Annotated in this window: 49 protein-coding genes and 1 tRNA gene (1 of these 50 cut by a window edge); 29 read left to right on the plus strand and 21 right to left on the minus strand. The window is 63.9% G+C overall.

What is annotated here, in order from left to right:
* Nucleotides 1-202 precede the first annotated feature (202 nt).
* From AC07N6_RS00005 to AC07N6_RS00015, 3 genes are read right to left on the minus strand one after another with little or no spacing between them, the layout of a single operon-like run.
* A complete protein-coding gene (locus tag AC07N6_RS00005; RefSeq protein ID WP_494780279.1) occupies nt 203-1,135 on the minus strand; it encodes a LysR family transcriptional regulator in 933 nt (310 codons plus the stop codon).
* A gap of 48 nt (nt 1,136-1,183) precedes the next feature.
* Nucleotides 1,184-2,578, minus strand: coding sequence for a sensor histidine kinase (locus AC07N6_RS00010; RefSeq protein ID WP_494780280.1), 1,395 nt, complete (start codon nt 2,576-2,578; stop codon nt 1,184-1,186).
* Nucleotides 2,571-3,242: a response regulator gene (locus AC07N6_RS00015; RefSeq protein ID WP_141912450.1), complete on the minus strand. Its 672-nt coding sequence runs from the start codon at nt 3,240-3,242 to the stop codon at nt 2,571-2,573. Before AC07N6_RS00015 ends, AC07N6_RS00010 begins: the two co-directional genes overlap by 8 nt.
* A 154-nt stretch (nt 3,243-3,396) precedes the next feature.
* Between AC07N6_RS00015 and AC07N6_RS00020 the strand changes: the two genes are divergently transcribed.
* The 7 genes from AC07N6_RS00020 (at nt 3,397) to AC07N6_RS00050 (ending at nt 9,643) form a co-directional block, all read left to right on the plus strand.
* Complete coding sequence (locus tag AC07N6_RS00020) at nt 3,397-4,443, plus strand: ABC transporter substrate-binding protein (protein WP_494780281.1); 1,047 nt, start codon at nt 3,397-3,399, stop codon at nt 4,441-4,443.
* Between the two features lie 70 nt (nt 4,444-4,513).
* Entirely contained in the window at nt 4,514-5,527 is a 1,014-nt protein-coding gene (locus AC07N6_RS00025) for an ABC transporter substrate-binding protein (protein WP_494780282.1), read from the plus strand.
* A gap of 149 nt (nt 5,528-5,676) precedes the next feature.
* Entirely contained in the window at nt 5,677-6,504 is an 828-nt protein-coding gene (locus AC07N6_RS00030; protein WP_494780283.1) for an ABC transporter ATP-binding protein, read from the plus strand.
* Between the two features lie 41 nt (nt 6,505-6,545).
* Nucleotides 6,546-7,400: an ABC transporter permease gene (locus tag AC07N6_RS00035; protein ID WP_494780284.1), complete on the plus strand. Its 855-nt coding sequence runs from the start codon at nt 6,546-6,548 to the stop codon at nt 7,398-7,400.
* A gap of 129 nt (nt 7,401-7,529) precedes the next feature.
* A complete protein-coding gene (locus AC07N6_RS00040) occupies nt 7,530-8,936 on the plus strand; it encodes a DHA2 family efflux MFS transporter permease subunit (protein WP_494780285.1) in 1,407 nt (468 codons plus the stop codon).
* 120 nt (nt 8,937-9,056) lie between these two features.
* Nucleotides 9,057-9,323, plus strand: a complete 267-nt coding sequence (locus tag AC07N6_RS00045; protein WP_494780286.1) for a type II toxin-antitoxin system Phd/YefM family antitoxin — start codon at nt 9,057-9,059, stop codon at nt 9,321-9,323.
* Complete coding sequence (locus AC07N6_RS00050) at nt 9,320-9,643, plus strand: type II toxin-antitoxin system RelE/ParE family toxin (protein WP_494780287.1); 324 nt, start codon at nt 9,320-9,322, stop codon at nt 9,641-9,643. The genes AC07N6_RS00045 and AC07N6_RS00050 overlap by 4 nt, the downstream gene beginning before the upstream one ends.
* A 325-nt stretch (nt 9,644-9,968) precedes the next feature.
* Here the strand turns inward: AC07N6_RS00050 and AC07N6_RS00055 are convergent, their stop codons facing one another.
* Both AC07N6_RS00055 and AC07N6_RS00060 read right to left on the minus strand, forming a co-directional pair.
* The gene (locus AC07N6_RS00055; protein ID WP_494780288.1) at nt 9,969-10,661 is read right to left on the minus strand and encodes a Fe2+-dependent dioxygenase; all 693 of its coding nucleotides are present in this window, start codon (nt 10,659-10,661) and stop codon (nt 9,969-9,971) included.
* Between the two features lie 26 nt (nt 10,662-10,687).
* Entirely contained in the window at nt 10,688-12,871 is a 2,184-nt protein-coding gene (locus AC07N6_RS00060; protein ID WP_494780289.1) for a TonB-dependent receptor, read from the minus strand.
* A 349-nt stretch (nt 12,872-13,220) separates the two neighbouring features.
* Between AC07N6_RS00060 and AC07N6_RS00065 the strand changes: the two genes are divergently transcribed.
* The 5 genes from AC07N6_RS00065 to AC07N6_RS00085 all read left to right on the plus strand — a co-directional run bounded on the left by AC07N6_RS00065 (nt 13,221) and on the right by AC07N6_RS00085 (nt 16,892).
* Entirely contained in the window at nt 13,221-13,883 is a 663-nt protein-coding gene (locus AC07N6_RS00065; RefSeq protein ID WP_141912464.1) for a response regulator transcription factor, read from the plus strand.
* Between the two features lie 21 nt (nt 13,884-13,904).
* Nucleotides 13,905-15,275, plus strand: coding sequence for a sensor histidine kinase N-terminal domain-containing protein (locus tag AC07N6_RS00070; protein ID WP_494780290.1), 1,371 nt, complete (start codon nt 13,905-13,907; stop codon nt 15,273-15,275).
* A gap of 97 nt (nt 15,276-15,372) precedes the next feature.
* Nucleotides 15,373-15,591, plus strand: coding sequence for a hypothetical protein (locus AC07N6_RS00075; RefSeq protein WP_494780291.1), 219 nt, complete (start codon nt 15,373-15,375; stop codon nt 15,589-15,591).
* Nucleotides 15,588-16,094 (plus strand): SecDF P1 head subdomain-containing protein, encoded by a 507-nt coding sequence (locus AC07N6_RS00080; RefSeq protein ID WP_494780292.1) that lies wholly within the window; start codon nt 15,588-15,590, stop codon nt 16,092-16,094. The genes AC07N6_RS00075 and AC07N6_RS00080 overlap by 4 nt, the downstream gene beginning before the upstream one ends.
* 141 nt (nt 16,095-16,235) lie before the next feature.
* Nucleotides 16,236-16,892, plus strand: a complete 657-nt coding sequence (locus AC07N6_RS00085) for a DUF1345 domain-containing protein (RefSeq protein ID WP_494780293.1) — start codon at nt 16,236-16,238, stop codon at nt 16,890-16,892.
* A gap of 78 nt (nt 16,893-16,970) precedes the next feature.
* Here AC07N6_RS00085 and mgtA read toward each other — a convergent pair whose 3' ends face one another.
* Nucleotides 16,971-19,733 (minus strand): magnesium-translocating P-type ATPase, encoded by a 2,763-nt coding sequence (gene mgtA / locus AC07N6_RS00090; protein ID WP_494780294.1) that lies wholly within the window; start codon nt 19,731-19,733, stop codon nt 16,971-16,973.
* 983 nt (nt 19,734-20,716) lie between these two features.
* Between mgtA and AC07N6_RS00095 the strand changes: the two genes are divergently transcribed.
* Nucleotides 20,717-20,899: a hypothetical protein gene (locus tag AC07N6_RS00095; protein WP_494780295.1), complete on the plus strand. Its 183-nt coding sequence runs from the start codon at nt 20,717-20,719 to the stop codon at nt 20,897-20,899.
* 191 nt (nt 20,900-21,090) lie between these two features.
* Here the strand turns inward: AC07N6_RS00095 and AC07N6_RS00100 are convergent, their stop codons facing one another.
* Nucleotides 21,091-22,254 carry a diguanylate cyclase gene (locus AC07N6_RS00100; RefSeq protein WP_494780297.1) on the minus strand — a complete coding sequence of 388 codons (1,164 nt, stop codon included), beginning with the start codon at nt 22,252-22,254 and terminating at the stop codon, nt 21,091-21,093.
* Nucleotides 22,255-22,661: 407 nt separating this feature from the next.
* On the opposite strand from AC07N6_RS00100, the gene dacB reads away from it, so the two are divergent.
* On the plus strand, nt 22,662-24,119 hold the full coding sequence (dacB, locus tag AC07N6_RS00105; protein ID WP_494780298.1) for a D-alanyl-D-alanine carboxypeptidase/D-alanyl-D-alanine endopeptidase: 1,458 nt from the start codon (nt 22,662-22,664) through the stop codon (nt 24,117-24,119).
* 97 nt (nt 24,120-24,216) lie between these two features.
* Here the strand turns inward: dacB and AC07N6_RS00110 are convergent, their stop codons facing one another.
* The 3 genes from AC07N6_RS00110 to AC07N6_RS00120 are packed head-to-tail and all read right to left on the minus strand — an operon-like array spanning nt 24,217 to nt 26,209.
* Nucleotides 24,217-24,747 carry a TPM domain-containing protein gene (locus tag AC07N6_RS00110; protein ID WP_494780299.1) on the minus strand — a complete coding sequence of 177 codons (531 nt, stop codon included), beginning with the start codon at nt 24,745-24,747 and terminating at the stop codon, nt 24,217-24,219.
* A 1-nt stretch (nt 24,748) separates the two neighbouring features.
* Entirely contained in the window at nt 24,749-25,594 is an 846-nt protein-coding gene (locus AC07N6_RS00115) for a TPM domain-containing protein (RefSeq protein WP_494780300.1), read from the minus strand.
* A 21-nt stretch (nt 25,595-25,615) separates the two neighbouring features.
* Nucleotides 25,616-26,209 carry a LemA family protein gene (locus AC07N6_RS00120; RefSeq protein WP_141912483.1) on the minus strand — a complete coding sequence of 198 codons (594 nt, stop codon included), beginning with the start codon at nt 26,207-26,209 and terminating at the stop codon, nt 25,616-25,618.
* A 168-nt stretch (nt 26,210-26,377) separates the two neighbouring features.
* Between AC07N6_RS00120 and pyrF the strand changes: the two genes are divergently transcribed.
* On the plus strand, nt 26,378-27,196 hold the full coding sequence (gene pyrF / locus AC07N6_RS00125) for an orotidine-5'-phosphate decarboxylase (RefSeq protein ID WP_494780301.1): 819 nt from the start codon (nt 26,378-26,380) through the stop codon (nt 27,194-27,196).
* A 99-nt stretch (nt 27,197-27,295) separates the two neighbouring features.
* On the opposite strand, the gene AC07N6_RS00130 is transcribed toward pyrF, so the two are convergent.
* From AC07N6_RS00130 to thiL, 3 genes are all read right to left on the minus strand, one after another.
* The gene (locus AC07N6_RS00130) at nt 27,296-27,778 is read right to left on the minus strand and encodes a CinA family protein (protein ID WP_494780303.1); all 483 of its coding nucleotides are present in this window, start codon (nt 27,776-27,778) and stop codon (nt 27,296-27,298) included.
* A gap of 127 nt (nt 27,779-27,905) precedes the next feature.
* On the minus strand, nt 27,906-28,457 hold the full coding sequence (locus AC07N6_RS00135) for a phosphatidylglycerophosphatase A family protein (RefSeq protein ID WP_494780304.1): 552 nt from the start codon (nt 28,455-28,457) through the stop codon (nt 27,906-27,908).
* Complete coding sequence (thiL, locus tag AC07N6_RS00140) at nt 28,454-29,419, minus strand: thiamine-phosphate kinase (RefSeq protein WP_494780305.1); 966 nt, start codon at nt 29,417-29,419, stop codon at nt 28,454-28,456. Before thiL ends, AC07N6_RS00135 begins: the two co-directional genes overlap by 4 nt.
* Nucleotides 29,420-29,970: 551 nt before the next feature.
* Between thiL and AC07N6_RS00145 the strand changes: the two genes are divergently transcribed.
* The 5 genes from AC07N6_RS00145 (at nt 29,971) to AC07N6_RS00165 (ending at nt 37,491) form a co-directional block, all read left to right on the plus strand.
* On the plus strand, nt 29,971-32,283 hold the full coding sequence (locus AC07N6_RS00145) for an NADP-dependent malic enzyme (protein ID WP_494780306.1): 2,313 nt from the start codon (nt 29,971-29,973) through the stop codon (nt 32,281-32,283).
* 43 nt (nt 32,284-32,326) lie between these two features.
* Nucleotides 32,327-32,668 carry a hypothetical protein gene (locus AC07N6_RS00150; protein WP_494780307.1) on the plus strand — a complete coding sequence of 114 codons (342 nt, stop codon included), beginning with the start codon at nt 32,327-32,329 and terminating at the stop codon, nt 32,666-32,668.
* Nucleotides 32,669-32,798: 130 nt separating this feature from the next.
* A complete protein-coding gene (locus tag AC07N6_RS00155) occupies nt 32,799-34,157 on the plus strand; it encodes an MFS family transporter (protein ID WP_494780308.1) in 1,359 nt (452 codons plus the stop codon).
* 162 nt (nt 34,158-34,319) lie between these two features.
* Nucleotides 34,320-36,119: a sensor histidine kinase gene (locus tag AC07N6_RS00160; protein ID WP_494780310.1), complete on the plus strand. Its 1,800-nt coding sequence runs from the start codon at nt 34,320-34,322 to the stop codon at nt 36,117-36,119.
* Nucleotides 36,120-36,123: 4 nt separating this feature from the next.
* Nucleotides 36,124-37,491 (plus strand): sigma-54-dependent transcriptional regulator, encoded by a 1,368-nt coding sequence (locus AC07N6_RS00165; protein WP_494780311.1) that lies wholly within the window; start codon nt 36,124-36,126, stop codon nt 37,489-37,491.
* A gap of 112 nt (nt 37,492-37,603) precedes the next feature.
* On the opposite strand, the gene AC07N6_RS00170 is transcribed toward AC07N6_RS00165, so the two are convergent.
* A tRNA-Leu gene (locus AC07N6_RS00170) sits at nt 37,604-37,688 on the minus strand.
* Nucleotides 37,689-37,811: 123 nt separating this feature from the next.
* On the opposite strand from AC07N6_RS00170, the gene AC07N6_RS00175 reads away from it, so the two are divergent.
* A complete protein-coding gene (locus AC07N6_RS00175; RefSeq protein ID WP_494780312.1) occupies nt 37,812-39,773 on the plus strand; it encodes an APC family permease in 1,962 nt (653 codons plus the stop codon).
* Nucleotides 39,774-39,835: 62 nt separating this feature from the next.
* Here the strand turns inward: AC07N6_RS00175 and AC07N6_RS00180 are convergent, their stop codons facing one another.
* The 5 genes from AC07N6_RS00180 to AC07N6_RS00200 all read right to left on the minus strand — a co-directional run bounded on the left by AC07N6_RS00180 (nt 39,836) and on the right by AC07N6_RS00200 (nt 44,054).
* Nucleotides 39,836-40,279, minus strand: coding sequence for a surface-adhesin E family protein (locus AC07N6_RS00180; RefSeq protein WP_494780313.1), 444 nt, complete (start codon nt 40,277-40,279; stop codon nt 39,836-39,838).
* Nucleotides 40,280-40,298: 19 nt separating this feature from the next.
* A complete protein-coding gene (locus AC07N6_RS00185) occupies nt 40,299-40,484 on the minus strand; it encodes a hypothetical protein (protein ID WP_494780314.1) in 186 nt (61 codons plus the stop codon).
* 137 nt (nt 40,485-40,621) lie between these two features.
* On the minus strand, nt 40,622-41,641 hold the full coding sequence (locus AC07N6_RS00190) for a DctP family TRAP transporter solute-binding subunit (protein ID WP_494780315.1): 1,020 nt from the start codon (nt 41,639-41,641) through the stop codon (nt 40,622-40,624).
* A 199-nt stretch (nt 41,642-41,840) separates the two neighbouring features.
* Complete coding sequence (locus tag AC07N6_RS00195; RefSeq protein ID WP_494780316.1) at nt 41,841-42,920, minus strand: tartrate dehydrogenase; 1,080 nt, start codon at nt 42,918-42,920, stop codon at nt 41,841-41,843.
* A gap of 195 nt (nt 42,921-43,115) precedes the next feature.
* On the minus strand, nt 43,116-44,054 hold the full coding sequence (locus tag AC07N6_RS00200) for a D-hexose-6-phosphate mutarotase (protein ID WP_494780317.1): 939 nt from the start codon (nt 44,052-44,054) through the stop codon (nt 43,116-43,118).
* 226 nt (nt 44,055-44,280) lie between these two features.
* Here AC07N6_RS00200 and AC07N6_RS00205 point away from each other — a divergent pair, with 226 nt between their 5' ends.
* The gene (locus AC07N6_RS00205; protein WP_494780318.1) at nt 44,281-45,495 is read left to right on the plus strand and encodes a glycoside hydrolase family 5 protein; all 1,215 of its coding nucleotides are present in this window, start codon (nt 44,281-44,283) and stop codon (nt 45,493-45,495) included.
* Between the two features lie 67 nt (nt 45,496-45,562).
* The gene (locus AC07N6_RS00210; protein ID WP_494780319.1) at nt 45,563-46,477 is read left to right on the plus strand and encodes a LysR family transcriptional regulator; all 915 of its coding nucleotides are present in this window, start codon (nt 45,563-45,565) and stop codon (nt 46,475-46,477) included.
* A gap of 14 nt (nt 46,478-46,491) precedes the next feature.
* On the opposite strand, the gene AC07N6_RS00215 is transcribed toward AC07N6_RS00210, so the two are convergent.
* Nucleotides 46,492-47,559 carry a substrate-binding domain-containing protein gene (locus AC07N6_RS00215; RefSeq protein WP_494780321.1) on the minus strand — a complete coding sequence of 356 codons (1,068 nt, stop codon included), beginning with the start codon at nt 47,557-47,559 and terminating at the stop codon, nt 46,492-46,494.
* Nucleotides 47,560-47,764: 205 nt separating this feature from the next.
* On the opposite strand from AC07N6_RS00215, the gene AC07N6_RS00220 reads away from it, so the two are divergent.
* The 6 genes from AC07N6_RS00220 (at nt 47,765) to AC07N6_RS00245 (ending at nt 55,966) form a co-directional block, all read left to right on the plus strand.
* Nucleotides 47,765-49,408, plus strand: coding sequence for an OFA family MFS transporter (locus tag AC07N6_RS00220; protein ID WP_494780322.1), 1,644 nt, complete (start codon nt 47,765-47,767; stop codon nt 49,406-49,408).
* A 459-nt stretch (nt 49,409-49,867) separates the two neighbouring features.
* Nucleotides 49,868-50,344, plus strand: a complete 477-nt coding sequence (locus AC07N6_RS00225; protein ID WP_494780323.1) for a formate dehydrogenase subunit gamma — start codon at nt 49,868-49,870, stop codon at nt 50,342-50,344.
* Nucleotides 50,341-51,921 carry a formate dehydrogenase beta subunit gene (locus AC07N6_RS00230; protein WP_494780324.1) on the plus strand — a complete coding sequence of 527 codons (1,581 nt, stop codon included), beginning with the start codon at nt 50,341-50,343 and terminating at the stop codon, nt 51,919-51,921. The genes AC07N6_RS00225 and AC07N6_RS00230 overlap by 4 nt, the downstream gene beginning before the upstream one ends.
* A 30-nt stretch (nt 51,922-51,951) precedes the next feature.
* A complete protein-coding gene (gene fdhF, locus AC07N6_RS00235) occupies nt 51,952-54,825 on the plus strand; it encodes a formate dehydrogenase subunit alpha (RefSeq protein WP_494780325.1) in 2,874 nt (957 codons plus the stop codon).
* Nucleotides 54,826-54,847: 22 nt separating this feature from the next.
* Nucleotides 54,848-55,693, plus strand: a complete 846-nt coding sequence (gene fdhD, locus AC07N6_RS00240) for a formate dehydrogenase accessory sulfurtransferase FdhD (protein ID WP_494780326.1) — start codon at nt 54,848-54,850, stop codon at nt 55,691-55,693.
* Nucleotides 55,694-55,738: 45 nt separating this feature from the next.
* Nucleotides 55,739-55,966: a formate dehydrogenase subunit delta gene (locus AC07N6_RS00245; RefSeq protein WP_494780327.1), complete on the plus strand. Its 228-nt coding sequence runs from the start codon at nt 55,739-55,741 to the stop codon at nt 55,964-55,966.
* Between the two features lie 106 nt (nt 55,967-56,072).
* On the opposite strand, the gene AC07N6_RS00250 is transcribed toward AC07N6_RS00245, so the two are convergent.
* Nucleotides 56,073-56,785, minus strand: partial view of an MFS transporter gene (locus AC07N6_RS00250; protein ID WP_494780329.1) — the 3' portion only. 595 nt of this gene lie beyond the right edge of the window; the window shows 713 of its 1,308 coding nt (coding positions 596-1,308); the start codon falls outside the window, past its right edge; its stop codon occupies nt 56,073-56,075.

A 56,785-nucleotide genomic window follows, 5' to 3' on the forward strand; every position in this document is an offset into this window, starting at 1 on the left:
TTGGCTTACTTTTCTTGGCGAGACAAGAAAAGTGAGCGGCTGCCGGGCCGCCCCCGGCGCTCCGCTCCGACCGGAGAAAGAAAAGACTAAAGCCAGTACATCGACACGAAGCAAGAGCAGACTACCCCACAACATCAAACCAGTACATCGACCAGCAGCAAGAGCACTGTCACGAATTCAGAAAAGATCGGTAATGCGAACACTAGTCATCCAGCCAGGTGGCGCCCGGCCATGCTCCTTGCGCCAGTTTCTGCTTGATCAGGTTGCGCAATTCGGTCGCGGCGCAGCGCACGGCGATCGAGGAACGACGCGTCAGCGCCTGGGCCAGCACGATCTTGCGATGCACCGCCTGCTTGGAGATCGGCGCGGCGGCAAAGCGGCCCGCCGCCACGTCGTCGAAGACGGCCACGCCGGGCAGGATGGTGTAGCCGATGCCTGAATGCACCAGGCTTTTTTGCACGTTCATGGCATTGGTTTCAGCCACCACATTGAGGTGCAGGTCGGCCAGCGAACAGGCGCGATCCAGCAGGGAGCGCACGCCGTGCGGCAGCGCCGGCAGCACCAGCGGCAGTTCGGCCACGGCGCTCAGGGCCAGTTCGCCGGACAACGACAAGCCGCTGTCGGGCAGGCCCAGCACATAGAGGGTTTCGTCGACCAGCGGGGTCGCCTCCAGCAGCGCCGACGGCTTGGGTTCATACATCAGCGCCAGATCGACTTCGCCATCCTCCAGCCATTGCTGCAGGTAGCCGCCGAAGCCGACCGAAATATTGACCGTCAACTGCGGATAGAGCCGGCGCAGGTGATTGACCAGCGACGCCGCCAGCAGGTCGCTGGTGCTGGGCAGCAGCCCGACGGTGACCGCGCCGGTGACCGCGCCCGGGGCCGGGATGATTTCGGCCTTGGCCTGGTCCAGCTCGTGCAGCGCGCGGCGCGCGTGGCTGGCCAGGATCTTGCCGGCCTCGGTCAGGTCCATGCCGCGCCGGCCGCGCTCGAACAGCGCCGTGCCGACGTCTTCTTCCAGCAGGCGCAACTGGCGCGATACCGCCGGCTGCACGATATGCAGCAACTCGGCCGCGCGCGTGACGCTGCCGGTTTCGGCGATGGCCAGTAATGCCCGCAATTGCTTGACGTCCACTTGATCTCCTTGTGATCGCTGCCCGTCGCCATGGCGACGCCGGCAAGTTTAACCCGGCAGCGCGGGCAGCCTGACCGTCGCCACCAGGCCGCTGCCTTCTGCCGGGGCATCCAGTACCACGCTGCCTTGCGAGGCTTGCACGATTTCGCGCACGATGGCCAGGCCCAGGCCGGAACCGGGCTGGTCTGGCGCGGCGTTGCGATAGAAGCGCTCGAACACGCGCTCGCGCACTTCGGCCGGGATGCCGGGGCCGTTGTCGCTGACGGTGACGACAAATTGCCCGTTACCTTCATTGCCGTCCTCATGCGCGATGCCCACCGTCACCTTGCCGCCGTCGGGCGTGTAGCGCAGGGCGTTGTCGATCAGGTTCATCAGCATGCCGGCCAGCTGCGCTTCATTGCCGTTGACCGGCGCGCGCTCCAGTTCGGTTTCCAGGCCGAGGTCGATATGCTTTTTCAGCGCCAGCCCGGCCAGTTCTTCCAGCACCGTGGCGGCGACCGCCATGAGGTCCACCGGCCCGCGCGGGAAGGCGCTGCTGTTGGAGGCTTCGGCCTGCGACAGTTGCAGCAGCTTGTTGGTCAGGTCGGTCATGTTGCGGCTGCTGTCGTGCAGCGCGGCCAGCACCTGCGGCAGGCGCGCCGGATCGTCCAGCTGGCGCGCGAACTGGATTTGCGAGTCGATCACGGTCAGCGGCGTGCGTAGCTGGTGCGCGGCGTCGGCAACGAAGCGCTTTTGCACGATCACCTGGGCATTGAGCCGCTGGATGTACTGGTTGATCGCTTCCACGATGGGGCGCAGCTCCAACTGCAATTGCCCGGTGCGCAGCGGCGTGAGCGAATTGGGGTCGCGCGCGGCCAACTGGTCTTTCACCGCCAGGATGGGGCGCAGCTCTATCGTCAGGCCCAGCACCACCAGCGCCACCGCCAGCAGCAACAGTACGATCTGGCGCCGCAGCGACGGTTGCCACAGGTCTTCCAGCATTTCCTGGCGGCCCTGCATGGTCTGGCCCACCGACACCGCCACCATGCGCAGCGTGCCTTCGTCATACAGCGCGCGGATGTAGCTGGCCACGCGCAGCGCGCGGCCGTCGAACACGGTGGTGGTATAGACCGGATGGATGGCGGCGAAGTCCGGGTCGACCGGGAAGTCGGGGCGGCCGGCCAGGAGCGTGGTGTCGTCCATCAGCACCTGGTAGTACACCGCATCCTGCGCCGGCGAGGCGAACATCTCCAGGGCCGCCGGCGGCACCGACACCACCGGCGCGCCATCCTGCCAGGTCACCTGGCCGGCGATCATGCGGGCCGAGGCCAGCAGGGCGCGGTCCTGGATCAGCGTGGCGCTGGAGACGGCGTTGTCATAGGCGTCGCTGGCCGAGAGGCCGACGTATACCGTCATCGGAATCAGCAGCCACAGCAACAGCCGCAGGCGCAGGCTGTCAATCATCTTTTTGCTTGAGCAGGTAGCCCAGCCCGCGCAGGGTCATGATGGCGGCGCTGGAGGCATCCAGCTTCTTGCGCAGGCGCGAGATGTAGATTTCGATGGCGTCCGCGCTGGGTTCTTCCGACAGGCTGAAGATGCCTTTCATCAGGGCGGTCTTGGACACCGTCTTGCCCTGCTTGAGCATCAGGATTTCCAGCACGTCGTGCTCGCGCGCCGGCAGCGCCAGCGTGTTGCCGGACACCGCGAACTGGCGCGTGTTGCTGTCGTAGACCAGGTCGCCGCAATGGATTTCGGCGGCCTTGTCGGGCGTCTGGCGGCGGATCAGCACCTTGATGCGGGCCACCAGCTCGCGTATCTCGAAGGGCTTGACCAGGTAGTCGTCGGCGCCGGCACCCAGGCATTCCACCTTTTCGTCGATCGAGCCGCTGGCAGTCAGGATCATCACCGGAACGCCGTTGTGGCGCTCGCGCAGGCGCCGCAGGACGTGCTTTCCGCCCAGTTTTGGCAGCATCAGGTCGAGCAGCACCACGTCGTAGTTTTCATCCCGCAGAACCTGGTCGGCGATCTCGCCGTCAGCCGCGATATCCACGCTGAACTTGTGTTCTTTCAGGATCTGTTCAAGCCAATGGGCGAGCTGCGGGTTGTCTTCGATCAGGAGCAATTTCATGCAAATGTCTCGTTGGTTTTGTTGCGGTGCAAATAAAAAAGCGGTTTTTTGGAAAGCTGGATGAAGGTTTCGGCTTCTTAGAATACGCGGGCAAATCAATAAAAAGTAAAGATGGCGCCAGACCATCCATCACCAACATCAGGAGACAATCATAATGCGTCAAGACGCCCGTGTGTTCCAAGCTTCCGTTATTCGCCGTTCCCTGCTGGCGCTGGGCGCTACCGCCGTGGCGGCGGCCGCGCTGGTGCTGTCGGCTCCGCAGGCCCATGCGGCCGACAAGATCACCATCATGGTCGGCGGCATCAACAAGCTGATCTACCTGCCGCCCAAGCTGGCCGAGAACCTGGGGTACTTCAAGGAAGAGGGCCTGGACGTCGAGCTGCAGTCGCAGCCGGCCGGGGTGGACGCCGAGAATGAACTGCTGGCCGGCGCCGTGCAGGCGGTGGTGGGCTACTACGACCACTCCATCGATTTGCAGAGCAAGGGCAAGGAAGTCACCTCGATCACCCAGTTGCTGCTGGTGCCGGGCGGCATGGAAATGGTGCGCTCCGACCTGGCCGGCAGCGTCAAGAGCATGGCCGACCTGAAGGGCAAGACGCTGGGCGTGACCGGCCTGGGCTCTTCGTCCAGCTTCATCGCGCAATACCTGGCCAGCCGCGCCGGGCTGAAGACTTCCGACTATTCGATGCTGCCGGTGGGCGCGGGCAATACCCTGATCGCCGCCATGAAGCAAAAGCGCATCGACGTGGCCTGGACCACCGAACCGACCACCTCCATCCTGTTGGCCTCGGGCGACGCCAAGGTACTGGTCGACATGAGCAGCGTGGACGGCACGCGCAATGCATTGGGCGGCCTGTATCCGGCTTCCAGCGTGTACGTCAACCGCGCCTGGATGAACAGCCACAAGGCCGAGTCGCAAAAGCTGGCGCGCGCCTTCGTCAAGACCCTGAAGTACATCCAGACCCATACGCCGGAAGAGATCGCCGACAAGATGCCCAAGGATTACTACGGCGGCGACAAGAAGATTTACGTACAGGCGCTCAAGGCTTCCATGCCGATGTATTCTCCCGACGGCAAGATGCCGGCCGGCGGCCCGGAACAGGTGCTCAAGGTGATGGCCGGCTTCAACCCCAACATCAAGGGCAAGAACATCGACCTGTCGAAGACCTATACCAACGAGTTCGTCGACCAGGTCAAGTAAGGCAAACCGTACAGGGCTTAGAATCTGCAGGTTTCGCCTGCGCCCAGGCACTGTCCAACAGGAGATTGACATGAACAAGAATATCCGCCGCACCCTTTTGTCGCTGGCCGTGGCGAGCGCCGCCCTGGCCGCGCTGCCGGGCCAGGCCTTTGCCGCCGGCAAGATCACCATCATGGTGGGCGGCATCACCAAGATGGTTTACCTGCCGGCCAAGCTGGCCGAGCAGCTGGGCTATTTCAAGGAAGAAGGCCTGGACGTCGAGCTGCAATCGCAGCCGGCCGGGGTGGACGCCGAGAACGAACTGCTGGCCGGCGCGGTGCAGGCGGTAGTGGGTTTCTATGACCACTCGATCGACCTGCAGACCAAGGGCAAGGAAATCACCGCCATCACCATCTTCGGCCAGGTGCCGGGCGAAGTGGAACTGGTCGCCACCAAGGCCGCGCCCAACTTCAAGAGCATGGCCGACGCCCGCGGCAAGACGCTGGGCGTGACCGGCCTGGGCTCGTCGACCAACTTCCTGACCCAATACCTGGCATCGCGCCACGGCATCAGCTCCAAGGAATTCTCGGTGCTGCCGGTGGGCGCGGACAACACCTTCATCGCCGCCATCAAGCAAGGCCGCATCGACGCCGGCATGACCACCGAACCGACCGCGTCGCAACTGCTCAAGACCGGCGACGCCCAGGTGCTGGTCGACATGCGTACCGTGGAAGGCACCGTCCAGGCGCTGGGCGGCTTGTATCCTGCTTCCAGCCTGTATGTGCAGCGCAGCTGGCTCAACGGCCACAAGGATGAGGCGCAAAAGCTGGCGCGCGCCTTCGTCAAGACGCTCAAGTTCATCCATACCCATAGCGCCGAACAGATCGCCGACAAGATGCCCAAGGATTATTACGGCAACAACAAGGCACTCTATGTGCAGGCCCTGAACAACTCGCTGCCGATGTATTCGGCGGACGGCAAGATGCCCAAGGGCGGCCCGGAAACCGTGCTGGCCGTGTTGTCGGGCTTCAATCCGAACGTCAAGGGCAAGCACGTGGACCTGTCCCGGACCTACACCGACGAGTTCGTGAACCAGGTGAAGTAAGCCTGCCCACCTGACGGGACCGGAGGAGAGGAGCGGGACCGCTTCTCTTGCGGCAGCAGCACCGGTCCCTGTTTTCTCCGATTTTTCGCCAACGACCATGATGCGTTCCACGCGTCAGGGGATCACTCAGCCCAGGAAAGAGCATCAAGATGAATGCGATCAACCCCAACGCTTTCGCCAAACCAGCCGCCGGCAGCCAGGAAACGCCGGCCATCGAACTGCGCAATGTGACTTGCCGCTTCATCACCGCGGATGGCAAGGCCACCGTGGCGCTGCGCGACTTTTCCATGAGCGTGGCGCGCGGCGAGTTCGTCGCCGTGGTCGGTCCCACCGGCTGCGGCAAGTCCACCACGCTGTCGCTGATCACCGGCCTGTTGCAGCCGACCATGGGCGAAGTGCGCGTGATGGGCCAGCCGGTCAACGGCATCGATCCGCGCATCGGCTTCGTGTTCCAGAACGACGCCGTGTTCCCGTGGCGCAGCGTGCGCGACAACGTCGCCGCCGGCCCGATGTTCCGCGGCCAGTCCAAGGCGCAGGCGCACCAGCTGGCCGACGAATGGATCCGCCGCGTCGGCCTGGACAAGTTCGGCGACCACTATCCGCACCAGTTGTCGGGCGGCATGCGCAAGCGCGTGGCGCTGGCGCAAACCTTCATCAACAGCCCCGAGATCCTGCTGATGGACGAGCCGTTTTCCGCGCTCGACATGCAGACCCGTACCCTGATGCAAGACGAGCTGCTGCAATTGTGGTCGGCCCATTCCGGCTCGGTGGTGTTCGTCACCCACGACCTGGAAGAGGCGATCGCGCTGGCCGACAAGGTCTACGTGCTGACCGCGCGCCCGGCGACCCTGAAGAGCGTCTACCCGATCGACCTGCCGCGCCCGCGCGTCATGGAAGAGGTGCGCTACGAACAGCGCTTCATCGACATCTCGCGCAAGATCTGGAGCGATCTGCGTGAAGAAGTGCATATCGCCTGATTTGCAGGCCGGACAGAAACCAACAAACACAGGTGAGCAACATGACACAAGCACAAACCACACACAACGCGGCGATGCAGGATATCGCCGCGGTCGAAGCCGAGGCGCAGCGCAAGATCCGCGGGCGCCGCAACCTGGTCATCGGCCTGCGCATCGCCATCCTGGTGGTGGTGCTGGGCGGCTGGGAACTGTTCGCCCGCATCGGCTGGATCGATCCTTTCTTCTTCTCGCAGCCGACGCTGATCGTGGCCCAGATCTATGAATGGATGGTCGAAGGCACGTCGCAAGGTCCGTTGTGGACCCAGGTGCTGGTGACGTTGGAAGAGACCGTGCTGGGCTTTTTGATCGGCTCGGTGGCCGGCGTGATCGCCGGCATCGTGCTGGGCCGCAACAAGCTGCTGTCGGACGTCTTCAGCCTCTATATCCAGATCGCCAACTCGATCCCGCGCGTGGTGCTGGGCTCGATCTTCGTGATCGCCTTCGGCCTGGGCATGGCCTCCAAGGTGGCGCTGGCGGTGGTGATGGTGTTCTTCGTGGTGTTCGCCAATGCCTTCCAGGGCGTGCGCGAAGCCGACCGCTACATGATCGCCAACGCCCAGATCCTGGGCGCGTCGCGCCGCCAGGTGACGACCGCGGTGGTGATCCCGTCGGCGCTGTCGTGGATCCTGGCCAGCCTGCACGTCAGTTTCGGCTTTGCGCTGGTGGGCGCGGTGGTGGGCGAGTTCCTGGGTTCCAAGCAGGGCATCGGCTTGCTGATCTCGACCGCCCAGGGCGCCTTCAATGCCAGCGGCGTGTTCGCGGCGATGATCGTGCTGGCGGTGGTGGCGCTGGCGGCGGACTGGCTGTTGCATGCACTGGAGCGCCGCCTGTTGAAGTGGCGTCCGCAGGCCTTCTGATCGGGATGCGCCAAACGATTTAAAATAGCGGCACTGCTTCGAAGAAAGCAACATCCAATCAGCGGGGACACCGAAGCGGCAGGCTTTTGTGTCCCCGCCGCTTTTTCCGCGCCCAACCTTTCTCAATCCATGTCCGCCCAACGTCCAGACCAGCTGTCCGAACCTTCCGCCAAGTCTTCCGACATGTCACAGCGCGCGCTGCTGTGGATCGTCGCCTCCGGCTTCTTCATGCAGACGCTGGATACCACCATCGTCAACACGGCCTTGCCGGCCATGGCGCACAGCCTGGGCGAGCCGGTGCTGGCGATGCATCCGGTGGTGGTGGCCTACACGCTGACGATGGCTTCGCTCACCCCCGCCTCGGGCTGGCTGGCGGACCGCTTCGGCACGCGCAAGATGTACTTCGCCACCATCCTGGTGTTCGTGATCGGTTCCATCCTGTGCGCCACCGCGCATACGCTGCCGCAACTGCTGGCCGCGCGCGTGGTGCAGGGCATCGGCGGCTCGATGCTGCTGCCGGTGGGGCGCCTGGCGGTGCTGCGCAGCGTGCCGGGCGCGCAATATATCGCGGCGCTGGCCTCGATTTCGATCGCCGGCCAGCTGGGGCCGGTGGTGGGGCCGGTGCTGGGCGGCTGGCTGGTGCAGAGCCTGTCGTGGCACTGGATCTTCCTGATCAACGTGCCCATCGGCACCGTCGGCATGCTGGCCGTGCTGCGCTACCTGCCCAACGACTTGCTGCCGGCCGCGCCGAGGTTCGACGTGCTGGGCTGCGCCCTGCTGTCGGGCTGCATGGTGGCCTTTTCGCTGGCGCTGGATGTGCCTTTCGATACCCACCGCGGCATCTGGAGCGCGGTCTTGTTCGTGCTGGCGGCGCTCACGGTCTGGTTTTACTGGCTGCATGCGCGCCGTCATGAGCGGCCGCTGTTTCGCCTGGGCTTGTTCAGGGAACCCAACTTCAGCGTCGGCCTGGCCGGCAACCTGGTGTGCCGCATCGGTTCCTCGGCGGTGCCGTTCCTGTTGCCGCTGCTGCTGCAGGTGCGGCTGGGCTATTCGCCGCTGCAGTCCGGCCTGGTGCTGCTGCCGGCGGCCATTGCCGGCACCATCGCCAAACCGTGGATCGCGCCGCTGGTCAAGCGTTACGGCTATGACAATTTCCTGCTGGTCAATACCTTGCTGGTGGGCGGCGCCATCGTGTCGTTCGCGCTGATTACGCCGGATTGGCCGCTGGCCGCAGGCATCGCCCAGTTGGCCGTGTTCGGCGCTTCCAACTCGATGCAGTTCGCGGCCATGAACAGCGTGACCCTGAAGGGCCTGGACAAGAACGATGCCGGCAGCGGCAACAGCCTGTTCTCGATGGTGCAGATGCTGGCCATCGGCCTGGGCGTGACCATCGGCGGCACGCTGGTGAACCTGTTCAAGGACGATTCGGGCGCGGCCACCAGCTTCAGCTTCCAGATCACCTTCGTGATCGTCGGCGTGATCACCCTGGTCTCGGCCTGGGTGTTCCGCAAGATGGACCCGCGCTACTTCAAGTGAGGATTCGCGCCAAGACCCGGGTTCGCCATGCCTGGATTGCCAAGATGCAATGCTGCAATCGTACATTGACAGGTCTGAATTCAGACTTTATTCTTCCTTGTCGATAGTCAGGGAGCCATCATGTCTCTAGCAGGCCACATCAAGCCCATTACGTATCTGAAATCCAATGCGGCGGAAATCATCAAGGAATTTGCCGTCAATCCCGAGCCCATCATCATCACGCAAAATGGCGAAGCCAAGATGGTGGTCATGGATATTCATGAATACGAGAGGCAGCAAGAGACTTTGGCGCTCTTGAAGTTGCTGGCGATGAGCAACAAGGAATTCGAAGCGGGCAAGTATCAAGAGGCTGACGAGTTCTTTGCCGACATGCAGAGCAAGGAATGAAAAGAGTCTTCATCTCTCATTCAGCCAAAAGAGACTTTTCCGAAATCAAGACCTATGTGATCGCAAAATTTGGCGTCATCCATTGGAACAAGATTGCCAGCGAATGGCACGAGAATTTGAAGAAGCTTGCCAGGCATCCCGAGCTTGGGGTTGGCATTGTGGAGTTGAGTGGAACCGGGCACTCCAATTACAGGAAATACCGTCACAAGAACGTGTACGCCGTCTACTCCTTCAATGCCAATGAAATCAGGGTGCATATGTTTATCCCCGATATGAGGGATTTCAGGGCTCATCTGCTTAACCGGATACTGGGCCAATAGGGCGTGATCTCAAGCGCCGACAAGGCTGAAGCCTGCGGGAAAACGGAATAAAAAATAATCTTTTGGAATAAAAATGGCCAGTTATGCGACTGGCCATTTTTCATTGGCGTCGCTAGGGCCTGTTAACATTTAATTTGCGAGATGCAACCTCCGGGAGCAGCCAGCAAGCGTCGCCTGCCGTTGTTGTGGCTCCTTGCCGTAGCACCACTACGACGCGTCGCCACGCCTAGGCAGACAACGCTTGCTGGACACTCGCACTCGTAAATTAAATGTTAACAGGCCCTAATGCCACGCGTGCAATTGCGCGGACCCGGGAGGGCGCTGGCTAGGTATCGCCCCATTGGCGCAGCAGGTTGTGGTAACAGCCCACCAGCGTGCGCCGCGCGAGTTCGTCGGCGTTGCTCTGGTTGAGGCGCTGGATGGCGTTGTCCATGTCGAACAGCATGCCGCGCCTGGCGTCGTCGCGCACCAGGCTTTGTACCCAGAAGAAGCTCGCCACGCGCACGCCGCGCGTGACCGGGGTCACGTTGTGCAGGCTGGTGGCGGGGTAGAGCACCAGGTCGCCGGCATCGAGCTTGGCGCTGTGCATGCCGTAGGTATCTTCGATTTGCAGCTCGCCGCCGTCATATTGCGCGGCATCGGCCAGGAACAGCGTGGCCGAGATGTCGGTGCGCAGCTTGCGGCCGTTGTGCGGGTGGATGCGCACGCTGCCGTCCACATGCGCGCCGAAGGCCATGCCCTCGCCGTAGCGGTTGAACATCGGCGGGTAGACCAGGTTGGGCAGGGCGGCGCTGATGAAGCGCGGGTTGCGCTCCAGCGCGCCGGTGATGATGCGCTGGCATTGCAGCGCCACGTCCGAACGCTCATCGATCTGCTGGTTGAACTTTACCGGCGCGCCCTGGTAGCCCGCCGTCACGCGTCCGTCCACCCATGCCGATGCCGCCTCCCTGCCATCGAGCAACTGGCGCACGGCCTGGACCTGTTGCTGGTCGAGCAGCTTGGGGATGGTGATCAGCATGGGGCGGATTTTCCGGTGGATGGTTTTTACATGCGGTAATTGACCGACAGCATCGCGGTGCGGCCGTTGCCCGGCACCGAACGTCCGCCGTCGGACTGGATCAGCGCATCGTAATACATCTTGTTGGTCAGGTTGAACAGGTTCAGGCGGATATCGTAGTCCTTTTGCAGGTAGGCCAGGCTGGCATCCCAGCGGGTGTAGCCGCCGACCTGCACCGTGTCGGCGGCATTGGCATAGCGCTGCGACATGTAGGTGGCGCCGCCGCCGGCCTGCCAGTGCGGGGCGATGTCGTAGGTGCTCCAGGCGGTCAGCGTGTGCTTGGGCGTGTTGGCCGGAATCTTGCCCAGCGTGCCGTCCAGGCCGGAGGCGTCGATCACCTTGGCGTCCAGGTAGGTGTAGTTGGCGGCGACCTGCCAGTCGCGCGTGATGCGGCCGGTGGCGCCGGCGCGCGCGCCGTTCACGCGCACCGTGCCTTGCAGCTCGTAGACGCCGGTGGATACCTGGCTGCGCGCGTTCTGCTTGGTGATCTGGAAGGCCGCGGCATTCAACGCCAGGCCCTGGGCCACATCCCACTTGCCGCCGACTTCATACGAGCGGTTCTTTTCCGGATCGAGGGCCTGTTGGCCGCTGGTGCCGGTCAACTGTTCCAGCGAGGGGTTGAACGAGGTGCCGTAGGAGAGGTAGTAGGACTGCGCCGCGCTGGGCTGCCAGATGGCGCCGGCGCGCACGCTCAGGAAGTTGACGGTCTGGCTGGCCGAGGCCGGTGCGCTGACGGTGTTGCTGATGCTCGCGATATAGCGGTCATAACGCAGCCCGCCGACCAGTTTGAATTCCTTGGCCAGTTCCATGGTGTCGTTGGCGTAGACGGCCAGGGTGTTGGCCGAGCCGCCCGCATGGTTGCCGGCGACTTCCGGCAGGCTGGAATTGGCCGCCGTGTAGCCCGGGTTGGCGAGCGACACGCAATCCACCATGCCGGTGGCCAGCGCGGTGCCGTTGCAAGTGCCGGTGCGCGAATAGGCCTGGTTGTCGTAGCCGTCATGGCCGACTTCGACGCCGGCCAGCAGTTCATGCTTCATGCCCAGGCCGTTGAGCTTGGCCGTCAATTCGGTCTGGTTGAAGATCGAGTAATCGTGGATGTCGCGGTCGTGGCTTTGGCCGCGCACGTACAGGCTGGACAGCGGCAGCGCGCTGGCTGCGCCGGTCAGCGCGGTGAAGGTGCCGCCGGCTACGGTGCCGATGGTGTTGGGCGCGGTTTCGACCGCATTGGTGTGCACCCAGTTGAACTGGGTCTGGTTGCGCAGCGTGACGTCCGGCGTGATCTTGTGCCTGACGCCGGCCGACAGCGCCACCACGTCCTGGTTGGTGCGGTCGCTCAGCAAGCCATACGCGGTATTGCGGTCGACATTGACCGGATGGCCGTTCAGCGGCGGCACGCCATAGTCGGGCATGTCGTGGTTGTGCTGGAGCAGCGCGGACAAGGTGATTTCGGTGGCGGTGCCGATCCCGGCCACATAGGAGCCGGCCAGGCCGAAATCCTGCACATTGCTCTGGTTGCGGGTAGTGGCCGGACCGTTTTGCGCCATCGCTTCGAGGCGCATGGCCGAGGTGTCGGAGAGCTTGTGGTTGTAGTCGGCGGTAGTGCGCACCAGGCCGTTGGTGGTGGCCGATGCCGATACCTCGGTGGCGTCCTTGAGGTTGGCTTTCTTCGATACCTGGTTGATCACGCCGCCGGTCGAACCGCGGCCGAACAGCATGGAAGAGGGGCCCATCAGGACTTCGATCTCGTCCAGCGCGAAGGTGTCGCGGTAATACTGGCCGCGGTCGCGGAAACCGTCGAGGTAGATGTCGGTGCGGGCCGAGAAACCGTTGAGGTTGATGTTGTTGCCGATCTGGCCGCCTTCGGCGCCGCCCAGCGTGATGCCGGAAACGTTGCGCAGCGCGTCGGCCAGCGAGGTCACGCCTTGCGATTGCATCTGCGCCTTGTTGACCACGGTGACCGACTGCGGCACGTCGTGCAGGTCGGCCGGCAACTTGGACAATGCGCTCGGACCGGGGGCGAAGTCGTCGCGCTTGCCTTCGACCGTGACCGGCGCGAGCTGGCCGGCGTTGGCGTCAGGGGAGTTGTCGGGAGTGGCCTGTTGGGCGTACAGCGGCACAGGGGCGGCGAATACTGCGACCAGCGCAGCGGCGATTGGCGAAAGACGGTTCATGTTCTGATGGACGGTTGGGTTGGCGCGAAGGAAAGGTCGCGCGGGAGCGGGACATTCCGTTGGCTGGCTAATCCGACCTTGCATGACCGTTTGGCTGGCTGAAAACTGTACTGGATGCTGTTCTTGGAAATGAGGTGGATTCTCATTCGCATGACCGGCCAGATTAAATCCCGGGCCTGACTGAATGCTGTCGAATGGCTGACAATGCGCTGACTGTGACGGAAATGAAACAAAATGCAATAGACGTAGCAGGCGCTTTACAATCGCCCGTTTGCAGCATTCACGGGGCTGCAATACGATGTTCCGGTTCGCAGATGTTTTGCGCCGTTTTTCTTCTCGTGAAGTCCCTATGAACGTTTTGCTGGTCGAAGACGACCCGGTGCTCACCGACGGCCTGTCGCGTGTGCTCAATTCCCATGGATTCACCGTCCATACCGTCAATAACGGTACCGATGCGCTGTCGCAGCGTTTCAATGCGTCGGTGCTGGTGCTTGACATCGGCCTGCCCGGCATCGACGGCTTCGAAGTGCTGCGGCGCATGCGCGCCTCCGGCAACAATACGCCGGTGCTGCTCCTGACCGCGCGCGACACCATTCCCGACCGCGTGCATGGCCTGGAGCTGGGCGCCGACGATTACCTGGTCAAGCCTTTCGCCACGCCCGAGCTGGTGGCGCGCATCAAGGCCCTGGTTCGCCGCAGCGCGCCGCAGCCGGCGCAACTGTCGGTGGGCGGGCTGTCGCTGGACAACGCCACCAAGCGCGCCGACATCGATGGCCGCAAGATCGAATTGTCGCTGCGCGAATGGACGGTGCTGGAATACCTGATGCAGCATGCTTCGCGCGTGGTCTCCAAGCAGCAGATCATCGACGCCGTGCTGCCCTGGGGCGAAGACTTCACCATCAACGCGGTGGAGGTCTATGTCTCGCGCATCCGCCTCAAGATCGCCGACTCGGGCGTGGCCATCCGTACCATCCGCGGCTTCGGCTACATGCTCGAAAAGAGCGAGAGCTGATCGTTGCGCTGGCCTGAACGCATGCCGGTCCTGCAGCCCAGCATCCGGCGCGACCTGCTGAAGTGGCTGATTGCGCCGCTGCTGCTGATCAACCTGGTGGGCGCCGGGTTCACTTACTGGCTGGCCTGGCTGCCGGCCCAGCATGCGTTCGACCAGAACCTGATGGATTCGACCTGGGGTTTGTATGCCCAGGTGCGGCACCGCCAGGAAAAGACCTCCGCCGAGCTCACCAAGCAGGCCGAGCAGATCTTGCGCAGCAACCATTCCGACACCACCTTTTTCGCCGTACGCAATATCAAGGGCGAGATCATCCTGGGCGACAAGGGCTTTCCGCCTCTGCCCGACAGCGACGTGTTCGAGCGGCCCATCAATTACGACGCCGAGATGCGCGGCGAGCCGGTTCGCATCGCCGCGCTGCAGGTACGGGTCAAGAATGGCGTGATTTCGGTGGCGGTGGCCGAGACGGTGCGCAAGCGCAATCGCGCCCATTACACGATCCTGCTGTCTTTCCTGGCGCTGGATGGCGTGCTCACCTTCATCTCGCTGACTGCCGTGCTGGTGGCGGTGCGGCGCGGGCTCAAGCCGCTGCAGGCGCTGCAGGGCAATCTGGAGCAGCGCGGCCACGGCAAGCTGGGCGCGATCGACAGCGCCGGTTCCCCGGTCGAGCTGCTGCCGCTGATCGGCGCCATGAACCAGCTGATGGAGCGCATCAGCAAGGGCGAGCAGGCGCAGCAGAATTTCCTGGCCGACGTCGCCCACCAATTGCGCACGCCCTTGACCGGCCTCAAGCTGCAACTGGAGCTGCTGCACGCCAAGCACCGCGATGAGCCCGACACGACGCGTTCGCTGGAGATGATGAATTCCTCGGTCGAACGCATGATCCGCCAAAGCCGCCAATTGCTGGCGCTGGCGCGTTCCGAGCACGGCCAGTTCGAGCAGCGCAACCTGGAAAACCTGTCGCTGGACAAGCTGGTGGAAGAATCCATCCAGCATTTCATTGAAGAGGCAGACAAGAAACAGATCGACCTCGGCTTCGACCTGCGGCCCGGCCGTATGCGCGGCGACCGTTTCCTGTTGTCCGACCTGATCGACAACCTGATCGACAACGCGGTGCGCTATTCGCCGCCGCACAGCAGCGTCACCGTGCGTTGCCAGGAGCAGGACGGGGCGACCTTGCTGACGGTGGAAGACTCCGGCCCCGGCATCGCCCCCGAACACCGCGAACTGATCTTCGACCGCTTCTACCGCGCCAACGACAAGGTGGCCGGCAGCGGCCTGGGACTGGCGATCGTGCGCGAGATCGCCCGCGACCACGGCGCCGTGATCTCCCTCGATTGCGGCGAGGCCAGGCAAGGCACGGTCTTCACGGTGCGCTTCCCGTTGGCGGCCTGATCCTTTCTCATCTGTAAATTGCTATCGGGTAATATTCAGAACCTCGCGCACGCCCCTGTGTCTAATCGCCTTCAACGCGACCGAGACCGGAGGCGACATGACGGATAAAGTTTTACAGAACGGCACCCACATCGCTCGCTATGATGCGATCGAAAAACCCGACCACGCCTATGAGGCGCAAGTCTTCGTGCGCCTGGCGCGCGAACCCGAGATCGCCGAAACCTATATTCCGGCCGGCATTTATCCCACCGAGGAAGAAGCCCTGGCCGGCGCCCGCGAACGCGCCAAACGTGCGCTGAAGGAGAATGAATTTTGAGCGCGCCCATCCCTTTGTCATTCGCCGGTTCCCGGCGCCGCCGCCTGCTGGGGCTGGCCGCCGCAGGCGTGGCGCTGCTTGCGCTGGCCGGCTGCGGCAGCACCGGCGCTATCTCGCCATCGAACCCGTTCGAGTTGCGCGGCGCCACCAGCGTGCCGACGCCAGGATGGATCAAGGCCGAGAACAGCGATGTTCCTGGCAGCGTGGTCTATCTTGCGCCCACGGCATTGCTGGACGCCGCCGACGTCCAGCGCGCCACCGCGCAAAAGGATGCGGCCGGACGCGCCATTTTGCTGCTGCAGTTTTCGCCCAGCGGGACGGCGCGCCTGACCGCCGGTTCGCGCCAGCTGGTGGGACGCCAGCTGGCGGCGGTGGTCGAGGGGCGCGTGACCAACATGGCCGCGGTGCAGGGGCCGCTGACCATCAATAGCATGGCGCTGACCGGCTTCAAGAGCTTTGACGAGGCCACCCGCGTGGCGCATCTGATCTCTTCTTCCAGGTAAGCGCGAGGTAGCGGCAGCGAGCCGGGCGTGAAGGGAAAATGGCTGAAGCATGCTATGTTTCAGCCATGTTTTTTTTGGACGGCGGTTGTTGCGCTTGTTGCGTCTGCCGATGTCCACCCATTCCTCTAGCCCATCGATGCCATGTCCGTTGCCCGCAATATAGTCCAGGTCCACCCGCGCTTGCTGATCGCCATCCTGGTCGGCATTGTCTGCGGCTTGCTGATTCCCGCCGGTTCGCTGGTCACGCACTGCCTGATCGGCTGGAACGCCGGCGTCTGGACCTACCTCGTCACGATCTGGCTGATGATGTATTGCGCCGATGCCCAAGACGCCAAGCGCCTGGCCGAGGCCGAAGACGAGAGCGCGCAACTGGTGCTGTGCATGGTCTGCATCGCCGCCATTGCCAGCCTGCTGGCGATCCTGCTGGAACTGGCCGGCAGCAACCACGGCCACGACGGGCGCTTGCTGCGCTACGCGTTCACCGCGGCCACCGTGTTCGGTTCCTGGTTCCTGATCGGCACGATCTTCACGTTGCACTACGCACGCCTGTTCTACGCCCAGGACGACGATCCGCAGGCCTTGCCGCTGCGCTTCGTCGATGGCGAGGCGGCCCCCGATTATTGGGATTTCCTGTATTTCTCCTTCACCATCAGCGTCGCCGTCCAGACCTCCGACGTGGGCGTGGCCACGCGCTCCATGCGCCAGGCGGTGCTGGCGCATTCGCTGATCTGTTTCGTCTTCAATGCCGCCATCATCGGCCTGTGCATCAATATCGCCGCCGGCCTGGCCGGAAACTGAATCCAGGCGACGGGCCAAAGAAAAAGGGTTGCCTTTGCAGGCAACCCTTTTTCATTGCAGCCAACCGCGCGGATCGGCTTATTGCCAGCCGTAGCGCTTGGCATACCAGCTCTTCATGAACTGGATCAGCACCGCGTACGCCAGCAGGATCGCCGCCAGCCACGGGAAGTAGGACAGCGGCAGCGCCTCCAGCTTGAAGTAGTGCGCCAGCATCGACATCGGGATGAAGATGCCGATGGCCATGATGATCAGCGTCATGCCCAGCAGCGGCCACGAGGCGCGGCTCTGCAAGAAGGGGATGCGCCTGGTGCGGATCATGTGCACGATCAGCGTCTGCGACAGCAAGCCCTCGATGAACCAGCCGGACTGGAACAGCGTCTGGTGGTCCGGCGAATTGGCGCCGAAGACGTACCACATCAAGGCGAAGGTGGTGACGTCGAAGATCGAGCTGATGGGGCCGAAGAACACCATGAAGCGGCCGATGTCGGCGGCGTCCCAACGCTGCGGCTTTTCCAGGAATTCCTTGTCGACGTTGTCGAACGGGATGGAGATCTGCGACACGTCGTACAGCAGGTTCTGCACCAGCAGATGCAACGGCAGCATCGGCAGGAACGGCAGGAAGGCGCTGGCGATCAGTACCGAGAACACGTTGCCGAAGTTCGAGCTGGCCGTCATCTTGATGTACTTGAGCATGTTGGCGAAGGTCTTGCGGCCTTCCAGCACGCCTTCTTCCAGCACCATCAGGCTCTTTTCCAGCAGGATCAGGTCGGCCGCTTCCTTGGCGATATCCACCGCGGTGTCGACCGAGATGCCGATATCGGCCGCGCGCAAGGCCGGGGCGTCGTTGATGCCGTCGCCCATGAAGCCGACCACGTGGCCCTTGTCGTGCAGCACGCGCACGATGCGTTCCTTGTGCGTCGGGGAGAGCTTGGCGAACACGGTGACTTTTTCGACGACCACGGCCAGTTCTGCGTCAGTCATCTTCTCGACGTGCGAACCGAGCAGCATGCCGTCCACTTCCAGGCCGACCTCGCGGCAGATCTTGGCGGTCACCAGTTCGTTGTCGCCGGTCAGGATCTTCACCGCCACGCCATGCTCGCGCAGCGCGGCCAGGGCCGGCGCGGTCGATTCCTTGGGCGGGTCGAGGAAGGCGATGTAGCCGATCAGCACCAGGTCCGACTCGTCGGCCAGGCTGTAGGTTTCCTTGGTCGGCGGCAGGTCCCTGGCGGCCACGCCCACCACGCGCAGGCCTTCGGCGTTCAGGCTGCCGGTGGTCTCGCGGATTTCGGCCAGCAGCTCGGGGGTCAGCGGCACGATTTCACCATTCAGGCGCGCATGGGTGCAGACCGAGACGATCTCTTCCACCGCGCCCTTGCAGATCAGTTCGTGGTGGTCTTCACGCTCGGACACCACCACCGACATGCGGCGGCGCTGGAAATCGAAAGGGATTTCATCGACCTTGCGGTAGGCCGAGGCGATCGACATTTCGCGCTGCAGTTCGGCGTGTTCCAGCACGGCCACGTCCAGCAGGTTCTTCAGGCCGGTCTGGTAATAGCTGTTCAGGTAGGCGTACTGCAGCACTTCGTCGTCGAGTTCGCCGCGGATGTCGGTGTGGCGCTCCAGGAAAATCTTGTCCTGGGTCAGGGTGCCGGTCTTGTCGGTGCACAGCACGTCCATCGCGCCGAAGTTCTGGATCGCGTCCAGCCGCTTGACGATCACCTTCTTGCGCGACAGGGCGACGGCGCCCTTGGCCAGCGTCGAGGTGACGATCATCGGCAGCATTTCCGGCGTCAGGCCGACGGCCACCGACAGGCCGAACAGGAAGGCCTCGACCCAGTCGCCCTTGGTGAAGCCGTTCAGGAAGAACACCACCGGCGTCATCACCAGCATGAAGCGGATCAGCAGCCAGCTGACCTTGTTGACGCCGGCCTGGAAGGCGGTGGGCGTGCGGTCGGTGGCGGTCACGCGTTCGGCCAGGGCGCCGAAATAGGTGCGCTTGCCGGTGGTCAGGACCACGCCGGTGGCCGAGCCGCTGACCACGTTGGTGCCCATGAAGCACAGGTTTTCCAGCTCCAGCGGGCTGCTGGCGTCGGTGTTGGCCGGGTTGACGAACTTTTCCACCGGCAGCGATTCGCCGGTCATCGCGGCCTGGCTGACGAACAGGTCCTTGGCCGACAGCAGGCGCAGGTCGGCCGGGATCATGTCGCCGGCGGAGAGCAGCACGATGTCGCCCGGCACCAGCTTCTTGATCGGCAGCTCGATACGCTTGGCGCCCTTGGGATGCAGCTTGATGTCGAAGTAGCGCTGGGCCTCGGCGGCGAGTTCCTCGACCAGGTCGTGGCGCACCACGGTGGCGGTGTTGCTGACCATCGCCTTGAGCTTGTCGGCGGCGGTATTGGAACGCGCCTCCTGCACGAAGCGCAGCAGCGTCGATATCACCACCATGGTGCCGATCACGATGGCGGCCTTCATGTCTTCGGTATAGAACGAGACCGCGGCCAGGAGCGTGAGCAGCAGGTTGAACGGGTTCTTGTAGCAGTGCCACAGGTGCACCGGCCAGCTCAGCGGCTTTTCATGTTCGACTTCATTGGGGCCGACTTCGGCGCGGATGGCGTCGGCTTCGGCTTCGGTCAGGCCGTCATGGCGCGATTTCAGGCGCTGCAGCAGCTCGGCGGCATCGCAGCGGGCCGCTTCGTTGAGTTGCTGGGCCAGGGTTTGCGGGATCTCCTTGGTCACCGGCGCGCTGCGGAACATGTCCATTCCAAGGCGACGGAAGTGGCGGTCCATTCCGCGTGCGCGGATGAAGCCGGCGAAGGTCTCTTTCAGCAGGTTCAGGTTCATGGCGTACTTCTTTTCATGTTGTTTTCGCCGCCAGGGCGGGGTGGGGCGAAGTGGCTTGCGGTCCGATGCGCAAGGCCGGGCGGGCCGGATGCGCATTCAGGTGGCGTCGTCAGGCGGCCCGAGTCAGGACTCTAACGGGCTTGCTTGACGGATCGATGACAAACATCGGGTCTTCGTGTTTTTTTCTGTCGCATTGCAGCCTCCGCTTCGGTTGGGCGGAGTCCCTTTCACAGGCGCCTGTGCGGCGCCGGCAGGCGATGCGGGCCGGGCGCGGTTGCGCCTGCCCGCGAGGCCGTCCGGTTGCGGGCCAAGCCGGTGCACTGGCGCAGGCGTCTGCCGGCCGCAACGAAGCGGCGGCAAAAAGCTTGCGTCGCTGGTTGCGGTGCAACCAGCGCCATGCGGCCAAACTGTGGCCCGCCGCGTCGACAGCTATGCCTGCGGCGGTCGGTCGTCGATCTGTTGTCGTGAGGGAAAAACGATGCGGCGGAATATCGGGAAGAAAACGCGGGGGCCGCGCCTGGACTTCTTCCGGCCACTGGCAGCCTGCGGCCGCCAAGTGTCATTCCGTATGCATTGAGATACCGCCATCTGCCTGATTGCAAGATGACGGCAGGAGGATGTCCTGTTCGATCTTGCCGAGGCTTAACCGGGGATTAACCGGCAACAACTGTCACCCGAACAAGTGCCCATGAGAGGGGCTCCAAAAAAATGAGAACGGGCGAATTCTACGCTCGCGCTTAAACGAGGGTCAAGGCAAATCCGGCCGTCTGCTGAAAATTTGTGCGTTCGCAACAATGCCGTGAGCGCGCTTTATCGCTGCTGTGCAGCAACGAATTGTCGGCGGCGCTGCTTGTTTTATATGACACGAGGCCTATACTCAAAGCACAAAGTCACGCCGGGCAAGGCTGGCAGCGATGCCATGCCGTCCGATGCGAATAATTCGAAAGCGGTTCGAATGTGAAGGCTGAATGAGGAGACGCATCATGCCGAACATCATCATGAACAATCTGGTGTTTTTCATCCCGATGACCTTGGCCGGTCTGTTGTTATGCGGCGAGGTGCCGGTCGCCTCCAAGGTGGTTCGAACCGGTTGCAGGGCAATCGGCGCGGTGTTCGGCGCGTTGCTGGCGCTTTTAGTGCTGGAGGCTCTGCCAGTGCTAATTTAGCGGGCATTGCGCCCGCTTTGCCGCTCGTTGCGGCAGTGGCAGGGGCATCGGCGGAGACCACTTTTTTTGGAGAGTTCAGGTCTTTCACTGTACGCCGATTGCTCCTCCCTTGATTTCCCTAGGTCGATGTTTTCACAGTGGTCTCGTGGCGGCCCCGAAAGCATCGGCCTTTTTTGCGTCCATGCATTGGCTCACGCGGTCCGCGCATCGGTTGCGCTCTTGCCGTGCGCGCGGTGCAGCCCTGCGTCCCATGCCACCAGACAATCCCGTCCCTTTTCCTTGGCGCAGTACATGGCCTGGTCGGCGCGCTGCAGCCAGACGTAGTGCGCATCCATGTCGGGCGTGAAGGGCACCAGGCCGGCGCTGACCGTGCAACCCCACAGGCGGTTGTCGCCGGATTGCTTGCTGCGCGCCTGTTCGACCAGGCGCTGCGACAGCAGCAGGGCGTCGGCGACCGCCGTGTTGCGAAGGATGACCACGAACTCCTCGCCGCCATAGCGGCCGATCAGGTCATCCTCGCGCAGGTTGGCGCGCAGCAGTTGCGAGAAATTGCGCAGAACTTCGTCGCCGACCAGGTGGCCGTGGGTGTCGTTGATGTTCTTGAAATGGTCGAGGTCGAGCAGCAGCAGGCAGGCGCCGTGGCCGCCGCGGCGGCACTGCTCGAACTCCTTGATGAGCAGGCTTTCCCAATAGCGGCGGTTGAACAGGCGGGTCAGGCCGTCTATCTGGCTGACGATCTCGAATTCGCGGGAGCGCTCGGCCAGTTTTTTGGACATGTCATAGGTCGACTTGCCCAGCACCAGCGGATAGAGCGCCAGCATCGGCAGGCAGGCCGCAATGGTGGCGATGTCGGATTGCGGCATGAAGCGGTAGTCGAGCAGCAGCCAGCCCAGCAGGAATCCGGCTGCGCTGGCGTAGACGCCGCGCATGAACAGGCGCACGCCGCCGGCGGCGATGTTGTCCATCGACAGCATGGAGAGGATGACCGCGCTGGGCACCAGGTTGCCGTTCATGGCGGCGATCCAGAAACCGCCGAAGCCGGCGTCGATCACCAGATTGCGGCGTTCGGCGCGGTAGGGGATCTTGTTGCGCAGCGCCCAGCGGCGCGCCACATGCGGCCAGACGAAGCCGTGCAATACCAGCAGCGCCCACAGCGGCCAGCCCACCGGATTTTGCACGAAGCCGGCCGCGACGCAGAAAAAGCCGATGCCCAGGCCGATCACGCGCAGGACGTAGATGCGGTTGACAAAGCGCACGCCCTTGCCTATCAGGGCTTCCGGCGGCGGGTCGTCAGGGCGTTTGGGACGCTTGCGATAGAGCGCGACCGGATTGAGCAAAGCCAGCAATGCGGACAATCGCCGCTTGCCGCCGAGTCGGGCGTGCCGTCTGGTAGTGCCGGATGACATATCGGTGCTTCTCTCTCGTCCTGTTCCAGAGGGGGCAGTTTTATCCGTAGCGATTCCGGCGACGCTTCCGCATGCCGGACACTGCATTGCGCTGCCGGGGCCAATGTAATGCAGCAGCGTTTGTCATCGTAACCGCAAAGCCTTTGCCGTGAGACAAAATCGGCGGCGCAGGCGCGCCGGGCAGGCGGCGTGTGCGCACGATGTCATTCAGGCAATTTCAGCCGGGGAATTGTCGCACAGGCGCATGACGGCATGATGTCGCCGGCAGCGGCGCGACGCCTGCCGCCTGGCTTGCCTCTAGCTTGTCCCTATCTAGCTTGCCCCTATAATGCGTGATCTCCATGTTTGGTCGAATCATGCTGCGTTTCCCATTGTTTTTTTCCTTGCCTCGCTCCCGCCTGCCGTCATTCCGTTCGCTGACCCTTGCCGTGTCGCTGCTGGCGGCCACCGCCGCCGTTGCTGCCCAAGGCTTGCCGCCGGCCGTGGTCGGGGCGCTGCGTGTGGCGCATATCCCGCAACAGAATACCGGCGTGCTGGTGCTCGAGGCCGACAGCGGCAAGCGGGCGCTGGTGGCCAGCAACCTCACGCAGCCTTTCAATCCGGCCTCGGTGATGAAACTGGTGACCACCGACGCCGCGCTGGAACTGCTGGGGCCGACCTATTCCTGGAAGACCCAGGCCTACATCGACGGCGCGCTGGAGCAGGGCGTGCTCAATGGCGACCTGATCATCAAGGGCGGCGGCGATCCCAAGCTGGTGGTGGAGAACTTCTGGCTGTTCTTGCGCCAACTGCGCGCCAGAGGCGTGAAAGATATCCGCGGCAACCTGGTGATCGACCGCAGTTTCTTCGCCGAGTCGACCTATGATCCGTCGCAGTTCGACGGCGATCCGCAAAAGCCCTATAACGTCGGCCCGGATGCGCTGCTGCTTAACTACAAGACGCTGGCCTTCCGCTTCGAGCCCAATGCCGCCGCCGGCACGGTGTCGGTGACCATGGAGCCGCCCTTGGCCGGCTATGCCATCACGCCGCCGCGCCTGTCGCAGGAAGCTTGCGGCGACTGGCAGGGCAAGCTGATGCTGGCCAACGATGCGTCGTCGGCCAGCTTCTCCGGCGCCTATTCGGCCGATTGCGGCCCCAAGGTCTGGTACGTGCATCCCTATCGCATGGGCAGCGTGCAGTACGCCGGCGCCATGTTCGCGCAGATGTGGGCCGATCTCGGCGGCAACTGGTCCGGCCGCGTGGTCAGCGGCGTCGTGACGCCGTCGGCGCGGCTGATGGTCGAGGCGCAGTCGCCCACGCTGCCCGAGGTGATCCGCGACATCAACAAGTACAGCAACAACGTGATGGCGCGCCAGGTGCTGCTGACCCTGGCCGCCGAGATGAGCGGGCAGCCCGGCGATACGGTGAACGGCGCGCGCGTGGTGCGCTCCTGGCTCAACGACAAGGGATTGGACACCAGCGGCCTGGCCATCGAGAACGGCGCCGGGTTGTCGCGCGTCGAACGGGTGACGCCGGCCTTGCTGGGGAACATGCTGGCGCAGGCTTACCGTTCGCCGCTGATGCCGGAATTCGTTTCCTCGCTGCCGCTGGTCGGTTACGACGGCACCATGCGCCGCCGCCTGAAGACGCAAAGCGTGGCCGGACAGGCGCATATCAAGACCGGCACGCTCAACGACGTGCGTTCCATCGCGGGCTATGTGCAGGCCGCATCAGGCAAGAGCTACGTGGTGGTGTTCCTGATCAACCACCCGAATGCGCCGGCCGGGCAGAAGGCGCAGGATGCGCTGTTGCAGTGGGTGTATGAGAATGGCTGAGGCCGGCTGACATCGCCTGACTCACTGAATCACTTGAGTCACCGATGAAAAGCGCCACCGCGGATAGACCGCAGGTGGCGTTTTGTTTTGGGGCGGGTCAGAGTATCAGCGGCTTGTCGGAGAGTTCGTTGCCGCCATCCGTATCGCCATCGTCGCGCGGCATGGCGCCGGCCAGCAGCGCATGCAGGTTGTCCAGCGCCTGCAGGGTGCTTTCGCGATAGGCGCCCTGCGCATAGCCGGCGGTCATGGCGCGGCAGACGTCCTGCCACTGCTGGCGCGTCACCACGCGGCTGACGCCGCGGTCGGCGACGATTTCCACTTTATGGTCGGCCAGGTTGAGGTAGACCAGCACGCCGCAGTTTTCCTCGGTATCCCAGATGCGGTAGCGCGAGAACAGTTCGTGCGCGCGCTGGCGCGAGCTTTCGCCTCGCCATACCGCACCCAGCGATAGCGAAGCTTCGACGATCATGCGTACCTGGGCGCGGTGTTTCTGCTCGCCTTCGCCGATATTGGCCTGGATCGCCTTGAGCGTGGCCGACGGGAAGGCGCGCCGCGCCGCCGCGTGGGGCGCGGCGAGGTGGCGCAGCAGGCGGCCGATCATGGAGGGCGTTGTCTTTTGCTGGCTCATCTCACCAATCCCCCGAGGCGCCGCCGCCGTCGAATGTGCCGCCGCCGCCCGAGAACGAATCGCCTCCGGATGAAAAGCCGCCGGGACTGCGGAACCCGCCTGAACGGCCGGAAGCGGCGTTGCGCGCGACCTGTTCCAGGATGCTGCCGATGATCACCCCGGCGCCGGCGCTGGCGCCGCGGCCCCAGTCGTTGCGATTGAGGTTGTCGCGCGCATTGCGGCGCGACTTGAGCAGCATGGCGAAGAAAATGAACAGGAACAGCAGCACCACAATCAGCGTCACCCAGCCGCCGCCATCATCCTGCGCCGTTTGGGCATGGCGCTGCGCGGCCGGCAGCTTTTCCTGGTCGAGCAGGCTGGCGATGGCCGACACGCCGGCCGCCAGCCCGCCGTAGAAATCGTTCTGGCGGAAGTGCGGGGCGATCACGTCTTCCAGGATGCGTTTGGACTGCGCATCGGTCAGGCTGCCTTGCACGCCGCGCCCGGCCTCGATGCGCAGGCGGCGCAGCGCCTTGGGGTTGTCCTTGGCGACCACCAGGATCACGCCGTCGTCCACGCCCTTGCGGCCGAGCTTCCAGGCTTCGCCCACGCGGATGCTGTATTGCTCGATGGCTTCCGGCGCGGTGGAGGCCATCAGCAGCACCGCGATCTGGCTGCCGGTGCGGGTTTCGTACTCGGCCAGCACGCTGTCCAGCGCGGCGCGCTGCTGCTCGTCCAGCATGTGCACCTGATCGACTACGTGGCCGGATAGCTGCGGAACGGGGACGAAATCCTCGGCCGCGGCCGCACCGCCCAGGACGGGCAGTAGGGCCAGCAGCAGTTGGAGTCGCAGGAGGAATTGACGCATCGGCGATGCCCGGGTTCAGGCTTATTTGCCGAAGTTGACGGTGGGGGCGGTCGAGATGGCCTTCTCGTTTTCCACCGTGAAGGAAGGCTTGACCGGATAGCCGAAGATCTTGGCGGTGATGTTGCTGGGGAAGCTGCGCGCCAGGATGTTGTATTCCTGGACCGCGGCGATGTAGCGCTGGCGGGCCACGGTGATGCGGTTCTCGGTGCCTTCCAGTTGCGATTGCAGGTCGCGGAAACTGGTGTCGGCCTTCAGTTGCGGATAGTTCTCCGACACCGCCATCAGGCGCGACAGCGCCGACGACAGCTGGCCCTGCACCTGCTGGAACTTGGCGAAGGCTTCGGGGTTGTTCAGCACCTCGGGCGTGATCTGGAAGCTGGTGGCGGCGGCGCGCGCCTGGGTCACGGCTTCCAGCGTGTCTTTCTCGTGCGCGGCATAGCCCTTGACGGTATTGACGAGGTTGGGAATCAGGTCGGCGCGGCGCTGGTACTGGTTGACGACTTCGCCCCAGGCGGCCTTGGTGGCTTCGTCCTTGGCCTGGAAGTCGTTATAGCCGCAACCCGACAGCGCCAGGGCCAGGAAAGCGGTGGCCAGCCATGCAAACCATTTTTTCATGTTGTGTTCCTCGTAAGAAAAATAAAGCGTGTGCGACCGGGATACCGTATTCCAAGTCTCTTTTCCCCCTGATTTTCCCGCCCGAAAAGCCTTGAAAAAGCGGGAGAAAACGAGGTTTTTCCGGTGCCAGCGGTACAATAGCGCATCTTTGCATATTAAGGCACCACCGTGACATTCATCGACAAGTTAAACGGCGCGTGGAAATCGCGTAATTCCCTGCTGTGCGTCGGCCTGGACCCCGACGTCAAGAAGATCCCCGAAGAATTGCGCGGCAAGTCGGACGCGATTTTCGAGTTCTGCCGCGCCATTGTCGACGCTACCGCCGACGCCGCCTGCGCCTTCAAGCCGCAGATCGCCTATTTTGCCGCGCTGGGCGCGGAAGACCAGCTGGAGCAGATCTGCTCCTACATCCGCCGCCATTACCCCGACATCCCGCTGGTGCTGGACGCCAAGCGCGGCGACATCGGCGCCACCGCCGAGCAGTATGCGCGCGAAGCCTTCGAGCGCTACAACGCCGACGTGGTCACCGTCAGCCCCTACATGGGCTGGGATTCGGTCGCGCCTTACCTGGAGTGGAAAGACCGTGGCGTGATCGTGCTGTGCCGCACGTCGAACGCGGGCGGTTCCGACCTGCAATTCCTGGAAGTCGAAGGCAAGCCGCTGTACCAGCATGTGGCGCGCCTGGTGGCCGAGAAGTGGAACACCAACGGCCAGTGCGGCCTGGTGGTGGGCGCCACCTTCCCGCAGGAACTGGCGCAGGTGCGCGCCATCATCGGCGACATGCCGCTGTTGGTGCCGGGCGTGGGCGCCCAGGGCGGCGATGTCGAAGCCACGGTCAAGGCCGGCCGGACTGCGGCCGGCGCCGGCATGATGATCAATTCCTCGCGCGCCATTTTGTACGCCCAGCCGCAAGCCGGCGAAGATTTCACCGCGGCGGCGCGCCGCGTGGCGCTGGAAACGCGCGACGCGATCAACAAATACCGTTGACGTTGAATATAGACCGGCCCGCCAGTCGCATGGCGGGCCGAAATGAAAACAGGCGGCGCCTCCATGGCATGGAGCGCCGCCTGTTTCGTTGCGGTTGACTCAATCGGCCAGCAGCTTCAGCAATCCCTTGAGCGAATGCACCACGGTCTGCTCGCGCACCGCTTGCCGGTCGCCCGCAAACACCAGGCGCTCGGTATAAGTCTTGTCGCCCAACCGCCAGCCGAAGCAGACGGTGCCCACCGGCTTGCCCGGCACCGCGCCGCCGGGGCCGGCGATGCCGGTGGTGGAGACGGCCACATCCGAGCTGCTGTTGGCCAACGCGCCTTCGGCCATGGCGCCGGCGATCTCCTCGCTGACGGCGCCGTGCAGCGCGATCATGGCTTCCGGGATATCCAGCAGCTCATTCTTGGAGGCGTTGGAATAGGTCACGAAACCGCAGTCGAACCATTCGGAGGAGCCGGCGATTTCCGTGATGGCGTGCGCGATGCCGCCTCCGGTACACGATTCGGCGGTGGCTAACAGCAGGTTCTTGGCCTTCAAGGCCTGGCCTACGCGTGTGGCTAAGTCAATCGTGGTGTCCATGAGTGTCATCCTTGGCTGTAGCGTCGGCCGCTGCCAACGGCCGCGGTCGGTTGATCATGTGCATGCAGGGACAGGATACTCCCGTCTTCGCGATTCTTGAACCGGAATATCGACGGTGTTTCGCAGGTCAGGCGTAGACGCGCCAGAAGGCGAACACCAGCAGCGTATAGAAGGCCGCCACGATGTCATCCCACATCACCCCGAAGCCGCCCTTGAAGCGGCGGTCGAACCAGGCGATCGGCGGCGGCTTGACCATGTCGAAGAAGCGGAACACGACAAACGCCGCGAACTGCGCCTTGGCGCTGGCCGGCGTCACCAGCACCAGCACCAGCCAGAAGGCGATGATCTCGTCCCACACCATGCTGCCGTCATCGGGCGAGTTGAGCGCGCGTCCGGTGCGATGGCAGGCCCAGATGCCGATCACGAAACCGGCCACGATGATGGCCAGCCAGTTGGCGGCGGTAAACACATGCGGCCAGCGTGCGGAAAGCACGGCATAGGAGAGCCAGGCGAACAGCGTGCCGGCGGTGCCCGGCATGATGGGCGAGAGGCCGCTGCCGAAGCCCTGCGCGATCCAGTGCGCCGGATGGGCCAGCATGAACTGGGCGTTGGCGCGGCGCTTCTTGTTGGCCGGCGCGTCGGTGGAAGGGGCGGGAGGGGCGGAAAGGTCTGGGTTCATGAGCGGAAATGGTCGAAGGAGCCGAGCTCCAGCTGTAGCGGTTCGCCGCCGGCATCGACGATGCGCAGGCCGGGGGCATGCTCCATCGTGCCGACGCGGGCGACTTCGACGCCGGCCGCATGGGCCGCCTTTTGCACGGCATGGCGCAGGCGCACCGGGGCGGTGAAGCAGAGTTCGTAGTCGTCGCCGCCGCTGAGCGTGAAGCGGCGCCGCAGTTCGAGCTCGCGCTGCTGCAGCACATTGCCGGGCGGCAGGGCATCGGCGTCCAGCGTGGCGCCGAGGTTGGAGCGTTGCAGGATGTGGCCGAGGTCGCCGGCCAGGCCGTCGGAGATATCGATGGCGGCGTGCGCGATGCCGCGCAGCGCGATGCCCAGTTCCACGCGCGGCGTGGGCTCGTGCATGCGCGGCGCCGCCTGCAGCAGTTCATGGTCGGACAGCGCGAGTTCGTTGCGGTAGCCGGCCAGCGCCAGGCGCGCATCGCCCAGCGAGCCGGAAACCCAGATATCGTCGCCGGCGCGGGCCGCATCGCGCCGCAGCGCCTGTTGCGGAGGCACTTCGCCGAACACGGTGATGCTGATGGTCAGCGGCCCCTTGGTGGTGTCGCCGCCGATCAGCTCGCAGCCGTGGCGGTCGGCCAGCGCCAGCATGCCGTTGGCGAACGGCGCCAGCCATTCGGGATCGGCCGCGGGCAGGGCCAGCGCCAGGGTGAAGGCGATCGGCTTGGCGCCCATCGCCGCCAGGTCGGACAGGTTGACCGCCAGGCATTTGTGGCCCAGCGCCAGCGGATCGGCATCGGGGAAGAAATGGCGGCCGGCCACCAGCATGTCGCTGGAGATGGCCAGTTGCATGCCCGGCGCCGGCGTCATCAGCGCGCAATCGTCGCCGACCCCGAGCGCCGTGCGGCTGTCGGGAGCGAGCGGGCGGCTGAAATAGCGCGCAATAAGTTCGAATTCGGAGAGCATGAGGCGATTGTAACTAATCTGTCATCGCTTCTGGAGGACAATATCGGCGTTCGCCGCCATGTTCATGAATACGCCGGATAAGGCGGGGAATCGGATGCTGCGCTGCAGCGAATGCACTGAAAGGGCGCGTTGCCCATGCGTCCTGGAATGGGGTGGCGGCGACGCAAATCGATGCCGGGAAAAGGATGGGCGGCAGGGCGCCGGCGCATCGCCTCCGTTCCCGCGCACCGCTGCGGCCGGGCCAAAAGCCTTGCCGGCCAGCGCCGCCGGCCGCTAAGGACTTTCCACAAGGTCCTTCCCGGCCGGCGCAGGCGAGTAAAGATTCGCCATTGCCAAGCTGCGCGCAACGTGTGCCCATCACGTCACTAACAGTCGTCAACTGCACCGCGAAGGGGCATGTTCGCGGACATCACGCGCCGCCGATGAAACGCCGCAAAGCCTGTTCCGGACTGGCTTTGCGCGGGGCAGCATGAAATCGGCGGCCTATGATTGGAGGCCGACCTCTGCTAGAATCGACGGTCTTCGCAAGTCAACATAGAGAATACAGAGTTATGGATTCGATGATCAGTAAGAAAGAAGAAGTGCGTCAGCAACTTCGTCAGGCAGCGCTGGAGTACCACGAGTTTCCGACACCGGGCAAGATCAGCGTCACTCCCACCAAGCTGCTGACCAACCAGCGTGATCTCTCCCTGGCGTATTCTCCCGGCGTGGCCGCGGCTTGCGAAGAAATCGTGGCCGACCCGGCCAACGCATTCAAATACACCGCCCGCGGCAACCTGGTGGCCGTCATCAGCAACGGCACCGCCGTGCTGGGCCTGGGCAACATCGGCCCGTTGGCTTCCAAGCCGGTGATGGAAGGCAAGGGCGTGCTGTTCAAGAAGTTCGCCGGCATCGATGTGTTCGACATCGAAGTCAATGAAAACGACCCGGACAAGCTGATCGACGTGATCGCGGCCCTGGAGCCGACCTTCGGCGGCATCAACCTGGAAGACATCAAGGCGCCCGAGTGCTTCTACATCGAGCGCAAGCTGCGCGAGCGGATGAAGATCCCGGTCTTCCACGATGACCAGCACGGCACCGCCATCATCGTCGGCGCGGCCATCCTGAACGGCCTGAAGGTGGTCGGCAAGAACATCAAGGAAGTCAAGCTGGTGGTCTCCGGCGCCGGCGCGGCCGCGCTGGCCTGCCTGGACCTGATCGTCGACCTCGGTTTCCCGATCGAGAACATCTACGTCACCGACCTGGCCGGCGTGGTCTACAAGGGCCGCACCGAACTGATGGATCCGGACAAGGAGCGTTTCGCCCGCGAAACCGATGCCCGCACTCTTGCTGACGTCATCCCCGACGCCGACATTTTCCTCGGCGTGTCCGCCGGTGGCGTGTTGAAGCAAGACATGGTCAAGAAGATGGCGCCGCGTCCGCTGGTGCTGGCGCTGGCCAACCCGACCCCGGAAATCCTGCCGGAAGACGTCAAGGCGGTGCGCGACGACGCCATCATCGCCACCGGCCGTTCGGACTATCCGAACCAGGTCAACAACGTGCTGTGCTTCCCGTACATCTTCCGCGGCGCGCTGGATTCGGGCGCGACCACCATCACCCGCGAGATGGAAATCGCCACCGTGAACGCCATCGCCGAGCTGGCGCAGGCCGAGCAGTCCGACATCGTGGCCGCCACCTACGGCGTGACCAACCTGTCCTTCGGCCCGGAATACATCATTCCCAAGCCGTTCGACCCGCGCCTGATGATCAAGATCGCGCCGGCCGTCGCGCGCGCCGCCGAGGCTTCCGGCGTGGCCGCCCGTCCGATCCAGGACATGGGCGCCTACATCGAGAAGCTGGAGCAGTTCGTCTACCACAGCGGCACCTTCATGCGCCCGATCTTCCAGGTCGCCAAGAAGGCCGCCGAAGCCAAGAAGCGCATCGTCTACGCCGAAGGCGAAGAAGAGCGCGTGCTGCGCGCGGTACAGGTGATCGTCGATGAAAACCTGGCCAAGCCGATCCTGGTGGGCCGCCCGGAAGTGCTGGAACAGCGCATCAAGAAGTTCGGCCTGCGCCTGCGTGCCGGCGCCGACTTCGAGGTCATCAACCCCAACTTCGACAACCGCTACCGCGATTACTGGCAGAGTTTCCTGGAAATGTCGCGCCGCAAGGGCGTCACCGAGCAGTACGCCAAGCTGGAAATGCGTCGCCGCCACACCCTGATCGGCGCCATGGCGATCCACAAGGGCGACGCCGACGGCATGATCTGCGGCACCTACGGCACCACCCAGCTGCACCTGCACTATATCGACCAGGTGCTGGGCAAGCGCGAAGGCGTGAACGTGTACGCGGCCATGAACGCCGTGATCCTGCCGAACCGCCAGCTGGTGCTGGTCGACACGCACGTCAACGAGAACCCGAACGCGCACGAGCTGGCCGAGATCACCATCCTGGCCGCCGAGGAAATGCGCCGCTTCGGCCTGCATCCGCGCGCCGCGCTGCTGTCGCATTCGAACTTCGGTTCCAGCAACAGCGAATCGGCCCGCAAGATGCGCGAGGCGCTGTCCATCCTCCGTGAAATGGCGCCGGACCTGGAAGTGGACGGCGAAATGCATGGCGACACCGCGCTCGACAGCAAGCTGCTCAACGCCGCGATCCCCGACTCGCCGCTGAAGGGCGATGCCAACCTGCTGGTCATGCCCAATATCGACGCGGCCAACATCGCCTACAACCTGTTGAAGACCGCATCGGGCAACGGCGTGGCGATCGGCCCCATCCTGCTGGGTTGCGCCAAGCCGGTTCATATCCTGACGCCGTCGGCAACGGTTCGCCGCATCATCAACATGACGGCGCTGTGCGTGATGGACGCGTTGTCGGAGCGTTGACCGGCAGCCGTACAGGCAAACAGCAGTACCAGAAAAGCGGTGCATGTCGAAAGACACGCGCCGTTTTTCTTTTTGGTCCGATTGTTTGATTGTTTCTATGCCGTCGACGTTAGCCAGATTCAGGAAATGGCCGATCGGTTCGTATTTCCTCCCGCGTAGCCGCCGCAACATATCTGGATGGAATCCCGCAAACACCGCTTTGCAGCATTCCGGGCATCCGCACGATTGTTGCGCCGCAGGAAAACGTCTTTCCTGGAAAAACCTTTTAAAACAGTGGCTTGGCAATCCGCTCCAGCCAGCCTTCTTCTGGCACGAAGCCTGCAATACATCAACAAAGCAGGCGGAGGCAGACACGATGCAGGCCATTCTTTCGCACGCGCATTAGCGTCGCGTCTTCTCCCCCATTTCATCGTCTTCGACAACGCATCCGCTGCGGCCATCCGGCGCCGGATGGGCGAGGGCACACACAACACGTCGCACCGGACAGGAAGGGGCGGCGACAACAGGAGATCTCCATGAGCGGCAAACAGCAATTGAGCCGGGCGGAATACCGCAAGCGCATCTTCGCCATCCTCGGCGCGTCATCAGGCAACCTGGTCGAATGGTTCGACTTCTACGTCTATTCCTTCTGCGCGATCTATTTCGCCCCGGCCTTCTTCCCCACGGGCGACCCGACCTCGCAATTGCTCAATACCGCCGGCGTGTTCGCCGCCGGTTTCCTGATGCGCCCGATCGGCGGCTGGCTGTTCGGCCGCATCGCCGACAAGCATGGCCGCAAGACGTCCATGCTGATTTCGGTGCTGATGATGTGCGGCGGCTCGCTGGCCGTGGCGGTGATGCCGACCTATGCCGCCATCGGCGCCTGGGCGCCGGCGCTGCTGCTGGTGGCGCGCCTGTTCCAGGGACTCTCGGTGGGCGGCGAGTACGGCACCTCGGCTACCTACATGAGCGAAGTGGCGCCCAATGGCCGCCGCGGTTTCCTGGCGTCCTTCCAGTATGTGACGCTGATCGGCGGCCAACTGCTGGCGGTGCTGGTGCTGTTCGGCATGCAGCTGTGGCTGACCAGGGAAGAACTGATGGCCTGGGGCTGGCGCGTGCCGTTCGTGCTGGGCGCCCTGGGCGCGCTGGTGGCGATGTACCTGCGCCGCTCGCTGGCCGAGACCTCCACGGCCGATGCCCGCAAGAAGAAGGACGCCGGCACCCTGAAGGGCCTGCTGCAGCACAAGCGCGCCTTCATCAATGTGGTCGGTTTCACCGCCGGCGGCTCGCTGATGTTCTACACCTTCACCACCTACATGCAGAAGTACCTGGTCAACACTGCCGGCATGGATCCCAAGCTGGCCAATGGCGTGATGACCGGCGCGCTGCTCGTCTACATGATCTTGCAGCCCATCTTCGGCGCCTTGTCCGACAAGATCGGCCGCCGCAATTCCATGCTGTGCTTTTCCATCCTGGGCATGCTGTGCACCGTCCCCATCCTGCACCTGCTCAAGGACGTCAGCAGCCCCTATGCGGCGTTCGGCCTGGCGGTTCTGGCATTGACCATCGTCAGCTTCTATACCTCCATCAGCGGCCTGATCAAGGCCGAGATGTTCCCGGCCGAAGTGCGCGCCCTGGGCGTGGGCCTGTCATACGCCGTGGGCAATGCGATCTTCGGCGGTTCGGCCGAGTTCGTCGCGCTCTCGCTGAAGTCGGTCGGCGTGGAGTCGGCGTTCTACTGGTATGTGAGCGCACTGTGCCTGGTAGCCCTGATCGTGAGCCTGCGCATGCCCGATCCGCAGCGCGACGGCCACCTCAATGAGGACGTGTTCATGGACGACGAGGCCGATGCCGGCAAGGCCGCGGGCGGCGCCGCGGCGCACAAGCCGGCCTGAGCGCCGCGCAGCGGCGGATGCGGGCAGATGATCGGGGGCCCCATCCGCGCTATCATTACGCTTGCACTACGGCTGGACGCGGCGCCTTCGGGCGCCGCGTCGCATCTGGAACCCGCGCGATGGCGGGCGTCCGCCGCTTCCCCTCCCCACCCATCCGAGCGCATGAGAGCAAGAAGAAACCTGCTGCTGTTCCTGGCCTTCATCGCGGCGACGCTGGCCGTATGCGGCGTCACCTACCAGCTCAGCCTGCGCAAGGCCGCCGCCGACCAGAACAGCCTGGGCTCGGCGCAACTGCAGATCGTGGCCATGGACCTGGAATCCATCCTGCAGAAATACGAAACCCTGCCATTCGCTCTCGGTTTCCAGGCCGACGTGCGCCGGGTGCTGCGGCACCCCGAGGACGCCGCCGCAGTCGACCGGCTCAACCGCGCCTTCAAGATCATCCAGCGCCAGTCGCGCGCCGTGCACATCTTCATGCTCAATGCCGCCGGCATGACGCTGGCCTCCAGCAACTGGGACGAGGAATTCAGTTTCGTCGGCCGCGACTTCGGCTTCCGTCCCTATTTCCGCGAGGCCGTGCAAGGGAGGGCGGGGCGTTTCTATGGCATCGGCAACATCTCCAGCGAACCGGGTTACTTCATTGCGCAGCCGATCTACCGCAGCCAGGACCAGGTCGCGGGCGATGCGCCGATCGGCGTGATGGTGGTCAAGGTCGACCTGGCCGAATTCGAACATACCTGGAGCAGCAGCGACGACCCGATCGCCCTGACCGATGCCAGCGGCGTGGTCTTCCTCAGCAATCGCCCGGAGTGGAAATACCACAGCCTCAAGCCGCTGAGCGCGCCCATGCAGCGCGAGCTGGAGGGCACGCACCAGTACGCCGACCTGCCCATCGCGCCGGTGACGGCCTTGCCCAAGGCCTTGCAGCGCGGCTTCGGCGAGCATGTGGCGCGGCCCGTCGCCAAGCTCGGTTGGGAGCTGATGCTGTACCCCTCGCGTGCGCGCATGGTGCGCTCGGCAACGCTGGCGACGCTGGCCGCGGCCTTGTTCATGGTGGCGCTGGCGATCTCGTTGCTGGCCTGGTACCAGCACCGGCGCCGCGTGCAGGAACGGCTGGAGTCGCGCGATGCCCTGCGGCGCGCGGCCGAGGAACTGGACCTGCGCATCGCCCAGCGCACCCGCGAGCTGACCGCCGCCAACCAGGCCATCGCCGCCAAGTACGACAAACTGCAGCAGACTGAGACGCTTTTGCGCACCACCCAGAACGAACTGGTGCAGGCCGGCAAGCTGGCCATGCTGGGCCAGATGGCCGCCGGCGTGACGCATGAATTGAACCAGCCGCTGGCGGCCATCCGCGCCTTCGCCGACAATTCGGTGAAGTTCCTGGCGCGCGGCCAGACCGCGCAGGCGGCGGAAAACCTGGAACACATCAGCAACGCCAGCGCCCACATGGGCAAGATCATCGCCCAGCTGAAGGGTTTCGCCCGCAAGAGCGGCGACCTGGTGGCGACGGTGGATTTGCGCCGGGCCATCGAGGCGGCGGTGCTGTTGCTGGGCAGCGAGTTCCAGCACCACGGCGCGGGCATCGCCATCGACATCCGCCGGCCGGCCAGCATCACCGGCGACGGAGTGCGCACCGAACAGGTCTTGATCAACCTGCTGCGCAATGCGCTGGATGCGGTCGAAGACGCGCCGCGCAAGCAGGTCAATGTGACCCTGGACGTGGAGGACGGGCAGGCCGTGGTGCGCATCCGCGACTCGGGCGCCGGCATTCCCGATGAAGTGGCGCCGCACCTGTTCGAGCCTTTCTTTACCACCAAGTCGTCCAGCAAGGGGCTGGGCCTGGGGCTGGCGATTTCCTCGTCCATCGTGCAGGCGATGAACGGCCAGCTCGCCGCGCATAACCACGAGCAGGGCGGAGCCGAATTCATCGTGCGCCTGCCGCTGCAAAACAACGGCTGACACCATGCATCCAAACACCGACGACATCAACAACGCCAACAACGCCAACAACGCCAACAACGGCACAGCCATCCTGGTCGAGGATGAGCAGGCGGTGCGCCGCGCCACCGCGCAGACGCTGGAATTGGGCGGTTTTTCCGTCAGCGCCTGGGCCAGCGCGGAAGAAGCCCTGCCGCTGCTCACGCGCGACTTCAACGGCATCCTGGTGACCGATGTGCGCCTGCCGGGAATCTCCGGGTTGGCGCTGCTGGAGCATGCGGTGGGCGTCGATGCCGACATTCCGGTGATCGTGGTCACCGGCCATGGCGACGTCGGCACGGCGGTGGATGCGATGCGCGCCGGCGCCTACGACTTCATCGAAAAACCTTTCGCCTCCGACCGCCTGCTGGAAGTGGCGGCGCGCGCGCAGGAAAAGCGCCGCCTGGTGCTGGAAAACCGCAAGCTGCGCGAAGCCTGGGCCAGCCATCCCGAACTGCCGCCGCTGGTGGGGCAATCGGCGGCCATCGAACGCGTGCGCACGCTGATTGGCAGCCTCGGGCCGGCCGATGTCGATGTGCTGATCAACGGCCAGACCGGCACCGGCAAGGAAGTGGTGGCGCGCCAACTGCATGCGGCCAGCGGCCGCAAGGGGACGTTTGTCGCGCTCAACTGTGGCGCGCTGCCGGAGACCGTCTTCGAAAGCGAGATCTTCGGCCACGAGGCCGGCGCCTTCACCGGCGCGCAGAAACGCCGCATCGGCAAGCTGGAATACGCCAACGGCGGCACGCTGTTCCTGGACGAGATCGAAAGCATGCCGCTGGCCATGCAGGTCAAGCTCCTGCGCGTGCTGCAGGAGCGCCGGCTGGAGCGCCTGGGCGGCAACGAATCGGTGGTCATCGACTGCCGCGTGGTGGCGGCCAGCAAGGCCGACCTGCTGCAAATGAGCGCGCGCGGCGAGTTCCGCGAAGACCTGTATTACCGCATCGGCGTGGTCGCCATCGACCTGCCCACGCTGAACCAGCGCGGCAGCGACATCCCCTTGCTGCTGGCGCACTTCTGCCAGGCTGCGGCCGTGCGTTACCGGCGCGATGTGCCGCCCTGGAGCGCGGCGCAGATGCAGCAATGGCAGCAGCGCGAGTGGCCGGGCAATGTGCGCGAACTGCGCAATTTCGCCGATCGCTGGGTGCTGGGGGTGAGCGAAGCGGGGCCGGTGCGGGAAGCGCCGCCGGAAGGCATTTCATTGCCGCAGCAGGTCGAGAATTTCGAAGCAGGAATGATTGCCTTCGCCCTGAGGGAAACCGGCGGCAGCGTGGCGCTGGCGGCGCAGCACCTGGGCATTCCCAAGAAGACGTTGTACGACAAGATCAAGAAGTACAACTTGGGAGGGGACTGAGTAGCCGTAGCGGAGGCTGTTCTGTCTCGAACACAGGGACGTGATCAATACAACCGCCCGAAAAAACGAAAAGCTCCTATCCAGAGAATAAGGAGCTTTTTTCAATGATTCCTGGTGCCGGGAGCCGGAATCGAACCGGCACGCCTTGCGGCGCGGGATTTTGAGTCCCGTGCGTCTACCTATTCCGCCATCCCGGCAACGCAAGCGCGAGATTATGACGGATTTTGAATTCGCGGGCAAGTCCCAAAAACGGGAAGCGGGTATCATGGCGGGTTGGAGAAACAGACGGCGGTGCGATTTCGCATCGCCAGCCTCAAGTAATGAAGCCGTTGAAGATTCGTGAAATAGTGATCGGGAAAGCGCTCGATCCCCTCAAGAGCGAAACCCGTCATTCGCTGGCGCTGGTGGCTTTCCTGGCCTGGGTCGGGCTGGGGGCGGACGGGTTGTCGTCTTCCGCCTATGGGCCCGAGGAGAGTTTCCGCGCATTGGGCGAGCACACCCACCTTGGCCTCTATCTGGCGCTCGCTACCGCGCTGACCGTGTTCATTATCGCGCTGGCCTATAACCAGGTGATCGAACTGTTCCCGACCGGGGGCGGCGGCTATCGCGTCGCCACCAAGCTGGTGGGGCCTTATCTCGGCCTGGTGTCGGGGGTGGCGCTGATCCTCGATTATGTGTTGACCATCGCCATTTCGATCGCTTCCGGCGTCGATGCGCTGGCATCCATGTTGCCGCTGGGTTTCCAGCCTTACAAGCTGTGGCTGGAGGCGATCTGCATCGGTATCCTGATCGTGCTCAACCTGCGCGGCTTGAAGGAGGCGATCCGGGTGCTGCTGCCGATCTTCCTCGGCTTCGTGGCGACCCATCTGCTGCTGATCCTGTACGGCATCTTCGCGCATGCGGCGCATTTCCCTTCGCTGATTCCCGGCACGCTGGCTGATACCGGCGAGCTGGCCCAGCATATCGGCTGGTCGGGCGTGGCGGCCATGCTGCTGCTGGCCTATTCGCAGGGCGGCGGCACTTACACCGGGCTGGAGGCCGTCTCCAACAACGTCAACATGCTGGCCGAGCCGCGCGTGCGCACCGGCAAGGTGACCATGATCTACATGGCTTTGTCGCTGGCCTTCACCGCCGGCGGCATCTTCCTGCTCTACCTGCTGTGGGACGCCCGCCATGTGGACGGCCAGACCCTCAATGCCTCGACCTTCCGCATCATCATCGGCAGCCTCGGCATCGAAGCCAAATGGGTCAACGACCTGATGCTGATGGTGGTGCTGGCGTTTGAGGCCGGGCTGCTGTTCGTGGCGGCCAATACCGGTTTCCTGGGCGGGCCGGCGGTGCTGTCCAATATGGCGGCCGATTCCTGGGTGCCGCACAAATTCCGCTATCTCTCCACCCGCCTGGTGACGCAGAACGGCATCCTGGTGATGGGCGTGGCGGCGCTGGTGATCCTGTTCTGGACGCAGGGCAGCGTGACGCTCCTGATCGTGCTGTATTCGATCTCGGTGTTCCTGACCTTCGCCATTTCGCTGTTCGGCCTGTGTCGCTATTGGTGGCGCCGCCGCCGGCAGCTCGACCACTGGAAGCGGCGCTTCCTGCTGTCCCTGGCCGGTTTTGTGATCTGTTCCGCCATCCTGTGCGTGCTGGTGGTGGAAAAATTGTTCGACGGCGGTTGGGCCACGGCGGTGATCATCGCCGCCATGTCGGCGCTGTGCATCTATATCCGCAACCATTACCGCGACACCAAACTGGCCATCCGCACCGTCGACCAGATCTTCGCCAACCAGCCCTTCGGCCCGCACTTGGGGGAGATCCTGCCGGATCCATCGCAGCAGACCGCGGTATTCATCGTCGGCACCTCGCGCGGCGGCGGCTTGCATGCGCTGCTGTGGGTGCAGCGCATGTTCCCGGAGCATTTCAAGAACTTCATCTTCGTCAATGCCCGCACGGTGGATTCGCATGCCTATGGCGGAGAGGGCGCGGTCGAGCAAATGCGCGCCGAGGCCGATGCGACGCTGCAGTTCTTCGTCGATTTCTGCCGTAGCCACGGCCTGGCTTCGGCATCTCGTCTGGGCTTCGGCACCGATGCCGTGCAGGAAGTGACCCGGCTTTGCTATGAGATCAGCAAGGAATATCCCAACGCCATCTTTTTCACCAGCAAGCTGGTCTTCGAGCAAGACAACTGGTTCATCCGCCTGCTGCACAACCAGGCGGCGCTGGCGGTGCAGCGGCGGCTGCATTTCGACGGCTTGCAGATGGTGATCCTGCCCATGAAGGTGTGAGAGCCGCCCGGGATCCGGGGCGGGAAAGCAGGGCCGGGAAGAGGAGGGCTTACCGGGAGGGCTTATTTGCCGCAGACGGCGTCGATGGCGCGTTCGCCGGTGGAGCCCGGAATCGGGTCTTGCAGCCTGACGTCCGCATAGGACAGTTGCGGCGCCAGCAGCAAGGTTCCCTGGCCGTCCGGTTGCGCATACATCTTGCGGCTGCCGAAGCCGAGCTGGTGGTTGCTGCAGTCGAAGTAGGCGGTCGAGATTTCCGACGTGTAGTAGGTCTTGCTGCCTTGGCCCATCAGCAGCTGGGGGCGGCGCCAGTTCAACAGGATCTGCGCCTGGCGGATGCTGCGGGTGGCGACGATGCTGTTCTTGTCGACGAAGAAGCTGCCGATGTTGTTGTCGCCCAGCGGCGACCATTCGGCATGGGCCGGCAGTGCCGTGCCGGCCAGTGCCACTGCGATAGCCAGGCTTGCCGGTGCGCGCAAGACGGAGGATGAAAAAAACGGTACGTCCATAGGGCGGAGTGCGTCGCGATCAACTGAACATGACGGCCAGCATTGCCACATCATCTTCCAGCAGCAGCGCCAGGGTCACGCCCCAGAAGAGCGTTTCGGCCAGGAGCCGGTTCCAATTGTGCTGCAGCCGCAATGACATGTCCGGTCCGGTGATCGGGATAATTTGAATTGCGCCCATCCTAACATGTAGCGCGCGGGCGGTCATGGGGGCAGATGGCGATACCTGCCGCCGCCGGGCGTGCCAAGCCGGGCATGGCAGGAAAAAACCCGCCATGGGCGGGCTTGAGAGTGTGGCCGGAGGGGATGCCGGACTTGCGGCGCAATCCCCCCAGCTTCACTTCTTCACTTCAACACGGCAGGATCACGGCCGATGGTCTTGAAGATATCTTCCATCAGCGGCTTGCCCACGCGCTTTTCCATGTCGTGGTAGACCGGGGCCTGCACTTTGCGCCATTCATCCTTGTCTTGTGCCGTCATCGTCAGGATCTGCGTTTTGCCGGTCTTGCGGATTTCCTCCAGGGCATCGTCGTTTTCCTTTTTCGAATTGCTGTTGAAGTAGCTGGCCGTATCCTTGACGGCCTGGTCCATGAGCGGCCTGATCTCGGCCGGCAGCCCGTCCCAGAAGCGCTTGTTGGTCACCAGCACGTAGCCGTGGTAGCCATGCTCGGACAGGGTCAGGTACTTCTGCACTTCGAACAGCTTGGAAGTGCTGACGATCGAGGGCGGGTTTTCCTGCCCGTCCACCACGCCGGTCTGCAAGCCCTGGTAGAGCTCGGAGAACGCCATCACCTGCGGCAGCGCGCCGACCGCGCGAGTGCGGGCATCGATCACCTTGGAGGACTGGATGCGGATCTTCATGCCCTTGATGTCATTGGGCTTGACGATGGGTTTGTTGGAAGTCCAGTCGAGGAAACCGCTGTCGAGCATGGTCAGGCCGACGATGCCCTTGGTATCGAGTTTCTTCAGCAATTGCTGGCCGATCGGCCCTTGCGTGATCTTTTGCGCCTGCTCCATGTTGTCGAACAGGTAGGGCAGGTCGAACACTTCGAACTCGCGCACGCCGATCGGGCCGAATTTGCCGAAGGTCGGCGCCAGCATCTGCACCGAGCCCATCTGCAGCGCTTCCAGTTCTTCCTTGTCCTTGTACAACTGGCTGTTCGGGTAGACCTCCACCTTGACCCGGCCCTGGGTGCGTTCTTCGACGATCTTCTTGAAATATTCGGCGGCCTTGCCCTTGGAGGTATTGGCTGCGACCACATGGCTGAACTTGATCACGATAGGCTGCTGCTGGGCATATCCCGGCGTGCTGGCCGCCAATTGTGCAAACAGGGCAAGCAGCCCCAGGGTGTTCCAGGTTTTCATTGTGTCTCCTCGTCATTTCGTCATTTTTGATTGTGATGGGCGGCATGGCGCCGCCGCGGTGACTGCATGCTGCGGTGTGAACCTTGTGCTGATGACTGGATGCTGCTGGACGTTGCCGGTGCTGCGGAAGGGGGCGGCAGGCCGATGCCTGCCGCTCGGTCGGCGGCCGGGAAGCCGCCGGGATGCTGCATTATCGAACCTAGATCGCTGCCGCGATGGCCTTGCCGACTGAGGTGGTGTCGCCCTGGCCGCCCAGGTCGGGGGTCTTCGGGCCATCCTTGAGCACATGTTCGACCGCGGCCAGGATGGCGTCGTGCGCCTGCCGGTACTTGGCGTCGCCGTTGCCGAGGAAGTCCAGCATCATCGCGCCCGACCAGATGGTGGCGATGGGATTGGCGATGTTCTTGCCGAAGATGTCCGGCGCCGAACCGTGCACCGGTTCGAACAGCGAGGGCAGTTCGCGCGACGGGTTGATGTTGGCCGAGGGGGCGATGCCGATGGTGCCGGCGCAGGCCGGGCCAAGGTCGGAGAGGATGTCGCCGAACAGGTTGGAGGCCACCACCACGTCGAAGCGGTCCGGGTTCAGCACGAAGTGCGCGGTCAGGATGTCGATGTGGTATTTGTCGCGCCTCACGTCGGGGTATTGCTTGCCCATGGCTTCCACGCGCTCGTCCCAGTAGGGCATGGTGATGGCGATGCCGTTGGATTTGGTGGCCGAGGTCAGGTGCTTTTTCGGGCGGCTTTGCGCCAGGTCGAAGGCGAACTTGAGGATGCGGTCGGTGCCCTTGCGGGTGAAGACCGATTCCTGGATCACGGTCTCGCGTTCGGTGCCTTCATACATGCGGCCGCCGATGGAGGAGTATTCGCCCTCGGTGTTTTCGCGCACCACGTAAAAGTCGATGTCGCCGGGCTTGCGGTTGGCCAGCGGGCAGGGCACGCCCGGCATCAGGCGCACCGGGCGCAGGTTGACGTACAGGTCGAATTCGCGGCGGAACTTCAGCAGCGAACCCCACAGCGAGACATGGTCGGGCACCGTGGCCGGCCAGCCGACCGCGCCGAAGAAGATGGCTTCGAACCCCTTCAGCTGGTCGAACCAGTCGTCCGGCATCATCTTGCCGTGCTTTTCATAGTAGCCGCAGTGGGCCCAGTCGAAATGGGTGTATTCGATCTCGATGCCAAACTTCTTGCTGGCGGCCTCGACCGCGCGCAGGCCTTCCGGGATGACTTCCTGCCCGATGCCGTCGCCGGCGATGACCGCTATCTTGTGTTTCCTTGCCATGCTGTTCTCCTGGATGATGTGGCGCCCGTGGGCAAGCTCTCCGGGGGAAATCATAAACGCATTCGCGCGGCGATCATGCACGGATCGGTTATTCCATGAAACACGATACGTGAATAATCGGAACGTGAAAGCGGCACAGGAAAAAGCCCGGCGCGTGGCCGGGCTTGCGCTTGCGCAAGGGCATGCGGGCCAGGGCTAGCTGTCGAGCGGCTCCGCCCACATCGTTACCCCCATGCTGTGCGCTTCGCCGGGCGCCAGCTCGACCAGGTCTTCCATGACGTTGGCGGTTTCAATGCACAGCATGCGCTGCCAGGCGTCGTCGGCGAACTGGGACAGGCGGCGCGCCTTGCTGGCCCACGGGTTCCACACCACGGCCGAGCTCGAGCCGCTGGCCTCGATGCGGATACGGCGCTGCCAGCCTGCGTCGCGGATCGCCAATTGGGACGGCAGGTCGAGGTAGATGCGGTCGGTTTCGTTGCTGATCACCAGTTCGCGTTTTTGCTGGCGCTCGGCCCAGCCTTCCAGCGTCTCGATGTAGCGCCGCCCTTCCAGGCCTTCCACCGCCACGTCATGGATGCTGCTCACGGCAAAGTAGCTGTGCAGCGCCTGGGTCAGGGCGATGTGCTGTTCGCTGTTGTTGCGGGTGGTCAGGTTCAGGTGCAGGCGGTCATCCAGCAGAATGTCCAGGCGCAGCTCCAGGCCGGCCGGCAGGTGGCGCAGGCTGGGCGAATCCGTGGTGGGGGGAATGGCCAGCGTCAATCGCACGCTGTCGCCCTCGATGGCGCTTTCCTGCAGCAGCCAGTCGATGCCGCGCACCAGGCCGTGCGCCGGCAGCCGCCCGCCGGAGTGCAGCGTTTGCACCTGCGGCGGGTTGCGCATCAGGTCGCCGAACCACGGCCAGCAGACGGGGATGCCGCCGCGCACCGAATTGCCGGCTTCAAAGGCGGCCTCTTCGCTCATCCAGATCAGCGGCTCCTGGCCATGCACCTGGTAACGCAGCACTTGCGCGCCTTGTTCGGCCACCAGCAACTCGGCCCGGGCGGTCTGGATGCGCAGGCACTGCAGCTGGTTGACTTCGATGCGCTGGATATGCGGGACTTCCTGGGGGACAGTCCCGTCGTCTGTCGTGCTCATGCTGGAAACTCCGAAAAAATTGCGATGGTGCAAGCCTGCCACATTTCGCCCCGGCGAGGAATGGCCGGGGCATTTTCTTGCCGATGCAGGCTTGTCATTTATGCATGTTTTGCATGCCATGCGGCGCATCGTTGAAGATCGATTTCTCAAACGATACGTTTGCCTGTCCTGCACCAATGCTGCTGCGGAACTGTCCAATGGCGTTCGCCCAACAGGAATTGCCGATATGAAGAACATCTGCCAGCCGATGAGGAAACTGATTGCCATGGTGGGGCTCCTGGCCGCCACGGCGACGGCGGCGCCTGCGCTTGCCGCCGACCCCATGCAGTTTTGGGATAGCCCGCGGCACGGGGGCAACAGTTTCAACCGGCTGCCGCCCGACCAGGCCTATTTCGATGCATTGCGCGCGCATGGCGCCGATTGGGTGCGCCTTTCCTATGACAAGTGGCGTGCGCAAGGCCGGGATTTCCTGCTGGGGGATGCCGACCGTTATCAAGGCCTGGCCGAGCGCGACCTGGCCACGCTCAAGGAAACGCTGGCAAGAATAGACAAGGCCGGTTTGAAGGCGGTGATCGCGCCGCTGTCGCTGCCCTATGCGCGCTGGTCGCAAAACAATGGCGGCAAGTTCGATGACCGGCTGTGGCAGGATCGGCAGCGCTGGCGCGATGCCGTGCGCTTCTGGCGCGACCTGGCGCAGGCATTGCGCGGGCAGCCGGGCATCGCTGCCTATAACCTGATCAACGAGCCGGCGCCGGAGAAGATGGGCGGCTTGCCGGAGCATGCGGCGCCCGAGCGCATGCGGCAATGGTATGCCGAGCAGCAGGGGAGCGGGCGCGACCTGCCGGCTTTTTATGCCGAAGTGACCCGCGCCATCCGCGAAGTCGATCCGGATACGCCGGTCATGGTCGATGCCGGCTGGTACGCGGCGGCCGACGCTTTTTCCTATTGGCCCGGGCCGCTGGCCGATGCGCGCACGCTGTACAGCTTTCATATGTACGAACCCTTTGAAACCACCAGCGGGCCGAACCTGCGCCGGCAGCCGCCGTTGCGCTATCCCGGCGACACCCGTTTCGGCGGCGTGGCGCAATATTGGGATGCCAGGCGCGTCGCTGTTTATCTTGAGCAGCCGCTGGCCTGGGCGCGCACGCACGGCATTCCGATGTCGCGCATGGTGGCCGGCGAGTTCGGCTGCATCCGCACGCTCGACAGTTGCGAACGTTATCTCGACGACGTGTTGAGCGTGCTGCAGCGCTCCGGCGTGCATTGGGCTTTTTATGCGTTCCGCGAAGACAATTGGGATGCCATGGACTATGAGCTGGGCAAGGGCAAAGTCCACTGGAGTTACTGGGATGCCCAGGAAAAGGGCTTGCCCGATCCGGTCAAGCGCCGTGCCACGCCCGAGTTCGAGGTGATACGGCGCCGCCTGCAAGACGGCGGGTGAGCGGTTTCGTCGGGCTGGCCATGGGTGGCTATAATCCACGTATCGTTGACCCGATCCGCTACGAACCGTGAACAATTCTCCCTTGCTTGAAGACCTGCGCCTGTTTTGCGTGGTGGCCCGCCGCAGCAGCTTTGCCGAATCGGCCAAGGAGGTCGGCGCTTCGCCGGCCTACATCAGCAAGCGCATCGCGCTGCTGGAGCAGGCGCTGGGCGTACGCCTGTTCCATCGCACCACGCGCAGCGTGGTGATGACGGAAGAGGGCGGCAACGTCCACGACTGGGCGCGCAAGATCCTCGACGATGTCGAGCAGATGATGGAGACGGTCAGCAGCGCCAAGCGCGTGCCGCGCGGATTGTTGAAGATCAGCACCAGCTTCGGCCTGGGCCGCAAGTACGTTTCGCCGCTGCTGTCGGAATTCGCGGCGCTGCATCCGGAGCTGAAGATCCAGCTGGAACTGGTGGACCGCCAGATCGACCTGGTCAACGAAGGTTTCGACCTCGACATCCGCGTCGGGCCGGGGCATGAGCCGCAGCTGTTTTCCAAGCGCATCATGCCCAGCCAGCGCGTGCTGTGCGCCAGCCCGGCTTACCTCAAGCGCCACGGCTTGCCGGCCGACCTGGCCGCATTGCGCCAGCACCAGTGCCTGGTGATCCGCGAGCGCAACCAGTCCTTCGGCATCTGGCGCATGATGGGCCCCAAGGGGGCGGAGACGATCAAGGTGTCGGGCGGCCTGGCGTCCAACCACGGCGAGATCATCCACCAGTGGGCGGTGGACGGCCACGGCGTCATCCTGCGCTCGATCTGGGACGTGGCCGAGAGCTTGAAGCGCGGCCGGCTGGTACGCATCTTGCCGCAGTACTACCAGGAAGCCGACTTGTGCGCGGTCTATCCGCTGCAGTTGAAGAATTCGGCCAAGGTGCGCGAGTGCGTGCGCTTCCTGCAGAAAAAGCTGGATGTGAACGCGCCGGCCATCACCGTGTGAACCGGGCCGGCAGCTCAGCCGAAGGCTTCTTTCAGCGTCTGGATCTTGCCGGTGTCGGTGGCGTCGTAACCGGCCAGGTTGTTGACCGCGGTGCGGAAGGCGTCCGATTGCAGGATGTCGATCACCGCGCGGACCAGCGGGTCGTGCAACGACGCCGCCGGCAGCGCGAAGAAATAGCGCTCGCGCACCAGCGGGATGAATTCCAGCCCGAAGCGCTGGGACGCGGTCTGCACGCCGAAGCCGACGTCGGCCATGCCGCTGGCGATGAAGGCCGCCACCGCCGAGTGCGTGAATTCGGTGTTCTCGAAACCGTTGATCTTCTTGTGGGCGATGCCGGCGCCGGACAGCATCAGCTCCAGCAACATGCGTGTGCCCGAGCCGGCCTCGCGGTTGACGAAGCGCAGGTCGCCGCGCGTGAGGTCGGCCAGCGACCGCACATTCTTGGGATTGCCCGGCTCCACGAACAGGCCCTGGTTGCGCACCGCCAGGTGGATCAGGCAGTCGCTGCGCTTGTTGAGCCATTTGGCGTAGGTGGCGATCGCCGGCCGCTCGAATTCGCCCAGCGGCACATGAAAGCCGGCCAGGTCACATTCCTGGCGCGACAGCGCGGCCACGGCGTCGGTGCTGTGGCGGTAGCGCACTTCCACCGGCAGCCGCGCCTCATTGATCTTGCCCAGCAGCGCGGCCACCGCGAAACCGTGGCTGGCGTTGAGGCGCACCGTTTCCGATTTGCCTTCCACCGTCTTGCCCAGTTCGATTTCCAGTTCCGACGCCAGGCTGTCGAGCGTGGGCGACAGGCGCGCCGCTACCAGGCGGTCGGCCCACAGCAACTTGTTGGCGAATGGGGTGAGGGTGGTGCCGCGTCCGCGGCCGCTGTCGATCAGGCGATTGCCGAAGATGCGCTCGGCGTCGCGCAGCAGGCCCCATGCATGCCGGTATGAATAACGGATCTGCTGGGCGGCTTGCGCGATCGAGCCGCTTTGCTGGATCGCGGTCAGCAGCGTGAGCAGGTTGGCCGTATCGAGCGGGGCCTCGTTGTCATAGGCGATTTCCCAGTGCGGCTTGATGTGGACTTTGTACATTTATGAAAAATATAGCATATTGAGTTAGCTGTTTTTAGGTGATAATTTCGCTGCAGCCTGCATAAATGATAAAAAATATATGTAGTGTTGCACATATATAAACAGAGGGGAACATGATTGCAAAGATGGATCGGCTTGCCGCTCCGAGCGGCTTTGCAATGGCCTCTCTCTCGATCCACATCATCAATAATTATTCGGAGGAATAATGGCTTTCGATTTCCTGAACAAGGAACATACGGTTGCCAAGCCCGGCTTCAACCGTTGGTTGGTGCCGCCGGCCGCACTTGCAATCCACCTTTGTATCGGCATGGCCTACGGCTTTTCCGTGTTCTGGCTGCCGCTGTCCAAGGCGCTGGGCGTGACCGCGCCGATCGCTTGCGGAGCCGATGTCGGCTTCTTCGCGCAAATCTTCTCGTCCGGCTGCGATTGGAAAATCTCCATGCTGGGCTGGATGTACACCATGTTCTTCGTCCTGCTCGGCATTTCCGCCGCGATCTGGGGCGGCTGGCTGGAACACGCCGGCCCGCGCAAGGCCGGCGTCGTAGCGGCACTGTGCTGGTGCGGCGGCCTGCTGATCTCGGCCATCGGCGTCAAGACCCACCAGCTGTGGCTGATGTGGGTCGGTTCCGGCGTGATCGGCGGCGTCGGGCTTGGCCTGGGCTACATCTCGCCGGTGTCGACCCTGATCAAGTGGTTCCCGGACCGGCGCGGCATGGCCACCGGCATGGCCATCATGGGCTTCGGCGGCGGCGCGCTGGTCGGCAGTCCGCTGGCCGACATGCTGATGAAGAAATTCGCCACCCCGACCTCGGTCGGCGTGTGGGAAACCTTCGTCGCCATGGCCGTGATCTACTTCGTGTTCATGATGGCGGGCGCCTTCGGCTACCGCGTTCCGCCTTCGGGCTGGAAGCCGGCCGGCTGGACGCCGCCGGCTGCCACCAACAACACCATGATCACCCAGAACCACGTACACGTTTCCAAGGTCTGGGGGATCCCGCAGTTCTGGCTGGTGTGGCTGGTGCTGTGCCTGAACGTGTCGGCCGGCATCGGCGTGATCGGCATCGCTTCGCCGATGCTGCAGGAAGTCTTCGGCGGCCACCTGCTGGGCGTGAACGTCGGCTTCAACGACCTGTCGCCCGAACAGAAGACCGCCATCGCCGCGCTGGCAGCGGGCTTTACCGGCCTGATCAGCCTGTTCAACATCGGCGGCCGTTTCGCCTGGGCTTCGTGCTCCGACTTCTTCGGCCGCAAGATGACTTACGTCATCTTCTTCGTGCTGGGCTTCGTGCTGTACGTGAGCCTGCCATGGTCGGCCAAGACCGGCAGCATCGCCCTGTTCGTCGGCGCGGTCTGCATCATCCTGTCGATGTATGGCGGCGGCTTCGCGACCGTGCCGGCTTACCTGGCGGACTTGTTCGGCACCCAGATGGTGGGAGCGATCCACGGCCGCCTGCTGACCGCATGGGCGACTGCCGGCATCCTGGGCCCGGTGGTGGTGAACTACATGCGTGAATACCAGCTGTCGCTGGGCATGCCGCGCGAGTCGGTCTACAACACCACGATGTACATCCTGGCCGGCATGCTGGTGCTGGGCCTGATCTGCAACCTGCTGATCCGTCCGGTGGCCGCCAAGCACTTCATGACGCCGGAAGAACTGGCGCGCGAGAAGCAGCTGGCGCACGAAAAGTCGGCAGCCGAAGCGGCCACGACCGCTTCGTCGGGCGACATGTCCAAGATCGGTAGCGGCGGCAATCCGGTGGTGATCGCGCTGGCATGGCTGGCAGTGGGCATCCCGCTGATCTGGGGCGTGACGCTGACGCTGCAGAAGTCGGCCGTGCTGTTCCGTTGATCGGGGCTTGACGCAACAAGCAGTACCCGGCGCCCGCGCAGGCGCCGGCAGCGGCGAAAGCCGCTGACACAACCCGCAAGGGGACAAGATCCGCAGGCGGGTTGTGTCAGCGAGACTATCAAAAAAATCAGGAGTGGCTTGCGCCTGCCAGGCGTATGCGAATGCCATATCCCCAGTGTTCTGTACCAACCCGCAAAGGCAGGGAGAACATGCATAAACGGAGACCGGCTGTATCCATCCGCGCGGCCATCGACAGTGGCCCGGTGGCGCAGCTTTTACCGGCATTTGCAGCCGGCATGTCTGTTCTCCCCATCCTTTCCGAGTTTCCCAGAATGATGCGTTCCAGGCAGGCCGCGCCGTCCTGAGGCGTGCGCCGTACCCGTTTTCATTTGTTCCCGAAGCGCCGATAACAAGATTCGCAACGAACGGCGGCGTTTCATAGCGAGGCAGGAGACTTCAATGAACAGGCAACAAGACTTCGATGTGGCGGCGGTGCGCGGCATCATCGCCGAACGCAAGGGGATGGCGGGCGCCATGCTGCCCATCCTGCACGGCATCCAGGAAAAGCTCGGCTACATCCCAGCGGACGCGGTGCCGATGGTCGCCGACGGGCTCAACGTTTCGCGCGCCGAAGTGCACGGCGTGGTTTCCTTCTATCATTTCTTCCGCCAGCAGCCGCCGGGCAGGCATGTGGTGCAAGTGTGCCGCGCCGAGGCTTGCCAGGCGCGCGGCGCCGACGCGCTGGCCGGGCATGCGCAGGATGTGCTCGGTTGTGCTTTCCATGAAACCACGGCCGATGGCCAGTTCACGCTGGAGCCGGTGTATTGCCTGGGGCAATGCGCCTGCGGCCCCAACATCATGATCGATGATGATTTGCACGCGCGCGTGGGCGCCGACAAATTCCAGCGCCTGGTGCAGGCCAAGCGGGGGGCATGATGCATACCCAGACGATGGACACCATCACCGTCTATGTGCCGCGCGACTCCACCGCGCTCGCCCTGGGCGCCAACGACGTGGCTGCCGCCATCGCGGTCGAGGCCGACAAGCGCGGCGTCAAGGTCAAGCTGGTGCGCAACGGCTCGCGCGGCATGTTCTGGCTGGAACCGCTGGTGGAAGTGGCGACCGCTGCCGGCCGTGTGGCGTACGGCCCGGTCGGCATGAGCGACGTGGCCGGGATGTTCGACGCCGGCTTTCTGGCCGGCGGCGCGCATCCCTTGCGGCAGGGGCTGACCGAGGAAATCCCGTACCTGAAGCAGCAGGAGCGCCTGACCTTCGCGCGCGTGGGCATCACCGATCCGCTGTCGCTGGACGACTATCTCGCCTATGAAGGTTATGTGGGCCTGAAGAATGCGCTGGCCATGGCGCCCGAGTCGGTGGTGCGGCAGGTGCTCGATTCCGGCTTGCGCGGACGCGGCGGCGCGGCGTTTCCGACCGGCATCAAGTGGCAGACCGTGGCCGGCGCCAGGGCGGCGCAGAAGTATGTGGTGTGCAATGCCGACGAGGGCGACTCCGGCACCTTCTCCGACCGCATGGTGATGGAGGACGACCCGTTCATGCTGATCGAAGGCATGACCATCGCCGCCATCGCGGTCGGCGCGACCGAGGGCTACATCTATGTGCGCTCGGAATACCCGCATGCCATCGCTACATTGACCCAGGCCATCGCCATCGCCACCGAGAAGGGCTATTTGGGCGACAACATCCTGGGCTCCGGAAAAGCCTTCCGGCTGGAAGTGCGCAAGGGCGCCGGCGCCTACATCTGCGGCGAAGAGACCGCCATGCTGGAGAGCATCGAAGGCAAGCGCGGCGTGGTGCGCGCCAAGCCGCCGCTGCCGGCGCTGGAGGGTTTGTTCGGCAAGCCGACGGTGATCAACAACCTGATCTCGCTGGCGTCGGTGCCCATCATCCTGGCGCGCGGCGCCCGGTTCTACAAGGACTATGGCGTGGGCCGCTCGGCCGGCACGCTGCCGTTCCAGCTGGCCGGCAACATCAAGCATGGCGGCTTGGTGGAGAAGGCTTTCGGCCTGACCCTGCGCCAGTTGCTGGAAGACTTCGGCGGCGGCAGCGAAAGCGGCCGGACGATCCGCGCGGTGCAGATGGGCGGCCCGCTGGGCGCCTACATGCCGCAAAGCCAGTTCGATACGCCGCTGGATTACGAGGCCTTCGCCGCCATCGGCGCCATGATCGGCCACGGCGGCCTGGTGGTTTTCGACGATACGGTCGACATGGCCAGGCAGGCGCGTTATGCGATGGAGTTTTGCGCGGTGGAATCCTGCGGCAAGTGCACCCCGTGCCGCATCGGCTCCACGCGCGGCGTGGAAGTGATCGACAAGATTGTCGCAGGCCAGAACAATGCGGACCGGCCGCAGCAGATCCATCTGCTGCGCAGCCTGTGCGACACGATGGTCAACGGCTCGCTGTGCGCCATGGGCGGCATGACGCCATTCCCGGTGCTGTCGGCGCTGAACCATTTCCCGGAAGACTTCGGCACGCCCAGCGAGAAGGCGGCCTGACCTTTGCATTGAATCGTAAGGAGTTGCACCATGAACCAGCTCAATGAAACCGATTACGGCACGCCGGCGCGTGTCTCGCCACAGGAAGTCACGCTGGAGATCGACGGCGTCGCGGTCACCGTGCCGGCCGGCACCTCGGTCATGCGCGCGGCGGTCGAGGCCGGCGTCAATGTGCCCAAGCTGTGCGCCACCGACAGCCTGGAGCCCTTCGGCTCCTGCCGCCTGTGCCTGGTGGAGATCGAAAAGGATGGCCGCAAGATGAAGGGCTATCCGGCTTCCTGCACCACGCCTTGCGAGCCCGGCATGAAAGTGCAGACGCAGACGCCCAAGCTGGCCGAGATCCGGCGCGGCGTGATGGAGCTCTACATCTCCGACCACCCGCTGGATTGCCTGACCTGCCCCACCAACGGTAACTGCGAACTGCAGGACATGGCCGGCGCGGTCGGCCTGCGCGAGGTGCGCTACGGCTACGAAGGCGAGAACCACCTGCAGATGAAGAAGGACGAATCCAATCCCTATTTCACCTACGATCCATCCAAGTGCATCGTCTGCAACCGCTGCGTGCGCGCCTGCGAAGAGACGCAAGGCACCTTCGCGCTGACCATCGACGGCCGCGGTTTCGCCTCGCGCGTGTCGGCCGGGCAGATGGACAGTTTCATGGAATCCGAATGTGTCTCCTGCGGCGCCTGCGTGGAAGCCTGCCCGACCGCGACGCTGACCGAGAAGAGCGTGATCATGCTGGGCCAGGCCGAGCACAGCACGGTCACCACCTGCGCCTATTGCGGCGTCGGTTGCTCGTTCAAGGCCGAGATGAAGGGCAACGAGGTGGTGCGCATGGTGCCGTACAAGGACGGCCAGGCCAACCACGGCCACTCGTGCGTGAAGGGCCGCTTCGCCTGGGGCTACGCGACGCACAAGGACCGCATCCTCAATCCGATGATCCGCAAGAACATCAGCGACCCATGGCGCGAAGTGTCGTGGGAGGAAGCGCTTTCGTACGCGGCCAGCGAGTTCCGCCGCATCCAGGCCAGGCATGGCAAGGATTCCATCGGCGGCATCACGTCCTCGCGCTGCACCAATGAAGAAACCTACCTGGTGCAGAAGCTGGTGCGCGCCGCCTTCGGCAACAACAACGTCGACACCTGCGCGCGCGTATGCCATTCGCCGACCGGCTACGGTTTGAAGCAGACGCTGGGCGAATCGGCCGGCACCCAGACCTTCGATTCGGTGATGAAGTCGGACGTGATCATGATCATGGGCGCCAACCCGGCCTCCGGCCACCCGGTGTTCGCCTCGCAGATCAAGCGCCGCTTGCGCCAGGGCGCCAAACTGATCGTGATCGACCCGCGCACCACCGAGATGGTCAAGTCGCCGCACGTGCAGGCCGATTACCACCTTAAATTGAGGCCCGGCACCAACGTTGCCATCATCACCGCGCTGGCGCACGTGATCCTGTCCGAAGGGCTGCAGAAGGAGGATTACATCGACGAACGCTGCGATGTGAAGTCCTACAACGACTGGAAGCAATTCGTGCTGCGCCCGGACAATTCGCCCGAAGCCATGGCCGAGGTCACCGGCGTGCCGGCCGAGGCCATCCGCGGCGCCGCGCGGCTGTTCGCCACCGGCGGCAACGCCGCGATCTACTATGGCCTGGGCGTGACCGAGCATGCGCAGGGTTCGACCACCGTGATCGGCATTGCCAACCTGGCCATGTGCACCGGCAACGTCGGCCGCGAAGGCGTGGGCGTCAATCCGCTGCGCGGCCAGAACAACGTGCAGGGTTCGTGCGACATGGGTTCCTTCCCGCATGAGTTGCCGGGCTACCGCCACATTTCGGATTCCACCGTGCGCGGCCAGTTCGAGCAGGCATGGGGCGTCACGCTCAATCCCGAACCGGGTTTGCGCATCCCCAACATGTTCGACGCCGCGCTGGACGGCAGCTTCAAGGGACTGTACTGCGAAGGCGAGGACATCGTGCAATCCGACCCCAACACCCAGCACGTGGCCGCCGCGCTGCAATCGATGGAGTGCATCGTGGTGCAGGACCTGTTCCTGAACGAAACCGCCAAGTACGCGCATGTGTTCCTGCCGGGCTCCTCGTTCCTGGAGAAGGACGGCACCTTCACCAACGCCGAGCGCCGCATCTCGCGCGTGCGCAAGGTGATGCCGCCCAAGGCCGGCAAGTCCGACTGGGAAGTCACGGTGGCGCTGGCCGAAGCGCTGGGCTACCCGATGCCGTACAATCATCCATCGGAAATCATGGATGAAATCGCCGCGCTGACGCCGAGTTTCCGTGGCGTCAGCTACGCCAGGCTGGACCAACTGGGCAGCATCCAGTGGCCGTGCAACGACGCCGCGCCGGAAGGCACGCCGATCATGCACATCGGCAGCTTCATCCGCGGCAAGGGCAAGTTCATCAACACGCAGTATTTCGCTACCGATGAGAAGGTGACGCAGCGTTATCCGCTGATCCTGACTACCGGCCGCATCCTGTCGCAGTACAACGTCGGCGCCCAGACGCGCCGCACCGAGAACTCGCAGTGGCATAGCGAAGACCGGCTGGAGATCCACCCGCACGATGCCGAGGACCGCGGCATCCGCGAAGGCGACTGGGTCGGCATCGAGTCGCGCGCCGGCCAGACCGTGCTGCGCGCGACCGTGACCGAGAAGGTGCAGCCGGGCGTGGTGTACACCACCTTCCACTTCCCGGAATCGGGCGCGAACGTGATCACCACCGACAACTCCGACTGGGCGACCAATTGCCCGGAGTACAAGGTGACGGCGGTGCAGGTGCTGCCGGTGTCGCAGCCGTCCGAATGGCAGCAGCATTACCAGCGCTTCAACCGCGAGCAGCTTGATTTGCTCAAGGGCGAGAAGGCGGCAGAGCCGCTGGTGACGAAGTAACTGAACTACCTCGATGGAACATATGAACGCACGCATTCCTCCAGCCCCCAACGTCGATGAATCCACCGGCGCATACGCGACATCGGCCCGGGTGACGGTCGACCGCTGGCGCGACGGCCGGCGCGAGACGGTGGATGACGTCGTCGCCGAGGAAGTGCCGATCGCGCTGGAATACAACGGCATTTCGCATGCCGTGATGATGGCCACCCCGGCCGACCTGGAAGACTTCGCGCTCGGCTTTTCGCTGACCGAAGGCATCCTGGCCGATCCGGGCGAATTGTATGAATGCGAGATCGTGCCCGGCTGCGAAGGGGTGCAGGTGCAGATGCGCATCGCCACCGAACGCTTCGTCGCGTTGAAGGAGAAGCGCCGCAACCTGACCGGCCGTACCGGCTGCGGCCTGTGCGGCGCCGAGACGCTGGAGCAGGCGGTGCGCCATCCAAAGGCGGTGGCGCATGAAGGGGCGTGCTTCACGATAGCGCAGATCCATGCCGCGCTGGAACAGATGCAGGGCGGCCAGCAATTGCAGCAAATCACCGGCGCCACCCACGCCGCCGCCTGGCTGGGCGCCGATGGCAAGATCGCCCTGGTGCGCGAAGACGTGGGCCGCCACAATGCGCTGGACAAGCTGATCGGCGCGTTGGCAGAAGATGGGGCCGACTTCTCCACGGGCGCGGCCATCATCACCAGCCGCGCCAGTTACGAGATGGTGCAGAAGGCGGCGACGGTCGGCATCGGTTTCATCGCCGCCATTTCAGCCCCGACCGCGCTGGCGATCCGGCTGGCGGAAGAAACCGATGTCACGCTGCTGGGTTTCGTGCGCAAGCAGGGGCATGTGGTGTACGCAAGGCCACACCGGTTGCGCTGAGCAGATAAGTTTCCGGATAAAAGATAAAGACCGCAGGAGGACGACATGAATACCGAGCATCTGATCAAGATGGCCAACCAGATCGGCGCCTTTTTTTCGACCATGCCCGACCACGAACAGGCACTGGCCGATTTCGCGACGCACCTGAAACGCTCCTGGGAACCCCGGATGCGCAAGGAATTTCTGGCGCACATCGAGCAGACGCAAGGCCAGGGGCTCGATCCGATCGTGCTGGAGGCGGTGAACAAGCACATGCAGCAATTGGCGGTATAAGCGGGCAATATCAGCGGGCAACATCAGTGGGCGGCATCAGCGTTGCCTGGCGCCGGGCTCAAAAAAAATCCTCGCATCGGCGAGGATTTTTTTACGTCCACAGACGTTACACGCGAACTTCAGGGCGTCCGGCGGGCTTCGCCCTGTTGGCCACCGCAGGCGCGGTTTCGCGCATGGAAAGGGCGCAGCAGACGGAAATGACGCCAAGCGATGAAAACATCAAGGCGGGGCCGATCCAGCCGGTCACGCCATACAGTGCCGTGGCAATCATCGGCAGCAGGCCGGCGACCAGCGAGGCGCCGTTGTAGCCCAGCGAAATGCCGGAAGAGCGAACGTTGGCGGGGAACTGTTCGGAGAACCAGCTCGATTCCACCGCGAAGATCGGGTCGTGGCTCAACAGCAGCGACAGCGCGATCGCAGTGATGACCATGATGACCGAGCCGGTGTTGATCAGCATGAACATCGGAATGCCGAAGGCGATGGTGAACAGCGCACCCAGCATGAACACCGGGCGACGACCGATCCGGTCGCTCAGGGCGCCATAGATCAGGTGGCTCACCAGGCCCAGGGCCGAACCGATCAGCGTGCCCCAGAGCACCTGTTTGGTGGTGGCCACTTGCGCCAGCACCACGTACGACAGCATGAAGCTGGTGGTGATGTAATAGCCGCCGGTTTCAGCCAGGCGTGCGCCGACGATCTTCAGAATAGAGCGCCAGTCATTGCGAATCACTTCCAGCGCCGGTTGCTTGACCAGTTTCTGTTCGGCCTTGGCCGCTTCGAACTCGGGCGACTCTTCCACGTTCATGCGGATGAACATGC

It is taken from the genome of Herbaspirillum sp. GW821-FHT09A12 (genome assembly GCF_059418325.1).

What these genes read in the sequence shown, in the direction of transcription:
- AC07N6_RS00010 (WP_494780280.1), bottom strand. Translation starts at nt 2,578, where the DNA reads ATGATTGACAGCCTGCGCCTGCGGCTGTTGCTGTGGCTGCTGATTCCG.
- AC07N6_RS00015 (WP_141912450.1), bottom strand. Translation starts at nt 3,242, where the DNA reads ATGAAATTGCTCCTGATCGAAGACAACCCGCAGCTCGCCCATTGGCTT.
- AC07N6_RS00020 (WP_494780281.1), top strand. Translation starts at nt 3,397, where the DNA reads ATGCGTCAAGACGCCCGTGTGTTCCAAGCTTCCGTTATTCGCCGTTCC.
- AC07N6_RS00025 (WP_494780282.1), top strand. Translation starts at nt 4,514, where the DNA reads ATGAACAAGAATATCCGCCGCACCCTTTTGTCGCTGGCCGTGGCGAGC.
- AC07N6_RS00030 (WP_494780283.1), top strand. Translation starts at nt 5,677, where the DNA reads ATGAATGCGATCAACCCCAACGCTTTCGCCAAACCAGCCGCCGGCAGC.
- AC07N6_RS00035 (WP_494780284.1), top strand. Translation starts at nt 6,546, where the DNA reads ATGACACAAGCACAAACCACACACAACGCGGCGATGCAGGATATCGCC.
- AC07N6_RS00040 (WP_494780285.1), top strand. Translation starts at nt 7,530, where the DNA reads ATGTCCGCCCAACGTCCAGACCAGCTGTCCGAACCTTCCGCCAAGTCT.
- AC07N6_RS00045 (WP_494780286.1), top strand. Translation starts at nt 9,057, where the DNA reads ATGTCTCTAGCAGGCCACATCAAGCCCATTACGTATCTGAAATCCAAT.
- AC07N6_RS00050 (WP_494780287.1), top strand. Translation starts at nt 9,320, where the DNA reads ATGAAAAGAGTCTTCATCTCTCATTCAGCCAAAAGAGACTTTTCCGAA.
- AC07N6_RS00055 (WP_494780288.1), bottom strand. Translation starts at nt 10,661, where the DNA reads ATGCTGATCACCATCCCCAAGCTGCTCGACCAGCAACAGGTCCAGGCC.
- AC07N6_RS00060 (WP_494780289.1), bottom strand. Translation starts at nt 12,871, where the DNA reads ATGAACCGTCTTTCGCCAATCGCCGCTGCGCTGGTCGCAGTATTCGCC.
- AC07N6_RS00065 (WP_141912464.1), top strand. Translation starts at nt 13,221, where the DNA reads ATGAACGTTTTGCTGGTCGAAGACGACCCGGTGCTCACCGACGGCCTG.
- AC07N6_RS00070 (WP_494780290.1), top strand. Translation starts at nt 13,905, where the DNA reads ATGCCGGTCCTGCAGCCCAGCATCCGGCGCGACCTGCTGAAGTGGCTG.
- AC07N6_RS00075 (WP_494780291.1), top strand. Translation starts at nt 15,373, where the DNA reads ATGACGGATAAAGTTTTACAGAACGGCACCCACATCGCTCGCTATGAT.
- AC07N6_RS00085 (WP_494780293.1), top strand. Translation starts at nt 16,236, where the DNA reads ATGTCCGTTGCCCGCAATATAGTCCAGGTCCACCCGCGCTTGCTGATC.
- mgtA (WP_494780294.1), bottom strand. Translation starts at nt 19,733, where the DNA reads ATGAACCTGAACCTGCTGAAAGAGACCTTCGCCGGCTTCATCCGCGCA.
- AC07N6_RS00095 (WP_494780295.1), top strand. Translation starts at nt 20,717, where the DNA reads ATGCCGAACATCATCATGAACAATCTGGTGTTTTTCATCCCGATGACC.
- dacB (WP_494780298.1), top strand. Translation starts at nt 22,662, where the DNA reads ATGCTGCGTTTCCCATTGTTTTTTTCCTTGCCTCGCTCCCGCCTGCCG.
- AC07N6_RS00110 (WP_494780299.1), bottom strand. Translation starts at nt 24,747, where the DNA reads ATGAGCCAGCAAAAGACAACGCCCTCCATGATCGGCCGCCTGCTGCGC.
- AC07N6_RS00115 (WP_494780300.1), bottom strand. Translation starts at nt 25,594, where the DNA reads ATGCGTCAATTCCTCCTGCGACTCCAACTGCTGCTGGCCCTACTGCCC.
- AC07N6_RS00120 (WP_141912483.1), bottom strand. Translation starts at nt 26,209, where the DNA reads ATGAAAAAATGGTTTGCATGGCTGGCCACCGCTTTCCTGGCCCTGGCG.
- AC07N6_RS00130 (WP_494780303.1), bottom strand. Translation starts at nt 27,778, where the DNA reads ATGGACACCACGATTGACTTAGCCACACGCGTAGGCCAGGCCTTGAAG.
- AC07N6_RS00135 (WP_494780304.1), bottom strand. Translation starts at nt 28,457, where the DNA reads ATGAACCCAGACCTTTCCGCCCCTCCCGCCCCTTCCACCGACGCGCCG.
- thiL (WP_494780305.1), bottom strand. Translation starts at nt 29,419, where the DNA reads ATGCTCTCCGAATTCGAACTTATTGCGCGCTATTTCAGCCGCCCGCTC.
- AC07N6_RS00145 (WP_494780306.1), top strand. Translation starts at nt 29,971, where the DNA reads ATGGATTCGATGATCAGTAAGAAAGAAGAAGTGCGTCAGCAACTTCGT.
- AC07N6_RS00150 (WP_494780307.1), top strand. Translation starts at nt 32,327, where the DNA reads ATGTCGAAAGACACGCGCCGTTTTTCTTTTTGGTCCGATTGTTTGATT.
- AC07N6_RS00155 (WP_494780308.1), top strand. Translation starts at nt 32,799, where the DNA reads ATGAGCGGCAAACAGCAATTGAGCCGGGCGGAATACCGCAAGCGCATC.
- AC07N6_RS00160 (WP_494780310.1), top strand. Translation starts at nt 34,320, where the DNA reads ATGAGAGCAAGAAGAAACCTGCTGCTGTTCCTGGCCTTCATCGCGGCG.
- AC07N6_RS00165 (WP_494780311.1), top strand. Translation starts at nt 36,124, where the DNA reads ATGCATCCAAACACCGACGACATCAACAACGCCAACAACGCCAACAAC.
- AC07N6_RS00175 (WP_494780312.1), top strand. Translation starts at nt 37,812, where the DNA reads ATGAAGCCGTTGAAGATTCGTGAAATAGTGATCGGGAAAGCGCTCGAT.
- AC07N6_RS00180 (WP_494780313.1), bottom strand. Translation starts at nt 40,279, where the DNA reads ATGGACGTACCGTTTTTTTCATCCTCCGTCTTGCGCGCACCGGCAAGC.
- AC07N6_RS00185 (WP_494780314.1), bottom strand. Translation starts at nt 40,484, where the DNA reads ATGACCGCCCGCGCGCTACATGTTAGGATGGGCGCAATTCAAATTATC.
- AC07N6_RS00190 (WP_494780315.1), bottom strand. Translation starts at nt 41,641, where the DNA reads ATGAAAACCTGGAACACCCTGGGGCTGCTTGCCCTGTTTGCACAATTG.
- AC07N6_RS00195 (WP_494780316.1), bottom strand. Translation starts at nt 42,920, where the DNA reads ATGGCAAGGAAACACAAGATAGCGGTCATCGCCGGCGACGGCATCGGG.
- AC07N6_RS00200 (WP_494780317.1), bottom strand. Translation starts at nt 44,054, where the DNA reads ATGAGCACGACAGACGACGGGACTGTCCCCCAGGAAGTCCCGCATATC.
- AC07N6_RS00205 (WP_494780318.1), top strand. Translation starts at nt 44,281, where the DNA reads ATGAAGAACATCTGCCAGCCGATGAGGAAACTGATTGCCATGGTGGGG.
- AC07N6_RS00215 (WP_494780321.1), bottom strand. Translation starts at nt 47,559, where the DNA reads ATGTACAAAGTCCACATCAAGCCGCACTGGGAAATCGCCTATGACAAC.
- AC07N6_RS00220 (WP_494780322.1), top strand. Translation starts at nt 47,765, where the DNA reads ATGGCTTTCGATTTCCTGAACAAGGAACATACGGTTGCCAAGCCCGGC.
- AC07N6_RS00225 (WP_494780323.1), top strand. Translation starts at nt 49,868, where the DNA reads ATGAACAGGCAACAAGACTTCGATGTGGCGGCGGTGCGCGGCATCATC.
- AC07N6_RS00230 (WP_494780324.1), top strand. Translation starts at nt 50,341, where the DNA reads ATGATGCATACCCAGACGATGGACACCATCACCGTCTATGTGCCGCGC.
- fdhF (WP_494780325.1), top strand. Translation starts at nt 51,952, where the DNA reads ATGAACCAGCTCAATGAAACCGATTACGGCACGCCGGCGCGTGTCTCG.
- fdhD (WP_494780326.1), top strand. Translation starts at nt 54,848, where the DNA reads ATGAACGCACGCATTCCTCCAGCCCCCAACGTCGATGAATCCACCGGC.
- AC07N6_RS00245 (WP_494780327.1), top strand. Translation starts at nt 55,739, where the DNA reads ATGAATACCGAGCATCTGATCAAGATGGCCAACCAGATCGGCGCCTTT.